General features: G+C 71.8%; 50 protein-coding genes and 1 tRNA gene. 37 read left to right on the top strand and 14 right to left on the bottom strand.

The annotated features are described in order from the left end of the window. Positions 1–84 precede the first annotated feature (84 nt). The 20 genes from hemA (at position 85) to FHS88_RS09815 (ending at position 22,052) form a co-directional block, all read left to right on the top strand. Positions 85–1,296 (top strand): 5-aminolevulinate synthase, encoded by a 1,212-nt coding sequence (gene hemA / locus FHS88_RS09910; RefSeq protein WP_184484111.1) that lies wholly within the window; start codon positions 85–87, stop codon positions 1,294–1,296. Between the two features lie 98 nt (positions 1,297–1,394). Beyond that, positions 1,395–2,414 (top strand): magnesium chelatase ATPase subunit I, encoded by a 1,020-nt coding sequence (gene bchI / locus FHS88_RS09905; protein ID WP_338146500.1) that lies wholly within the window; start codon positions 1,395–1,397, stop codon positions 2,412–2,414. After that, on the top strand, positions 2,411–4,165 hold the full coding sequence (locus FHS88_RS09900) for a magnesium chelatase subunit D (protein ID WP_184484107.1): 1,755 nt from the start codon (positions 2,411–2,413) through the stop codon (positions 4,163–4,165). Before bchI ends, FHS88_RS09900 begins: the two co-directional genes overlap by 4 nt. A gap of 1 nt (position 4,166) precedes the next feature. After that, positions 4,167–5,051 carry an alpha/beta fold hydrolase BchO gene (bchO, locus tag FHS88_RS09895; RefSeq protein ID WP_184484105.1) on the top strand — a complete coding sequence of 295 codons (885 nt, stop codon included), beginning with the start codon at positions 4,167–4,169 and terminating at the stop codon, positions 5,049–5,051. Next, entirely contained in the window at positions 5,048–6,349 is a 1,302-nt protein-coding gene (locus tag FHS88_RS09890) for a DUF3422 family protein (RefSeq protein ID WP_184484103.1), read from the top strand. Before bchO ends, FHS88_RS09890 begins: the two co-directional genes overlap by 4 nt. Further along, the gene (locus FHS88_RS09885; RefSeq protein WP_184484101.1) at positions 6,346–7,413 is read left to right on the top strand and encodes a phytoene/squalene synthase family protein; all 1,068 of its coding nucleotides are present in this window, start codon (positions 6,346–6,348) and stop codon (positions 7,411–7,413) included. The genes FHS88_RS09890 and FHS88_RS09885 overlap by 4 nt, the downstream gene beginning before the upstream one ends. Before the next feature lie 64 nt (positions 7,414–7,477). Then, positions 7,478–9,151 (top strand): magnesium-protoporphyrin IX monomethyl ester anaerobic oxidative cyclase, encoded by a 1,674-nt coding sequence (gene bchE / locus FHS88_RS09880; protein ID WP_184484099.1) that lies wholly within the window; start codon positions 7,478–7,480, stop codon positions 9,149–9,151. Further along, a complete protein-coding gene (gene bchJ, locus FHS88_RS09875; RefSeq protein WP_184484097.1) occupies positions 9,151–9,777 on the top strand; it encodes a bacteriochlorophyll 4-vinyl reductase in 627 nt (208 codons plus the stop codon). Before bchE ends, bchJ begins: the two co-directional genes overlap by 1 nt. Positions 9,778–9,841: 64 nt before the next feature. Further along, a complete protein-coding gene (locus tag FHS88_RS09870; protein ID WP_184484095.1) occupies positions 9,842–10,708 on the top strand; it encodes a polyprenyl synthetase family protein in 867 nt (288 codons plus the stop codon). Between the two features lie 7 nt (positions 10,709–10,715). Beyond that, positions 10,716–11,870: a methyltransferase gene (locus tag FHS88_RS09865; protein WP_184484093.1), complete on the top strand. Its 1,155-nt coding sequence runs from the start codon at positions 10,716–10,718 to the stop codon at positions 11,868–11,870. A gap of 78 nt (positions 11,871–11,948) precedes the next feature. Beyond that, positions 11,949–12,887 (top strand): chlorophyll synthesis pathway protein BchC, encoded by a 939-nt coding sequence (gene bchC, locus FHS88_RS09860; RefSeq protein WP_184484091.1) that lies wholly within the window; start codon positions 11,949–11,951, stop codon positions 12,885–12,887. Continuing rightward, positions 12,884–13,903: a chlorophyllide a reductase iron protein subunit X gene (locus FHS88_RS09855; protein ID WP_184484089.1), complete on the top strand. Its 1,020-nt coding sequence runs from the start codon at positions 12,884–12,886 to the stop codon at positions 13,901–13,903. The genes bchC and FHS88_RS09855 overlap by 4 nt, the downstream gene beginning before the upstream one ends. Before the next feature lie 3 nt (positions 13,904–13,906). Then, positions 13,907–15,415, top strand: coding sequence for a chlorophyllide a reductase subunit Y (bchY, locus tag FHS88_RS09850; RefSeq protein WP_211842304.1), 1,509 nt, complete (start codon positions 13,907–13,909; stop codon positions 15,413–15,415). Between the two features lie 2 nt (positions 15,416–15,417). Next, positions 15,418–16,857: a chlorophyllide a reductase subunit Z gene (bchZ, locus tag FHS88_RS09845; protein WP_184484087.1), complete on the top strand. Its 1,440-nt coding sequence runs from the start codon at positions 15,418–15,420 to the stop codon at positions 16,855–16,857. 136 nt (positions 16,858–16,993) lie between these two features. Continuing rightward, positions 16,994–17,170 carry a light-harvesting protein gene (locus tag FHS88_RS09840; protein WP_184484085.1) on the top strand — a complete coding sequence of 59 codons (177 nt, stop codon included), beginning with the start codon at positions 16,994–16,996 and terminating at the stop codon, positions 17,168–17,170. 26 nt (positions 17,171–17,196) lie between these two features. After that, positions 17,197–17,376, top strand: coding sequence for a light-harvesting protein (gene pufA / locus FHS88_RS09835; protein WP_184484083.1), 180 nt, complete (start codon positions 17,197–17,199; stop codon positions 17,374–17,376). A gap of 122 nt (positions 17,377–17,498) precedes the next feature. Beyond that, positions 17,499–18,326: a photosynthetic reaction center subunit L gene (gene pufL, locus FHS88_RS09830; RefSeq protein ID WP_184484081.1), complete on the top strand. Its 828-nt coding sequence runs from the start codon at positions 17,499–17,501 to the stop codon at positions 18,324–18,326. 19 nt (positions 18,327–18,345) lie between these two features. Continuing rightward, the gene (pufM, locus tag FHS88_RS09825; protein ID WP_184484079.1) at positions 18,346–19,326 is read left to right on the top strand and encodes a photosynthetic reaction center subunit M; all 981 of its coding nucleotides are present in this window, start codon (positions 18,346–18,348) and stop codon (positions 19,324–19,326) included. After that, a complete protein-coding gene (pufC, locus tag FHS88_RS09820) occupies positions 19,323–20,414 on the top strand; it encodes a photosynthetic reaction center cytochrome PufC (protein WP_184484077.1) in 1,092 nt (363 codons plus the stop codon). Before pufM ends, pufC begins: the two co-directional genes overlap by 4 nt. Before the next feature lie 93 nt (positions 20,415–20,507). Next, on the top strand, positions 20,508–22,052 hold the full coding sequence (locus FHS88_RS09815) for a phytoene desaturase (protein WP_184484075.1): 1,545 nt from the start codon (positions 20,508–20,510) through the stop codon (positions 22,050–22,052). Here FHS88_RS09815 and crtD read toward each other — a convergent pair. Together crtD and FHS88_RS09805 are read right to left on the bottom strand one after the other, a co-directional pair. Then, positions 22,027–23,556 carry a 1-hydroxycarotenoid 3,4-desaturase CrtD gene (gene crtD, locus FHS88_RS09810; protein ID WP_184484073.1) on the bottom strand — a complete coding sequence of 510 codons (1,530 nt, stop codon included), beginning with the start codon at positions 23,554–23,556 and terminating at the stop codon, positions 22,027–22,029. The two genes, FHS88_RS09815 and crtD, sit on opposite strands and share 26 nt — an antisense overlap. Before the next feature lie 6 nt (positions 23,557–23,562). Further along, complete coding sequence (locus tag FHS88_RS09805) at positions 23,563–24,300, bottom strand: hypothetical protein (RefSeq protein ID WP_184484071.1); 738 nt, start codon at positions 24,298–24,300, stop codon at positions 23,563–23,565. Between the two features lie 97 nt (positions 24,301–24,397). Between FHS88_RS09805 and FHS88_RS09800 the strand changes: the two genes are divergently transcribed. After that, positions 24,398–25,795 (top strand): cytochrome P450, encoded by a 1,398-nt coding sequence (locus FHS88_RS09800; protein WP_184484069.1) that lies wholly within the window; start codon positions 24,398–24,400, stop codon positions 25,793–25,795. After that, the gene (locus FHS88_RS09795) at positions 25,792–26,976 is read left to right on the top strand and encodes an ATP-grasp domain-containing protein (protein WP_184484067.1); all 1,185 of its coding nucleotides are present in this window, start codon (positions 25,792–25,794) and stop codon (positions 26,974–26,976) included. Before FHS88_RS09800 ends, FHS88_RS09795 begins: the two co-directional genes overlap by 4 nt. Here FHS88_RS09795 and FHS88_RS09790 read toward each other — a convergent pair. Together FHS88_RS09790 and FHS88_RS09785 are read right to left on the bottom strand one after the other, a co-directional pair. Beyond that, a complete protein-coding gene (locus FHS88_RS09790; RefSeq protein WP_184484065.1) occupies positions 26,951–27,886 on the bottom strand; it encodes a carotenoid 1,2-hydratase in 936 nt (311 codons plus the stop codon). The genes FHS88_RS09795 and FHS88_RS09790 overlap by 26 nt on opposite strands. Beyond that, the gene (locus FHS88_RS09785; protein WP_184484063.1) at positions 27,883–29,520 is read right to left on the bottom strand and encodes a GMC family oxidoreductase; all 1,638 of its coding nucleotides are present in this window, start codon (positions 29,518–29,520) and stop codon (positions 27,883–27,885) included. Before FHS88_RS09785 ends, FHS88_RS09790 begins: the two co-directional genes overlap by 4 nt. A gap of 184 nt (positions 29,521–29,704) precedes the next feature. On the opposite strand from FHS88_RS09785, the gene FHS88_RS09780 reads away from it, so the two are divergent. After that, positions 29,705–30,541, top strand: coding sequence for an alpha/beta fold hydrolase (locus FHS88_RS09780; RefSeq protein ID WP_184484061.1), 837 nt, complete (start codon positions 29,705–29,707; stop codon positions 30,539–30,541). Here FHS88_RS09780 and FHS88_RS09775 read toward each other — a convergent pair whose 3' ends face one another. The 9 genes from FHS88_RS09775 to FHS88_RS09735 all read right to left on the bottom strand — a co-directional run bounded on the left by FHS88_RS09775 (position 30,542) and on the right by FHS88_RS09735 (position 40,886). Continuing rightward, on the bottom strand, positions 30,542–32,251 hold the full coding sequence (locus FHS88_RS09775) for an N-acyl-D-amino-acid deacylase family protein (protein WP_184484059.1): 1,710 nt from the start codon (positions 32,249–32,251) through the stop codon (positions 30,542–30,544). A gap of 14 nt (positions 32,252–32,265) precedes the next feature. Further along, complete coding sequence (locus FHS88_RS09770; protein WP_211842303.1) at positions 32,266–33,249, bottom strand: zinc-binding dehydrogenase; 984 nt, start codon at positions 33,247–33,249, stop codon at positions 32,266–32,268. A gap of 5 nt (positions 33,250–33,254) precedes the next feature. Continuing rightward, positions 33,255–34,766 (bottom strand): ABC transporter substrate-binding protein, encoded by a 1,512-nt coding sequence (locus FHS88_RS09765; RefSeq protein ID WP_184484057.1) that lies wholly within the window; start codon positions 34,764–34,766, stop codon positions 33,255–33,257. A gap of 309 nt (positions 34,767–35,075) precedes the next feature. Then, positions 35,076–35,561 carry a hypothetical protein gene (locus tag FHS88_RS09760; protein WP_184484055.1) on the bottom strand — a complete coding sequence of 162 codons (486 nt, stop codon included), beginning with the start codon at positions 35,559–35,561 and terminating at the stop codon, positions 35,076–35,078. A gap of 77 nt (positions 35,562–35,638) precedes the next feature. Next, on the bottom strand, positions 35,639–36,820 hold the full coding sequence (locus FHS88_RS09755) for a M20 aminoacylase family protein (protein WP_184484053.1): 1,182 nt from the start codon (positions 36,818–36,820) through the stop codon (positions 35,639–35,641). An 18-nt stretch (positions 36,821–36,838) separates the two neighbouring features. Next, a complete protein-coding gene (locus FHS88_RS09750; protein WP_184484051.1) occupies positions 36,839–37,696 on the bottom strand; it encodes an SDR family oxidoreductase in 858 nt (285 codons plus the stop codon). After that, complete coding sequence (locus FHS88_RS09745; protein ID WP_184484049.1) at positions 37,693–39,390, bottom strand: dihydroxy-acid dehydratase; 1,698 nt, start codon at positions 39,388–39,390, stop codon at positions 37,693–37,695. The genes FHS88_RS09750 and FHS88_RS09745 overlap by 4 nt, the downstream gene beginning before the upstream one ends. A gap of 31 nt (positions 39,391–39,421) precedes the next feature. Continuing rightward, positions 39,422–39,814: a VOC family protein gene (locus FHS88_RS09740; protein ID WP_184484047.1), complete on the bottom strand. Its 393-nt coding sequence runs from the start codon at positions 39,812–39,814 to the stop codon at positions 39,422–39,424. Positions 39,815–39,914: 100 nt separating this feature from the next. Continuing rightward, positions 39,915–40,886, bottom strand: coding sequence for a Bug family tripartite tricarboxylate transporter substrate binding protein (locus FHS88_RS09735; protein WP_184484045.1), 972 nt, complete (start codon positions 40,884–40,886; stop codon positions 39,915–39,917). A gap of 223 nt (positions 40,887–41,109) precedes the next feature. On the opposite strand from FHS88_RS09735, the gene rplM reads away from it, so the two are divergent. The 8 genes from rplM (at position 41,110) to FHS88_RS09695 (ending at position 47,631) form a co-directional block, all read left to right on the top strand. Next, entirely contained in the window at positions 41,110–41,595 is a 486-nt protein-coding gene (rplM, locus tag FHS88_RS09730; protein WP_184484043.1) for a 50S ribosomal protein L13, read from the top strand. Between the two features lie 4 nt (positions 41,596–41,599). Next, positions 41,600–42,085, top strand: coding sequence for a 30S ribosomal protein S9 (rpsI, locus tag FHS88_RS09725; protein WP_184484041.1), 486 nt, complete (start codon positions 41,600–41,602; stop codon positions 42,083–42,085). A gap of 130 nt (positions 42,086–42,215) precedes the next feature. Further along, complete coding sequence (gene argC / locus FHS88_RS09720) at positions 42,216–43,181, top strand: N-acetyl-gamma-glutamyl-phosphate reductase (protein WP_184484039.1); 966 nt, start codon at positions 42,216–42,218, stop codon at positions 43,179–43,181. A 76-nt stretch (positions 43,182–43,257) separates the two neighbouring features. Then, positions 43,258–43,809, top strand: coding sequence for a gamma carbonic anhydrase family protein (locus tag FHS88_RS09715; RefSeq protein ID WP_184484038.1), 552 nt, complete (start codon positions 43,258–43,260; stop codon positions 43,807–43,809). Between the two features lie 51 nt (positions 43,810–43,860). Next, positions 43,861–45,372, top strand: a complete 1,512-nt coding sequence (locus FHS88_RS09710) for an acyl--CoA ligase (RefSeq protein WP_184484036.1) — start codon at positions 43,861–43,863, stop codon at positions 45,370–45,372. Further along, the gene (locus tag FHS88_RS09705) at positions 45,369–46,349 is read left to right on the top strand and encodes a 2-dehydropantoate 2-reductase (RefSeq protein WP_184484034.1); all 981 of its coding nucleotides are present in this window, start codon (positions 45,369–45,371) and stop codon (positions 46,347–46,349) included. Before FHS88_RS09710 ends, FHS88_RS09705 begins: the two co-directional genes overlap by 4 nt. Before the next feature lie 68 nt (positions 46,350–46,417). Then, positions 46,418–47,008 (top strand): hypothetical protein, encoded by a 591-nt coding sequence (locus FHS88_RS09700; protein WP_184484032.1) that lies wholly within the window; start codon positions 46,418–46,420, stop codon positions 47,006–47,008. Further along, complete coding sequence (locus tag FHS88_RS09695; RefSeq protein ID WP_184484030.1) at positions 47,005–47,631, top strand: hypothetical protein; 627 nt, start codon at positions 47,005–47,007, stop codon at positions 47,629–47,631. Before FHS88_RS09700 ends, FHS88_RS09695 begins: the two co-directional genes overlap by 4 nt. On the opposite strand, the gene FHS88_RS09690 is transcribed toward FHS88_RS09695, so the two are convergent. Next, a complete protein-coding gene (locus tag FHS88_RS09690; protein WP_184484028.1) occupies positions 47,632–49,434 on the bottom strand; it encodes a PHA/PHB synthase family protein in 1,803 nt (600 codons plus the stop codon). Between the two features lie 101 nt (positions 49,435–49,535). Between FHS88_RS09690 and FHS88_RS09685 the strand changes: the two genes are divergently transcribed. The 6 genes from FHS88_RS09685 to FHS88_RS09660 all read left to right on the top strand — a co-directional run bounded on the left by FHS88_RS09685 (position 49,536) and on the right by FHS88_RS09660 (position 55,728). After that, positions 49,536–50,180 carry a hypothetical protein gene (locus FHS88_RS09685; protein WP_184484027.1) on the top strand — a complete coding sequence of 215 codons (645 nt, stop codon included), beginning with the start codon at positions 49,536–49,538 and terminating at the stop codon, positions 50,178–50,180. A gap of 67 nt (positions 50,181–50,247) precedes the next feature. Continuing rightward, the gene (locus FHS88_RS09680) at positions 50,248–51,468 is read left to right on the top strand and encodes an LL-diaminopimelate aminotransferase (protein WP_184484025.1); all 1,221 of its coding nucleotides are present in this window, start codon (positions 50,248–50,250) and stop codon (positions 51,466–51,468) included. Next, positions 51,465–52,757, top strand: a complete 1,293-nt coding sequence (locus tag FHS88_RS09675; RefSeq protein WP_184484023.1) for a homoserine dehydrogenase — start codon at positions 51,465–51,467, stop codon at positions 52,755–52,757. The genes FHS88_RS09680 and FHS88_RS09675 overlap by 4 nt, the downstream gene beginning before the upstream one ends. Before the next feature lie 41 nt (positions 52,758–52,798). After that, on the top strand, positions 52,799–53,806 hold the full coding sequence (gene glpX, locus FHS88_RS09670; protein WP_246419792.1) for a class II fructose-bisphosphatase: 1,008 nt from the start codon (positions 52,799–52,801) through the stop codon (positions 53,804–53,806). A gap of 9 nt (positions 53,807–53,815) precedes the next feature. Further along, on the top strand, positions 53,816–55,597 hold the full coding sequence (gene recJ / locus FHS88_RS09665; RefSeq protein ID WP_184484021.1) for a single-stranded-DNA-specific exonuclease RecJ: 1,782 nt from the start codon (positions 53,816–53,818) through the stop codon (positions 55,595–55,597). A 55-nt stretch (positions 55,598–55,652) separates the two neighbouring features. Continuing rightward, positions 55,653–55,728, top strand: a tRNA-Glu gene (locus FHS88_RS09660). Positions 55,729–55,868 lie beyond the last annotated feature (140 nt).

Raw genomic sequence — 55,868 nt, 5'->3', positions numbered from 1 at the left:
CACGGCCCAGAACCACGACGTCGCGCCGCGCCTGCGCGATCGCCGTCCTCTCATGGCGCAGCCCGTGACCCGGGGAGAACCGACATGAACTACGAAGCCTTCTTCCGTTCCGCCCTCGACGGGCTCCGCCGGGAGGGTCGCTACCGGGTCTTCGCCGACCTCGAGCGCCAGGCGGGCGCCTATCCGCGCGCCATCCGCCACGACGGCGGCGGCACGCGCGAGGTCACCGTCTGGTGCTCGAACGACTATCTCGGCATGGGGCAGCATCCCAAGGTGCTCGCAGCGATGCACGAGGCGCTGGACCGCTACGGCGCTGGCGCTGGCGGCACGCGGAACATCTCGGGCACGAGCCACGAGCACGTGCTGCTCGAGCGCGAGCTCGCCTCGCTGCATGGCACCGAGGCGGCGCTGCTGTTCAACTCCGGCTACATGTCGAACTGGGCGTCGCTGTCCACGCTCGCCTCGCGAATCCCCGGCTGCGTCATCGTCTCGGACGAGATGAACCATGCCTCCATGATCGAGGGCATGCGCCATTCGCGCGCCGAGCGGCGGCTGTTCCGCCACAATGACGTCGCCGATCTTCGCCGCGTGCTCTCCGAACTCGATCCGCGGGCACCGAAGCTGGTCGCCTTCGAAAGCGTCTATTCGATGGACGGCGACATCGCGCCCATCGCGGACATCTGCGATGTCGCGGAGGAATTCGGCGCCATGACCTACTGCGACGAGGTTCATGGCGTGGGCCTCTACGGCCCGACCGGCGGCGGCGTGACCGAGCGCGACGGCGTGTCGCATCGCCTGACCGTCATCGAGGGCACGCTCGCCAAGGCCTTCGGCGTGATCGGCGGCTACATCGCCGGCTCCGCCGCGATGTGCGACTTCGTGCGCTCCTTCGCCTCCGGCTTCATCTTCTCGACCGCCCTGCCGCCCGCCGTCGCGGCCGGAGCGCGGGCGGCGATCCAGCACCTGCGGCAGTCGAATGTGGAGCGCGAACGCCTGCATGAACGCGCCGCGACCCTGCGCCGCCGCCTCGATGCCATCGGCGTCCCGCACCTGGACAACACCAGCCACATCGTGCCGGTGATGGTCTACGACCCGGTGCTGTGCAAGACGATCAGCGACCTTCTGCTCGACGAGCACGGCGTCTATGTCCAGCCGATCAACTACCCCACGGTGCCCCGCGGCACGGAACGGCTGCGCATCACGCCGTCCCCGGTCCACAGCGACGCCGACATGGATCATCTCGTCGCCGCGCTGGAAGCCGTGTGGTCGCGCTTCAGCCTCCGGCGTGCCGCCTGATGGACCACATGGCGCCCCTGCAGCAGCCGGAGGAGGGTGAGGCACCCGCCGTGCCTCCTGCGCGCCGCAGGGCAGCCACGCACGCGCCGCCGCCTCCGGTGTCGCGGCCGCCCTATCCCTTCTCGGCCATCGTCTGCCAGGAGGAGATGCTGCGCGCCCTGCTCATCGCTGCGGTGGATGGGACGGTCGGGGGTGTCCTGGTGCTCGGGGACCGCGGCACCGGCAAGTCCACGGCGGTGCGCGCCCTGGCCGCGCTGTTGCCGGCGATGAAGGCGGTGAAGGATTGTCGCTTCGGCTGCGATCCCGCCGACGCGGCAGCGCTCTGTGCGGAGTGCCGCGGCCGGTCGCGGCTGCAGGCGGTCGAGGTGCCGGTGCCGGTGGTGGACCTGCCGCTCGGCGCGACCGAGGATCGCGTCGCCGGCGCACTCGACATCGAGCGCGCGCTCGCCGAGGGGGTGAAGGCCTTCGAGCCGGGCCTGCTCGCGCGTGCGCATCGCGGCTTCCTCTATATCGACGAGGTGAACCTGCTCGAGGATCATCTCGTGGATCTCCTGCTCGACGTCGCGGCGTCGGGCGAGAACCTGGTCGAGCGCGAGGGGATCTCCATCCGCCATCCCGCGCGCTTCGTGCTGGTGGGCAGCGGCAATCCCGAAGAGGGCGAGCTTCGCCCGCAGCTTCTCGACCGGTTCGGCCTCTGCGTCGAGATCCGCACGCCCGGCGACATCGGCGCGCGCGTCGAGGTCATCCGGCGCCGCGATGCCTATGACCGCGATCCGGCCGGCTTCTGCGCGGCGTGGGAGGATGCGCAGGCGCGGCTTCGTCGCCGGATCATCGCCGCACGCAGGCGCCTGCCGGATGTCGCCGTGCCCGATGCGGCGCTCGAACGCGCGGCCTCGCTCTGCATCGCCTTGGGCACCGATGGCCTGCGCGGCGAACTCACCCTGATCCGCGCCGCCCGCGCCCATGCGGCCCTGGAGGGGCGGCGCAGCGTCGGCGATGCGGAGATCCGCGCCGTCGCCACCGCCGCCCTGCGGCACCGCTTGCGGCGCAACGTGCTCGACGAGACCTCCTCCACCACGCGCGTCGAGCGCGCGCTGGCCGAATTGTTCGGGCCATGATCGCGGCCGGCGACGGGCGCGCATCGCCGCGCACCGCGCCGGAACAGGGCGTGGTGGCGGACCAGCGCGCGGCGGCCATGCTTCTCGCCGTGGACCCGCTGGGTCTTGGCGGCGCGGTCCTGCGCGGCGGTCCGGGCCCGGAGCGCGAGTCCTGGCTTGCCGCCTTTCGCAACCTGCTGCCCGAAGGCACGCCCTGGCGGCGGATGCCGCACCAGGTCACCGATGATCGCCTGCTGGGTGGCCTCGACCTCGCTGCGACACTCGCCGCCGGCAGGCCCGTGGCGGATCGTGGGCTTCTCGCGGAGGCCGATGGCGGCATCCTGCTGCTTTCCTCCGCCGAACGCGCCGCGCCCGCCTTGGCCTCGCGCCTGGCCGCCGTAATGGATGCGCGAATGGTCCACCTCGAGCGCGACGGCCTCGCGCGGTGTTCTCCCGCCCGTTTCACGCTGGTCGCGCTCGATGAAGGAGAGGAGGAGGAGGCGATCGCGCCGGCGCTCGCGGAGCGTCTCGCCTTCCACCTCTCGCCGGTTCTGCTGCCTGCCGGGCCTTGCGCGCGCATCGCCGAGGCGCGCGCGCGCCTCGCCGGCATCGAGGTTCCGCCCGAGGCCGCGCATGCGCTCTGCGCGGCGGCGCTTGCGCTCGGCATCGCCTCGCTGCGCGCGCCGATCCTCGCGCTCCGGGCGGCCGTCGCCGCGGCTGCGCTGGCGGGGCGGGCGGCGGTGATGCCCGAGGACGCGACGCTGGCGGCGCGCCTCGTGCTGGCTCCGCGCGCGACGATGCTGCCCGCATCGGAGCCGCCAAGCGAGGCCCCGCAGCCACCCGAGGACATGCCGGAGTCGGACCCGGAATCGCGTCCATCGGCGGCCGCGGACGACACGCTGGCGGATCGCGTGATCGCGGCCGCCGCCGCCGCTCTGCCGGCGCGGCTGCTCGCCGGTCTCAGCGCCGGGATGCGCGCGGCTGCGCGCAGCGGCGCGCCGGATGGCCGCGCGGGCCTGCGCAAGGCCGCGCCGCTGCGCGGCCGCCCGGCCGGGACGCGCCCGGGGCCCTTGCGAAGCGGCGCGCGGATCGCGCTCGTCGAGACGCTGCGCGCGGCCGCGCCTTGGCAAAGGCTGCGCCGCGAGGCGCGCCCGCACGGGCCCCGACTGCGCATCCAGCCCTCCGATATCCGGCTGCGCCGCTTCGAGGCGCCGCAGCAGACCGTCGCCATCTTCGTCGTGGATGCCTCGGGCTCGGCGGCGCTGCACCGTCTCGCCGAGGCGAAGGGCGCGGTCGAGATGCTGCTCGCCGATTGCTATGTGCGGCGGGATCGGGTCGCGCTGATCGGCTTCCGTGGCCGGGGTGCCGAGGTGTTGCTGCCGCCCACCGCCTCGCTGGTGCGCGCGAAGCGGTGCCTCGCGGGCCTGCCGGGTGGCGGGGGCACGCCGCTCGCGGCGGGGCTCGACGCCGCGCAGGCGCTCGCCCACGCCTGCCGCCGGGCAGGTCGCACGCCGCTCATCGTGCTGCTGACAGACGGGCGCGCCAATGTGGCCCGCGACGGTAGCGGCGGCCGCGCGCGGGCGGAGGCGGATGCGCTCGCCGCCGCCCGGCCGCTGCGCGCCTCGGCGGTGCCGAGCCTGCTGGTGGACACCGCGCCCAGGCCGCAACCCTTCGGGCGGGACCTCGCCGCGGCCATGGGCGCCCGCTACCTGCCCTTGCCCTTCGCGGATGCGGCTCGGCTGTCCGGGGCCGTGCGCGATGCGGCGGGCTGACATGACCGACCGGCCCGACTGGCGGACGGATGGCCGCGACTGGCCGAACCGCGAGCACAGCCGCTTCCTGCGGGCGGGCGGGCTCGACTGGCATGTCCAGGTGGCGGGCCATGGGCCGGCGGTGTTGCTGCTGCACGGGACCGCCGCGGCGACGCATTCATGGCGCGACATCCTGCCCGCCCTGGCGCGGGACGCGCGGGTCATCGCGCCGGACCTGCCGGGTCACGGCTTCACCGCGATGCCGCGCGAGGGCGGCCTCACCTTGCCGGGCATGGCGCGGCTGGTCGGCGCGCTGGTCGCGCAGCTGGACGCCCATCCCGTGATGCTGGTCGGCCATTCGGCGGGGGCGGCGATCGCGATCCGCTTGGCGCTGGATGGGCTGGTTGCGCCGCGCGTCATCGTCAGCCTGAATGGGGCGCTGACGCCACTCGGGGAGGAACATGCGGCCTTCTTCACCCGCGCCGCACGGTTGCTGGTCGGCCTGCCCTTCGTGCCCCGACTCTTCGCCTGGAGGGCGGCGGACCGCGCGGTCGCCGAGCGGCTCCTGCGCGACACCGGCTCGCGGATCGACGCCCGCGGCGTGGACCTCTATGCGCGGCTGTTCCGCCGGTCGGGTCACCTGGCGGGCGCGCTGCGCATGATGGCCGACTGGGATCTGCGGCCGCTTATGCAGGATCTGCCGCGCCTCGCGACGGATCTCGTCCTCGCCGTGGGGGAGGGGGATCGCACCATCGCGCCCGCTCAGGCGCGGCGCATCGCGCGGATCGCGCCGCGGGCGCGCGTCGAGACGCTGCCGCGCCTCGGCCATCTCATGCATGAGGAGCGGCCCGACCTGGTGCTGGACCTGCTGCGGCGCGCGCTGCACCCGGAGGTGGCCGCGGCATGAGCGCGCGCTTCCACCTGCCGGCCTGGCATCCGCAGCGCGTCGAGCTGAACGACGAGGTGCACGCCCGCCCGCCCGAGGCGTTGAGCCCGCCGGCCTCGATCTCCTACCTCGCCCTGGTGCCGCCCGAGGGCGCGCCGCGCGAGCAGACGCTCGATTCCCTACGCGACCTCGTGCGCCGCGTCGGCGGGCCGGAGCCCGCGCCCGGCAGCAGCCACTACAGCACCGACCTCGGTGCCTTCCGGCTGAAATGGGAACGGCATACCGAGTTCAGCCGCTTCATGGTGATCGTGCCCGGCGTCGGCGCCGATCCCTTCGCCACCACCGCGATCGACGCGGTGCCGGCGGACTGGGTGGCCGCGCTGCCCGGCACCGTGATCGTCGCCGCCCATGCGGCGCTGGTCCCGGATGAGGGGAAGGCCCTCGACCTCGCGGCGATCGCGGCGCGATGCTTCGGCGGGAACCATCTGATCGGCGCCGAGGTCAGCGGCGGGCGCGCGACCGCGATCACGGATTTCCGCATCCACGGGGACGGGTTCAGCCGCTTCCTGCTGCTCGACCGCGGCACCGGCCAGCGGCAGGCCGGGCGGATCGTCCAGCGCCTGCTCGAGATCGACACCTACCGCATCATGGCGCTGCTGGCGCTGCCCGTGGCGCGCGACCTCTCGCCGGTGCTCGGCCGCCACGAGCGCGAGCTCGCCGCGGTCACCGATGCGCTGATCACCTGCGGCGAGAACGACGAGCCCGTGCTGCTCGACCGGCTGACGCGGCTGGCCGCCGAGATCGAGACGGGCGAGGCGCGCAACCGCTACCGCTTCAGCGCGGCCGCCGCCTATTACGAGATCGTGCAGCGCCGCATCGAGGACCTGCGCGAAGGGCGGATCGAGGGGCTGCAGACGATCCGCGAGTTCACCGAACGCCGACTCGCGCCGGCGATGAACACGGTGCGCGATGTCGCGCGGCGGCAGGAGATGCTCTCCCAGCGCGTCGCGCGCGCGACGCAACTGCTCTCGACGCGCGTGGACCTGACGCGCGAGAGGCAGAACCAGGCGCTGCTCGCCTCGATGGATCGCCGCGCGAGGCTGCAGCTGCGTCTGCAGCAGACGGTGGAGGGGCTCTCGGTCGCGGCGATCACCTACTACGTGGTCGGCCTGATCGGTTACGCGGCCAAGGCGTTCGTCGGGCCGCAATTCCCGCTGGGGGCCGAGGCCATCACCGGGCTCGCCGTGCCGCTGGTCGCGATCCTGGTCTTCCTGGCAACGCGCCGCGTGCGCCGGCGCATGGAGCGCGAGGAGCCATGAGCGGGTTCATCATCGCCGACGGCGACCTCGAGCATTGCCGCAGGCTGCTGGCCGGCGGCTCGCGCTCCTTCCACGCCGCCTCCCTGCTGCTGCCGCGGCGTATCGCGGCACCCGCGACGGCGCTTTACGCCTTCTGCCGTGTGGCCGACGACGAGATCGACCTCGGCGGCGGCCGGCGCGAGGCGCTCGACGGGCTGACGCTGCGCCTCGACAGGGCCTATGCCGGCGATCCGGCGGACGACCCGGTGGACCGGGCCTTCGCGGCGGTCGTCGCGCAGTTCGGCATCCCGCGCGCCCTGCCCGCCGCGCTGCTCGAGGGCCTGGCCTGGGATGCGGCCGGCCGGCGCTATGACGATCTCGCGGGCCTCGAGGCCTATGCGACGCGGGTCGCCGGCACGGTCGGGGCGATGATGACGCTGCTGATGGGCGTGCGGGACAGGAACGCCATCGCGCGCGCCTGCGACCTCGGCATCGCGATGCAGTTGACCAACATCGCCCGCGACCTGGGCGAGGATGCGCGCGCCGGCCGCATCTACCTGCCGCTCGAGTGGATGCGCGAGGCGGGGATCGAGCCCGCGGCCTTCCTGTCCGCGCCGGTCTTCTCGCCCGCCGTCGCGGGGCTGGTGGCGCGCCTGCTCGCCGCGGCGGATCACCACTATGCGCGCGCGGATGCGGGCATCGCCCTGCTGCCGCGGGACTGCCGCCCCGGCATCCGGGCCGCGCGGGTCATCTATGCCGAGATCGGGCGCGAACTCGAGCGCAACGGCCTCGATTCCGTGAGCCGCCGCGCCGTGGTGCCGGGCTGGCGCAAGGCGGTGCTGCTCGCCCGCGCCGCCGGGGCGCTGGCGGGGATCCGGGGCGCTGCCGGCGCGCCGCCCTGCGAGGCCGCTGCCTATCTGGTCGCGGCCGTCGCCGCGGCGCCGCCGCCCGAGGGCCCGATCCCCCGCGGCTGGGGGCAGCGCCTGGTCTGGGCGCTGGAACTCATGGACCGGCTGGACAGGGAGCATGCCTCGGCCGGCCGGTCCGCCGATCCCGGGCGCTTCGTGACTGTCAATGTAAATTGACAGAGCGCAAAGCGGACAACCCTCGCGCGAGTCAGCCTGCTCAGGCTGCGGCGGGAGGGGTTCCATGCGCATCGTCCTCGTCCACCCGAACTACCATTCCGGCGGCGCCGAGATCGCCGGCAACTGGCCGCCGGCCTGGGTCGCCTATCTGTCCGGCTGGCTGAAGGCCGAAGGCTTCACGGACATCACCTTCATCGACGCGATGACCGGGCACCTCACGCCCGAGCAGCTCCGCGACCGCTTCGCGGCGCTTGCGCCCGACGTGATCGGCTGCACCGCCATCACCCCCGCGATCTACGAGGCCGAAGCGGTGCTGCGGATCGCACGGGAGACCTGCCCCGATGCGGTGACGGTGCTCGGCGGGATCCACGGCACCTTCATGTATCCCCAGGTGCTGGCCGAGGCGCCCTGGATCGACTGCGTGGTGCGAGGGGAGGGGGAGCAGGTCTTCACCGACCTCCTCCGCTGCGTGGCCGAGGGCCGCTGGCCGGCCGAGCGCGCCTCGGTCAAGGGCATCGCCTTCCTCGAGGACGGCAAGGTGGTGGCCACGCCCGCCTGCCCGCCGATCAAGGATGTGGACCGGATCGTCGCGGACTGGGCGATCCTCGACCGGTCGAACTACACCTACATCCCGATGAACACGAAGGTCGCGATCCCGAACCTCGCGCGCGGCTGCCCCTTCACCTGTTCCTTCTGCTCCCAGTGGAAGTTCTGGCGCGACTACAGGGTGCGCGACCCGCGCAAGGTGGTGGACGAGATCGAGGACCTGGTGCGCAACCACGGCGTGGGCTTCTTCATCCTGGCGGATGAGGAACCGACCATCCACAAGAAGAAGTTCGTCGAGTTCTGCGAGGCGCTGATCGAGCGCAACCTGCCGGTGCTCTGGGGCATCAACACGCGCGTCACCGACATCCTGCGCGACGAGGCGCTGCTGCCGCTCTACCGCAAGGCCGGGCTGATCCACGTCTCGCTGGGCACCGAGGCGGCGGCGCAGCTCAAGCTCGATCGCTTCAACAAGGAGACCACGGTCGCGCAGAACAAGAAGGCGATCCAGCTGCTGCGCGCCAACGGCATCGTGGCCGAGGCGCAGTTCATCGTCGGCCTGGAGAACGAGACGGTCGAGACGCTCGAGGAAACCTACCGCATGGCCCTCGACTGGGACCCGGACATGGCGAACTGGGCCATGTACACGCCCTGGCCCTTCAACGACCTGTTCAAGGAACTGGGCGACAAGGTCGAGGTCTTTGACTTCTCGAAGTACAATTTCGTGACGCCGATCATGAAGCCGGATGCGATGGACCGGGCCACGCTGCTCGACCGCACCATGCACAATTACCGGCGCTTCTACCTGCGCAAGACCTTCCTGGGCTACCTCTGGATCCGCGACAAGGTGAAGCGGAACTACATGCTGGGCTGCCTCTGGGCCTTCGCGAAGTCGGGCTTCCAGCGGACCTTCTACGATCTCGGCAAGGTCGGCTACTGGGGGCCGCAGTCGAAGAGGAAGGTGGGTTTCCACTTCGACGAATCGCGCACCCTCACGGCCGAGGCCGCGCGCGCGCCGCACAACGCGATGTGGAAGACCATGCATCGCCCCAAGGTGAAGCTGCCTGCGGCGAATGCCGAGATCCGCGCCTGCGGCGGCGGGCAGGATCAGCTCGGCGATGCCGAGATGGATGCCCTCGTCGCCCCCGCCGCCCCGCGGGCCGCGAGCGCCGCGGCTCCCGCCCCTCGCCCCTGATGGCCGGCGAGGCCGCGCGGATCGGCCCGAACGCGGTCACGCGCCTCGCCGAGGCGCTGGAGGCGCGGCGCGGCCCGGTCCGTGCGCGGGATGTCTTCGCCAGGGCCGGCCTCGCGGACCTGCTGGAGCACCCGCCCGAGCGGATGGTGCCGGAAGAGACGGTCGCCGCGCTGCATGGCGCCATGCGATGCCTGCTTCCGGCGGACGAGGCGCGGCGGATTGCCGCCGATGCCGGGCGGCGCACCGCCGGCTACCTCCTGGCGCATCGCATTCCGTGCATCATGCGCGTGGCGCTGCCCGTGCTGCCGCGCCGGATCGCCACGCGGATCCTGCTCGCCGCCATGGCGCGGCACGCCTGGACCTTCGCCGGCAGTGGCCGCTTCGAGGTTCTGGGCGGGGCCGCGCCGCGCTTCGCGCTGCGTGGCGGGGCGCTCCTGCGCGGCGGGTCCGCCGATGCCGCGCGCGCCTATCTTGCCGCCACCTTCGAGGGACTCTTCCAGGCCCTGACAGGCGCATCGGCCCGGGTGGGAGCGCGCGCTTCGGTCTCGGCGGACGGCCCCGTCCTCCTGTTCGACCTTTTCTGGACCTCCCCGAAAGCGTTTGACTCGACTGTCAAGAATGACTGACAGTTTTGGTCGCTCGTTGGCGTGACAGTCCACGCCGGCGCAGGCGCCGGAAGGAGAGCCTCCCATGGATGCCGCGACCCGCATCGAGAGCACGCTGGCCGACGCCGTCCTGCTCGCCGAGGCCTCCGGCGCCCCGCCGCGCCTCGCCGCCGCCATGCGGCACGCCGTGTTCCCGAAGGGCGCGCGGATCAGGCCACGGTTGAGCATCGCGGTCGCCATGGCCTGCGGGGACGACCGGCCGCGGCTGTCCAGCGCCGCGGCGGCGTCCATCGAGCTGCTGCACTGCGCCTCGCTCGTGCATGACGACATGCCCTGCTTCGACGACGCCGACACCCGCCGCGGCCGCGCCTCCGTGCATCGGGCCTTCGGCGAGCCGCTCGCCGTGCTCGCCGGCGATGCGCTGATCGTGCTGGCCTTCCAGACCGTCGCGCGCGCCGCGCCCTGCGCGCCCGAGCGGCTCGGGCCCGTGATCGGGGCGATCGGCGACGGGGTCGGGGTGCCCTTCGGCATCGTCGCGGGCCAGGCCTGGGAGTGCGAGCCGGAGGTCAACCTCTCCGACTACCAGCGCCAGAAGACCGGCGCCCTGTTCGCCGCGGCGACCGTGGCCGGCGCGGCGGCGGCCGGTGCGCCTGACCCGGAGGCCTGGCGCATGCTGGGTGACCGCCTCGGCGAGGCCTACCAGGTGGCGGACGACCTGCGAGATGCGGTCGAGGACGAGGCGACCATCGGCAAGCCGGTCGGTCGCGACAAGGCGCTCGGGCGGCCGAGCGCGGTGGCCGAGTTCGGCCTCGATGGCGCGGTGCGGCGCCTGGCCACCCTGGCCGAGGCGGCCGTGGCCGCGATCCCGGCCTGTCCGGGGCAGGGGAGGCTTCGCGCGCTGATCCTCGAGGAAACGCGGCGCCTGCTGCCGGCGAAACTGGCCACGGCCTGAGGCCGGCATGTCGGGCGCGGATGCCTTGGGCACGGTGCCGGCGCCGTCCTGGCTCGACCGCCTGCGCGGCCTGCGCGAGGCGCTTGCCGCGCGGCCCGGCTTCCGCCGCTGGGCGGCGCGGTTTCCGCTGACGCGCCCGCTGGCGCGGCGCCACGCGCGCGCCCTGTTCGATCTCTGTGCGGGCTTCGTCTATACGCAGGTGCTGCTCGCCTGCGTGCGCCTGCGCGTCTTCGCGATCCTCGCGGAGGCGCCGCTCGCCACGATGGCGCTGGCCCCGCGACTCGGCCTGAGCGCCGAGGCGACGGAGCGGCTGATGGGGGCTGCCGCCTCGCTGCGCCTCGTCGCACGGCGCCGGGACGGCGCCTGGATGCTCGGCCCGCTCGGCGCGGCGATGGTGGGCAATGACGGCATCGCGGCGATGGTCGAGCACCATGCCATGCTCTACGCCGACCTCGCCGATCCGGTGGCGCTGCTGCGACGTCCGCGCGGCGGGACGGCGCTGGCGGACTACTGGGCCTATGCCGGGGCCGAGGCGCCGGGCGCCGTCGAGGCCGCGCGCGTGCGCGACTACACCGCGCTCATGGCGGCGAGCCAGCCGATGGTCGCGGAGGAGGTGCTCGCCGCCTATCGCTTCGACCGCCATCGCTGCATCCTCGATGTGGGCGGCGGCAGCGGCGCCTTCCTTGCCGCGGTGGCGCGGGCGGCGCCGCGCAGCGCGCTGATGCTCTTCGACCTGCCGGCGGTGGCGGAGGTGGCGCGCGAGCGGCTCGCGGCGGCGGGGCTCGGCGCGCGCAGCACGATCCATGGCGGCGACTTCACGCGCGATGCGCTGCCGCAGGGCGCGGATCTCGTGACGCTGGTGCGCATCCTGCACGATCATGACGACGCGATCGCGCAGGGCCTGCTGCGGCGCATCCGCGAGGCCTTGCCGTCGGGCGGGCGCATCCTGGTGGCCGAGCCGATGGCCGGCACGCCCGGCGCCGAGCCGATGGGAGAGGCGTATTTCGGCTTCTACCTGCTCGCGATGGGCCGCGGCCGCCCCCGGCGCGCGGAGGAGATCATGCGGATGCTCGTGGCCGCGGGCTTCGTCCGGCCGCGACGGCTGCGCACCGCGACGCCGCTCCTGACGCAGCTCGTCATCGCCGATGCGGGGCAGGGCTGACGCATGGACGTCAGTTTTCCTTGACAGTTTTGGACGTCACATTACGCTGACATTCATCCTTTGACCGGGGGGTCCCTCGTGGACACCATCGCCGTCATCCTCAAGGCGCCCGAGGGTCTCGTCCTCAGCCGCCTGTCGCTCACACCGCCCGGGGACGAGGACATCGTCGTCGCGGTGGAGTGGAGCGGGATCAGCACCGGCACGGAGCGCCTGCTGTGGTCGGGCCGCATGCCGCATTTCCCGGGCATGGGCTATCCGCTGGTGCCGGGCTACGAGTCGGTCGGGCGCGTCATCGCCGCAGGGCCTTCCGCCGGGCGCGCGCCGGGCGAGCGGGTCTTCGTTCCCGGCGCGCGCTGCTTCGGCGATGTGCGGGGCCTGTTCGGCGGTGCCGCGGCGCGCCTCGTCGTGCCTGGCCGGCGCACCACGCCGATCGGCGAGGCAATCGGCGCGGAGGGCGTGCTGCTCGCCCTCGCCGCGACGGCGTGGCACGCGATGCATGCGCCGAACGCCGCGCCGCCGGATCTCATCGTGGGTCACGGCGCGCTCGGGCGGCTGCTCGCGCGGATCGCCCTGCTGGCAGGCGCGACGCCCGTGGTCTGGGAACGCGACGTGACCCGCCACGCCGGGGCCGAGGGCTATGTCGTCCTCGACCCCGACCGCGACGAGCGCCGAGACTACCGGAGCATCTACGACGTCAGCGGCGATGCCGGCATCCTCGATGCGCTGGTGCAGCGCCTCGCTCCCGGCGGGGAGATCGTTCTCGCGGGCTTCTACGCCGACCGCATCGGCTTCGCCTTCGCGCCCGCCTTCATGCGGGAGGCGCGGATCCGCATCGCTGCCGAGTGGCAGGAGCCGGATCTCGCGGCGGTCCGCGCGCTGATCCTCGACGGAAGGCTGAGCCTCGCCGGGCTCGTGACCCATCGCGAATCCGCCACGCGCGCGCCGGAGGCCTATGCGCGCGCCTTCACCGATCCGGCCTGCCTGAAGATGGTCCTCGACTGGAGGGAATGCTCATGAACGCGCCGACGGGATTCACGCCGCCTGGAGGCGTGGCGGCGAGCCAGGCGCGGTCACTGCGCGAGGAAGCCGCGATCCCGCCCGATCCCGTCCACACCGGCGAGGCGCGCCGGCAGGCGCAGGTCATCGCCATCTACGGCAAGGGCGGGATCGGCAAGTCGTTCACGCTGGCGAACCTGTCCTACATGATGGCGCAGCAGGGCAAGCGCGTGCTGCTCATCGGCTGCGACCCGAAATCGGACACGACATCGCTGCTCTTCGGCGGAAGGTCCTGTCCGACCATCATCGAGACCTCCTCGCGCAAGAAGGCCGCCGGTGAGCCGGTGCAGATCGGCGATGTCTGCTTCAAGCGCGACGGCGTCTTCGCGATGGAGCTCGGCGGTCCCGAGGTCGGGCGCGGCTGCGGCGGGCGCGGCATCATCCACGGCTTCGAACTGCTGGAGAAGCTCGGCTTCCATCAGTGGGACTTCGACTACGTGCTGCTCGACTTCCTCGGCGACGTGGTCTGCGGCGGCTTCGGCCTGCCGATCGCGCGCGACATGTGCCAGAAGGTGATCGTCGTCGGCTCGAACGACCTCCAGTCGCTCTACGTCGCGAACAATGTCTGCTCGGCGGTGGAGTACTTCCGCAAGCTCGGCGGCAATGTCGGCGTCGCCGGCATGGTGGTGAACAAGGACGACGGCACGGGCGAGGCGCAGGCCTTCGCTGCGGCGGCGGGGATCCCGGTCCTCGCCTCGATCCCCGCGCACGACGACATCCGCCGCAAGAGCGCGAACTACGAGATCATCGGCAAGCCGGATGGCGAATGGGGGCCGCTCTTCGCCGCGCTCGGCATCCAGGTGGCGGAGGCACCGCCGCTGCGGCCGAAGCCGCTGACGCAGGAGGAACTGCTCGGCCTCTTCAAGGGCGAGACGGTCGGGCGCGATGTGGTCCTGACGCCGGCACGCATGGAGGACATGTGCGCCGCCGAGGTGCTGGCGAAGCCCTCCCTCGAAGTGGTCTACGAGGGCGCCTGAGCGATGGACGCGCTGCCCCCGAACGGCCCCGTCGCCCCGGATGCAGGCTGCCACGGCGGCCGGGAGACGATGCGCGAGGCAGCGCGGGCGGCCGGCAAGTCCCCGGCGCTGGATCGCCTGGAGGCCGACTATCCCAAGGGCCCGCACGACCAGCCGCAGAGCATGTGCCCGGCCTTCGGATCCCTGCGCGTCGGGCTGCGGATGCGGCGCGTGGCGACGATCCTCTCGGGCAGCGCGTGCTGCGTCTATGGCCTGACCTTCACGAGCCACTTCTACGGCGCGAAGCGGAGCGTCGGCTACGTGCCCTTCAACTCCGAGACGCTGGTGACGGGCAAGCTGTTCGAGGACATCCGCGACGCGGTGCACGAGACGGCGAGGCCGGAGGACTACGACGCGGTCGTCATCATCAATCTCTGCGTTCCCACGGCTTCCGGCGTGCCGCTCGACCTGCTGCCGAAGCAGATCAACGGCGTGCGGATCATCGGCATTGATGTTCCCGGCTTCGGCGTTCCGACCCATGCAGAGGCGAAGGATGTGCTGGCCGGAGCCATGCTGCGCTACGCCCGGGGCGAGGCCGAGGCTGGCCCCGTGGCGCGTCCGCGGACCTTGGTCGAGGGCGAGCCGACTGTCGCGCTGGTCGGGGAGATGTTCCCGGCCGACCCGCCCGGCATCGGTGCGCTGCTCGCGCCGATGGGACTCTCGCTCGCGCCCTCCACGCCATGCCGCGAGTGGCGCGATCTCTATGCCGCGCTGGACTGTCGCGTCGCCGCTGCCGTGCATCCCTTCTACACCGCGAGCCTGCGCGAGTTCGGTGCGGCCGGACGGCCCGTCGTCGGTTCGGGACCGGTGGGTGTCGAGGGCACGGCAGCTTGGCTGGAAGCGATCGGCGCCGCGGCGGGTCTTCCGGCCGCCAAGGCGGAGGCCGCGAAGCAGCGCTTCCTGCCGGCCATCGCCGGGGCCCTGGCGGCCCATCCGGTCAGGGCGCGCGTCACGGTCTCGGGCTACGAAGGATCGGAACTTCTGGTCGCACGCCTGCTCGTCGAGGCCGGGGCCGAGGTTCCCTATGTCGGAACCGCCTGCCCGCGGACCGAGTGGAGCAAGGCCGATCGCGACTGGCTCGAGGCGCGCGGCGTCCATGTGCAGTATCGCGCCTCGCTCGAGCAGGACATCGCGGCGATGCGCGAGGCGCAGCCCGATCTCGCGCTCGGCACCACGCCGCTGGTGCAGAAGGCGAAGGAACTCGGCATTCCGGCGCTCTACTTCACCAATATGGTGAGCGCGCGTCCGCTCTTCGGTCCGGCCGGGGCGGCCTCGCTCGCGGGCATCGTCGCCGCGCAGACTGGCCAGGCCGAGCGCATGAGGCGGATGGTCGGCTTCTTCCAGGGCGTCGGCACGCCGGATGGCGCGGGCTACGGCTTCCGGGACAAGCCGGTGGATCCGCCGGGCTTCCGCGAGCGCCAGCGCAAGCTCCGCGCGGCGCGCGCGAAGGCCGAGGAAGCGGTGGGGAGCTGAGCATGCTCGTTCTCGACCATGACCGGGCAGGGGGATACTGGGGCGCGGTCTATGCCTTCTCCGCCGTGCGGGGGCTGCGCGTCGTGATCGACGGGCCGGTCGGCTGCGAGAACCTGCCGGTGACCGCGGTGCTGCACTACACGGACGCGCTGCCGCCCCACGAACTGCCGATCGTGGTGACGGGCCTCGACGAGGAGGCGCTGTCCCAGACCGGCACCGAAGGCCAGATGAAGCGGGCCGCCGCGACGCAGGATCCCGACCTGCCGGCGGTCGTGGTGACCGGCTCGATCGCCGAGATGATCGGCGGCGGCGTCACGCCGCAGGGCTCGAACCTGCAGCGCTTCATCCCGCGGACCATCGACGAGGACCAGTGGCAGGCGGCCGACCGCGCGATCAACTGGCTTTGGTCCGAATTCGGCGCCAAGCGCGGGAAGGTGAGGCCGCGCGCGCGCAAGGAGGGCGAGCGCCCGCGCGTCAACATCATCGGGCCGATCTACGGCACCTTCAACATGCCCTCGGACCTCGCGGAGATCCGCCGTCTGGTCGAGGGCATCGGCTGCGAGATCAACCTCGTCTTCCCCCTCGGCAGCCATGTCGAGGACATCGCGCGGTTGCCGGATGCGGATGTGAACATCTGCCTCTACCGCGAGTTCGGGCGGCGTCTCTGCGAAGAGCTGGAACGTCCCTACTTGATGGCGCCCTTCGGCGTCTTCGCCACCACGAACTTCCTGCGCAAGCTCGGCGAGCTGACCGGCCTCGATCCCGAGCCGTTCATCGAACGCGAGAAGCACACCACCATCAAGCCGATCTGGGATCTCTGGCGCTCCGTCACGCAGGATTTCTTCGCCACCGCGGCCTTCGGTGTCAGCGCGACGGAGACCTACACCCGCGGCCTGACGCGCTTCCTGTCGGACGAGATGGGCGTGCCCTGCGCCTTCGCCTTCGCGCGCAAGCCGGGCGAGAAGCCCGACAACCAGGCGGTGCGCGACGCGATCAAGGCGAAGCCGCCGCTGGTGATCTTCGGTTCCTTCAACGAACGGATGTACGCGCAGGAGGCCGGCTGCCGCGCGGCCTACATCCCGGCCTCCTTCCCCGGCGCGATCATCCGCCGTGCCACTGGCACGCCCTTCATGGGCTATGCCGGCGCGACCTACGTCGTGCAGGAATACTGCAACGCGCTGTTCGACGCGCTGTTCCACATCCTCCCGCTCGCGACCGAGATGGACAAGGTGGAGCCGACGCCGGCCCGGCCTGCCGAACGGTGGTCTCCCGAAGCCACTGCCTTGCTGGACCGGATGGTGGAGAGCGAACCCTTCCTGCTGCGCATATCGGCCGCGAAGCGCCTGCGCGAACGCGTCGAGCGCGACGCTCGCGAGGCGCTGGAGGAAATCGTCACCGCCGAGCGCGTTGCACGCAGTCTCGAAGTCGAGGGCGCGTCATGACGCGCCGCGATCCATCGCGTTGCCCCTTTGCGGGCAGCGCCGAAAGCCAGCCGGTGCGGCCTCGCCCGTGCCGGACGGTCCCAGCCGCGCGGGAGGAGCGCGGTAACCGCCGAAAGGCGTCTGTGGAGGTCTCTGAATGGCCGAAGCACGTACGCGCCTGACGGAGGAGCAGGCCCGGGAGGTCCATCGCCTGGTTGTCCAGGGATGGGTCTTCGCGGTCTTCGCCTCCATGGGCGCTCACATCCTGGTCTGGCTGTGGAGACCATTGGTCTACACGGGCCAGGTCGTTCCCCCCGACTGGCGCTTCTTCTGAAGCGGAACGGGAAAGGACCGTAGCCCATGCATAAGATCTGGATGGTCGTGGATGCGCGGCGTGTGGGGTTCCTCGCGGCGGCCGGCGTGATGGCCGTCGCCGTGATCCTGCACTTCGTCGTCATGAGCTCGCCCCGCTACTGCGACCACTGGGGCTGGTGCGCGACGACCCCGACCTTCGTTCCCGGCCAGCGCGTCGGGGGCTGAGGGGCATCACCCGCGCCGCATTGCGGCGGACGGGGCGAGGCCTCGACCCGAGGCCTCGCCCGCATATCCCAGTGCCGTGACCGGCGATCGGCAGGACCGTGCCGGAGGGAGGAGCAGCAGCGATGGCGATGCTCAGTTTCGAGCGGAAATACCGCGTCCGGGGCGGCACCCTCATCGGGGGTGACCTGTTCGACTTCTGGATCGGGCCCTTCTGGATCGGGTTCTTCGGCGTCACCTGTGCCTTCTTCACGCTTGTCGGTGTCGTGCTGATCGGCATGGGGGCGGCATGGCAGGGGACGTGGAACCCCTGGCTGATCAACATCGCGCCGCCCGACCTGTCCTACGGGCTCCGCCTCGCGCCGATGCGCGAAGGCGGTCTCTGGCAGGCGATCACGATCTGCGCGATCGGCGCCTTCGTGTCGTGGGCGCTCCGCCAGGCCGAGATCTCGCGCAAGCTCGGCATGGGCTACCACATCCCCATCGCCTACGGCGTGGCGGTCTTCGCCTACATCACGCTCGTGGTGATCCGGCCCGTGCTGATGGGCGCCTGGGGCCACGCCTTCCCCTACGGGATCTGGAGCCACCTCGATTGGGTCTCGAACGTGGGCTACCAGTACCTGCACTTCCACTACAATCCGGCGCACATGATCGCGGTGTCGTTCTTCTTCACCACGGTCCTCGCGCTCTCGCTGCACGGGGCGCTGGTGCTCTCCGCGCTCAACCCGCCGCCCGGCGAGCCGGTCAAGACCGCCGAGCACGAGAACACCTTCTTCCGCGACTTCATCGGCTACTCGATCGGCACGCTCGGTATCCACCGGCTCGGGCTGTTCCTTGCGCTTTCGGCCGGGTTCTGGAGCGCGGTCTGCATCGTGATCAGCGGGCCCTTCTGGACGCGCGGCTGGCCCGAATGGTGGAGCTGGTGGCTCAACCTGCCCGTGTGGCGCGGCTGAGGCGAGGAGGACAGCAGCCATGGCCGAATACCAGAACATCTTCACTCGCATCCAGGTCCGCCCGCCGGTGCCCTATCCGGGCGTGCCGCTGCCGCCGGACAACGATGCACGCGACGGCAAGCCGCGCTTCGTCCACCTCTTCGGGCGGCTCGGCGATGCGCAGGTCGGGCCGATCTACCTCGGCTACACCGGGATCCTGTCGTTGCTCTGCGGCTTCATCGCCATCGAGATCATCGGGCTGAACATGCTCGCCTCGGTGAACTGGAACCCGGTGCAGTTCATCCGCCAGCTCTTCTGGCTCGCTCTCGAGCCGCCTCCGCCGCAATACGGCCTGCGCTTCCCGCCGATGCGAGAGGGCGGGTGGTGGCTGGTCGCGGGCTTCTTCCTGACGCTTTCCATCCTGCTCTGGTGGGTGCGTACCTATCGCCGCGCACGGCAGCTCGGCATGGGCACGCATGTGGCCTGGGCCTTCGCGGCGGCGATCTGGCTCTACCTCGTTCTCGGCTTCATTCGGCCGATCGCGATGGGCTCATGGAGCGAGGCGGTGCCCTTCGGCATCTTCCCGCATCTCGACTGGACCGCGGCCTTCTCCATCCGCTACGGCAATCTCTTCTACAACCCGTTCCACGCGCTCTCGATCGTCTTCCTCTACGGCGCGACGCTGCTGTTCGCGATGCACGGCGCGACCATCCTCGCGCTCGGGCGCTATGGCGGTGAGCGCGAGATCGAACTCACGCTCGACCGTGGCACCGCGGCCGAGCGCGGCGGGCTATTCTGGCGCTGGACCATGGGCTTCAACGCCACCTTCGAGAGCATTCATCGCTGGGCCTGGTGGTTCGCGGTGCTCTGCCCGATTACGGGCGGCATCGGGATCCTCCTGACCGGTACGGTCGTGGACAACTGGTACCTCTGGGCCGTGGACCGGCATTTCGCGCCTGCCTATCCGCAACTCTGGGCACCGGTCGCCGACCCGGCCCTGACGCAGGGAGCGCCGCGATGAGCAGCTTCAACCTCAAGGTCGGCGCCGCGGTCACCGCGCTCGTGCTGGCCGCCATCCTGGTGCCGACCTTCGAGCGCCCGACCGTGCGCACCGAACAGGGCGGCTTCCGCGGAACCTCGATGGGTTCGGTGGAGAACCCGAGGCTGCGCGCCCAGGTCGTCGCGCGCAACCAGGTGCCGGAGGCCCCGGAGGCCGCCGACAATGACGGCGACAGGGCAAGCGCGCTGTACGAGAACGTCCAGCTCCTGGGTGATCTCTCCAACGCGCAGTTCCTGCGCCTGATGCAGGCGATGACGGAATGGGTGGTGCCGCAGGACGTGCGCGACGCGGGCAATGGCTGCGCCTACTGCCACAACCTCGACAACCTCGCCTCGGACGAGGTCTATACCAAGGTCGTCTCGCGCCGGATGCTCCAGATGGTGCGCACGATCAACAACCATCCCCATGTCGGGGAAACCGGCGTCACCTGCTACACCTGCCATCGTGGCCGCGCGGTACCGGCGGAGGTCTGGGCGGCGCCGCAACTCCCGCAGCACGGGCTGCAGGCGCAGACCGGCCAGAACCGCGTGTCGCGCCCGGCCGGCTACTCCTCGATGCTGGTGGATCCCTTCTCGCCCTATCTGCTGCGGGACGAGAACATCCGCGTGATCAGCGGGACATCGCTGCCGCGCTACAACACCACCAGCATCCAGGCGACCGAGGGGACCTATGCGCTGATGATGCACATGTCCTCGAGCCTCGGGGTCAATTGTACCTTCTGCCATAACAGCCGATCCTTCGCGGAATGGGCGCAGAGCCCGCCGCAGCGCGTGACCGCCTGGCATGGCATCCGCATGGTCCGCGAAGTGAACATGTCCTACATCGAGCCGCTGACGCCGCTGTGGCGTGCGCATCCCAACGGCCCGCCGGAAGCCGGCGCGCCGCTCGCGCGGCTCGGTCCGATGGGTGATGCGCTCAAGGTGAACTGCTCGACATGCCATCGGGGCGTCAACCGGCCACTGAATGGAGTCCCGATGCTCCGTGACTATCCCGAGCTGCGGGTGATCCGCGACGGCCCTGCCCGTTCTGCGGCGCTCGTGCCGCAGTGACGACGGCGGCGGCGACACTCCCCGGCCGCCGCCGGGGATAGTTGGGGGAGCGGTCCGCCGCTCCCCCCTTTTTTCTTGCAGCGAGGGCCAGCCATGGCGCGCGACGGCACCGAGGGTCCGCGGGACGAAAGGCCGCATGCGGTCGTCATCGGGTCGGGCTTCGGCGGTCTGGCGGCGGCGATCCGTCTCGGCGCACGCGGCTGGCGCGTGACGGTGCTCGAGCGCCTCGATGCGCCGGGTGGGCGCGCAGGCGTCTTCCGTCAGGACGGCTTCACCTTCGACGCCGGGCCGACGATCATCACCGCGCCCTATCTGATCGAGGAACTCTGGGCCTGCGCAGGCCGCCGCCTCGCCGACGATGTGACGATCCGCGAGCTGGACCCGTTCTACTTCATCCGCTTCGACGACGGCACGACGATGCGCTGCGGCGCAGATGCGGATGCCACGCGCGAGGAGATCCGGCGCATCGCGCCGCAGGATCTGCCGGGCTTCGACCGTTTCCTGCGCGACAGCGAACGCATCTACCGCGTCGCCTTCGAGGAGCTGGTGGACCGTCCGTTCCACCGCTTCACGACATTGTTGCGCGCCGCGCCGGACATGATCCGGCTCCAGGGATACCGGACGGTCCATGCGAAGGTGGGCGATTACTTCACCAGCCCCAAACTCCGCACCGCCTTCTCCTTCCACCCCCTGCTGATCGGCGGCAATCCGCTGACGACCACGGCCTACTACTGCCTCATCGCGCATCTCGAACGGAAGCACCGCGTCCACTACGCGATGGGGGGCATGGGCGCGCTGATCCGCGGCATGGCCGGCCTCATCGGGCATCTTTGCGGCACGATCCGCTGCAATGCCGATGTCGTTCGGATCGAGGTCGCCGAGGGCCGGGCAATCGGCGTCGTTCTCGCATCGGGCGAGCGGATATCGGCCGATATCGTCGTCTCGAACGCCGATGTCGCCTGGACCTACTCGAAACTGCTCGGCCATCACCCGCGCCGGCGCTGGACCGACCGCAGGATCGCGCGCGCGCGCTACTCCATGAGCCTCTTCGTCTGGTATTTCGGCACGCGCCGCCGCTACGAGGATGTCTATCACCACACCATGGTGCTCGGTCCGCGCTACGAGGCGCTGCTGACCGACATCTTCACGCGCAAGCGCCTCGCCGAGGATTTCAGCCTCTACCTTCACCGCCCGACGGCGAGCGACCCGTCCCTTGCGCCCGCGGGCTGCGACGCCTTCTACGCGCTCGCGCCGGTGCCGCATCTCGGCAGCGGCGTGGATTGGACGACGCAGGCCGAGCCCTATCGTGCCGCCATCCAGCGACGCCTTGAGGAGACCGTGCTGCCGGGACTGGGCGAGGCGATCGTGACCTCCCGGACGATGACGCCGCTCGATTTCCGCGACCGCCTGCTCTCGGTGAACGGTGCGGCCTTCTCGCTCGAACCGCAGCTCTTCCAGAGCGCCTGGTTCCGGCCTCACAACCGGAGCGAGGAGGTCATCAACTTGTTCCTCGTCGGCGCCGGCACTCATCCCGGCGCGGGCGTGCCTGGCGTCATCTCCTCGGCGAAGATCCTCGATCAGCTCGTGCCGGATGCGCAGGCCTGGCGCGTCCTCAACCCGGCACCGGGAGGGCGATGACGCTGCTGCGGCGGCCGGCGCGATCCTCGAGCAGCCGAGCGGCGGCGAGGCGCCCCGAGAGGGTTGCCATCGGCACGCCCGGCCCCGGATGCACGCCGCCGCCGGCGAGATAGAGGCCGGGCACGGCGCTGCGCGCCCCCGGCCGTGAGAAGCTGCCGTTGAAGCCATGCCCCAGCCGGCCGTAGAGCGCACCGCCACTGGCCGGGAACAGGGCCTCGAACTCCGCGGGCGTGGTCATCCGCGTGTTGCTGTCCGAGAGGTCGAGCGTCAGGCCGCATTCGCGCAGCAGGCCAAGAACACGACCGGTCAGCGCCTCCCTCTGTTCCGCATCCATCGTGCTGCGGTCGCCATCCGGCGGCGCATTGACGAGAAGGAGCATGCGCTCGGGGCTGCCTTCCGCAGGGTGCGTGGTGCCCCCGCGGTCCTGTGCGCAGAGATAGACCGTGGGCGCGGCGACGATCGCGCGGCGGCGGAACACCGCGTCGAACTCCGCCGCGTAGTCCTCGGCGAAGAAGACGTTGTGATGCTCCAGCGGGAAGCCGCTGCCTGGCGCATGCGCGCACCAGGTGACGGCGGAGAGGGTGCGATCCTGCCGAGGCACGGGTGATACGGCCGCGCGCACGGCATCGCCCAACAGGCCGGTCGCCAGGGCCTCCGGCGCGCCGTTGAAGACCACCGCATCGGCCGGAAGCCTTTCGCCGTCGGCCAGCAGGACGCCGGCGACACGGCCCCTCTCGACGATGATGCGGCTCGCCGCCGTGCCGAAGCGGAAGGTCGCGCCCTGGGCTTCGGCAAGGCCCTGGATGGCTTCGGCGACGCGGCGCATGCCGCCCTCGACGAGCCAGACGCCCTCCTGCTCGACATGGGCGATGAGCATCAGGGTTGCGGGCGCCGCGAAGGGCGAGCATCCCACATAGGTTGCATAGCGGGCGAAGAGCTGGCGCAGGCGGATGTCGGAAAAATGCTCGCCCAGCGCCTGCCACAAGGTGGAGAAGGGCGTGGTGCGCAACAGCGCATCGAGCCGGCCGACGCCGACGCGGCGGACCAGATCGAACTGCGAAGGCCGTTCCGCGGCGATGAAGGTGCCGAGCAGCGTGCGATGAATGTCCGCGCTGCGCCGGCACAGGGCGCGGTAGCCTGCGGCTTCGCGCGCGCCGGCGAAGGCGCCGATCGCGTCGGCCGAGCGCTCGCGGTCGGCGAACAGGTCGAGCCGCCCGCCGCGCCGCCACGCATGGCGCGCGAGGATCGTGGCGCGATGCAGCGTGACATGATCCTCGAAGCGGCGGCCCGCTTCGCCGAACAGCGCGTCGAAGACCCATTTCATCGTGAACACGGTCGGTCCCGCGTCCATCGCCACGCCCGAGACCGCCACCTGCCGCATCTTGCCGCCCGGCGCGGAGGCGCGTTCGACCACCGTGACCTCGGCGCCGCGGCGCGCGAGGTCGGCCGCCGCCGCGAGCCCCCCCATGCCGGCGCCGATGACGACGATGCGCGGATCAGCCATGCAGGTTCAGGCGGGTGCGGGCCTGCGTGCCGCGTATTGCCGGTCCACCGCCCGCCAGTGCCAGAGGATGACGGCGATGCCGGTCGCGCAGGGCAGGGCCCACATGACGGGGTGCAGCGCGAGTTCCGGCAGGATACGCACCGAGCCGAAGGCCATGAAGGCCGTGTAGACGGAGATGCCCGCGCCGACGAGCGCCTTGACATGTTCCTTCAGCCAATAGGTGGGGCCGGGCGCCTCGCTGCGGAGGAAGCGCAGGTTCGTCACCGCGGTCGCGATGCCGATGCCGGCGACGCCATGCATCAGCGGCTGGCCGATCAGCCAGCCCTGCGCCGCGCAATTGACTGAGGCGACCAGCAGGACATGCTGCAGCGCCATGTTGAGCGGGGTGCGGTTGCGCGCATGCCCGGCGCGCTTGTTCAGCACGGCGAGCCATCCATACCAGGCGAGGTTCACCGTCAGCAGCGCGGTTGTCAGCATCATCCAGCCGAAGATGCCGCGGATGAAGTCGGGATCGAAGCGGCCCTCGAGATGCGGATGCGTCGCCATCGGTGCGATGAGGGTCAGCATCGCCATCGCCATGGCGAGGCACCCGGTCGCGACCATGCAGCGGTTGAACAGCCGCCCCCAGCGCCGGTGCGCCGGCCCGCCCTTGCGGCCGAGCACGGGAACCCAGAAGGCGATGGCGCCCGTGGCCCCCGTCACGATGTGCAGGGCGATGAGGGCATGGAACAGGTGGAGTTCCACTCTCGGCACCTCCCGCGTCCATGCGACAATCCGACTTGACAGCGCATTATGTCAAGTAGACGAATGGCATCCTTCGGCTGCGTTCCGCGAGGCTCCGATGAGCGCGACGCTCGCTTCCCCCGGCCTGTCCCTCGCTCCCTTCGAGCCGCCGCACCCGCGGTCCCTGCCGGCGGTGATCGCGCTGCTGCGCGCGCTGCTCGAGGGCGATGGCAACCTGCTCGGCCTGCTGCCCGCCGAGGCCTACACGGTTCCCATCGGCCCACTCGGCTGGTCGCGGCGCTCGACGATCATCGTCAACCGCCCGGACCTCGTCCGCCATGTGCTGTCGGACCCCGACGGCATCTTCCCCAAGAGCGACCTGATGGTGAATGCGCTCGATCCGCTGATCGGCGATTCCATCTTTGTCTCCTCGGGCGAAACCTGGCGACGCCAGCGCGCGATGATCGACCCGGCGCTGACCATGATGCGCGTCAACCGTGCCTTCCCGGCCATGGAGGCCGGCGCGGCGGAGGCCGAAGCGACGCTGGCCGAGGCCGCGCGATCGGGCAGGGCGCTCTCCCTCGACCTGCTGATGAGCCACCTGACGGCGGACATCATCTGCCGGACGGTGTTCTCCACGAGCCTGCAGACGCGCGTGGCGCACGAGGTGTTCGACGCCTTCACGCTGTTCGAGCGCTCGGTCGCGCAGGTCGAGATACGTCGCCTGATCATGGACCGCGCCTGGACGCGCATCCCGCAGAAGCGCCATGTGCTCGATGCCTGCGCGCTGATACGCCGGCATCTCGGCACGCTGCTCGACACCCATCTCGCCGAGGGCGCCCGCTTCGACGACATTTGCGCCGCGGTGATCGAGGCGCGCGACCTCGAAGGCCGCGGCTTCACCCGGGAGGAGCTGATCGACCAGCTCGGCGTGCTGTTCCTCGCCGGTCACGAGACGAGCGCGAGCGCCCTGACCTGGGTCTTCTACATCCTGGCGACCCGGCCCGCGCTGGTCGCGCGCCTGCGCGCCGAGGTCGAGCAGATCTGCGGCGACGGCCCCGTGACCTTCGAGCACACGAAGCGGCTCCCCTTCATCCGCAACGTGTTCCGCGAGACGTTGCGCCTCTACCCGCCGATCACCTTCCTGCCGCGCGTGGCGCTGAGGGAGACCGCGCTCGATGGCTATCGCGTCCGGCGGGGCGCGCTCGTCATGGTCGCGCCCTGGGTGCTGCATCGCCATCGCGACTACTGGCGGGCGCCGCATCTCTTCGACCCCGACCGCTTCGAGGCGGCGCGCGAGCACGAGACGACGGCGGGGGCCTACATCCCCTTCGGGATCGGCCCCAGGGTCTGCGCGGGCGCCGCCTTCGCGCAGGTGGAGGCGGTGCTGCTTGTCGCGCGCCTGTTCCGCCGCTTCGACTTCCACGTCGCCGATCCCGCCCGCGTCCGCCCCGCCGCGCGGCTGACGACACGGCCGGCGGAGCAGATCATGGTCACCGTCACGAGCGCGGGATGAGCGCGGGAACGGTCCTGCTGACGCTGGGCCGGCTGCCGAAGGCGCTCGATCTCGCGCGCGCCTTCCACGCCGCGGGCTGGCGCGTGGTGGTGGCCGAGCCCTTCCGCCGGCACCTCGCCGGCGCGTCGAAGGCGGTCGCGCGCAGCCATGTCGTCACCGCCCCGGCCACCGACCGCGAGGCCTATCTGCAGGACCTGCTGCGGGTCGTGGCGGAGGAGCAGGCCGATCTCGTGGTGCCCGTCTCCGAGGAGGTGCTGCACGTCGCGGCGCTGCATGGCCGGCTGCCGTCGCGCACGCGGCTCTTCGCCATGCCGCCCGGGGTCGTGCTGGCGGCGCATGACAAGGGTGCCTTCGCCGCGCAGGCGCAAGCCTGGGGCCTCGCCGTGCCGCGCACCCACCCGCTCGGCAGCGAGGAGGCGGCGGACCTTGCCATGCGCCAGGATGTCGTGGTGAAGCCCCTGCATGCCTGCTCGGGCAGCGGCATGCGCCGGCTGGCGCGGGGATCGGCCCTGCCCGCGCCCGATCCGGCGGTGCCGGCGATCGTGCAGGCGATGATCGCCGGGCCTGAGCGCAGCACATGCTCCCTGGTCCATGAGGGCGTGGTCAGCGGCACGGTGGTCTACCAGCCGCTCGTGCAGTCAGGCTCCGTCAGCATCGCCTTCGAGCGCGTGGAGGATCCGCTGATCGAGGCCTTCGTGCGCGACTATGCCGCCGCGACACACTGGACCGGATTCCTCGCCTTCGACTTCATGCTCGACGAGAAGGGCAGGCCCTGGGCCATCGAATGCAATCCGCGCACGACGAGCGGCCTGCATTTCTTCGCCGCCGGGGATCTCGCCCCCGCCGTCTCCGACCCCGCGCATCCGCTGCGATTCCGCCCCGAACGCCGACTGCAGCAATTCTATTCCTGCCTGACCGAGACGCAGCTCTCCCTGGTCCGCGGCGGTGGCTTCGCACGGAACCTGCGGACCCTGCTGCGCACCCGCGACGTCACCTGGTCGAGGCAGGATCCGAAGCCGTTCCTGACCATGACGGCGACCTCCTGGCCCATCATCCGCGAGGCCATCGCGCGCCGCGCGACCTTCGGCCAGGTGGCGATGCTCGACTTCGCCTGGCCCGGCGACCTCGCCCCAACTACGCAGCGCGAGGCGGCACTCAGCGCAGCGTCCGCGGCACCCTGAAGGGCAGCATGGCGTAGAGCGCCGGCGAGCGGAAACGCCGCAGGTCGAGATACTCGTGGACCGCCGTCGCCTCCTGCCCGAGCAGCCGCGTGCGGATCTCCGAACGCGAATAGAAGGGCGCGTCCACCAGGGTCCGCACCGCGCGCGCCGTGCCGCCCTCGGCGCGCGTCGGGCGCGGCAGGCGCCACAGCGTTGGCGCCATCTCGGCCGGCGGCGGCGGCTCGAACTCCTCGATGCGGCCATCGCCGCGAACGCGCAGCGCGAGCGACTGCGCGCTGCCATCGGCGCGGCGCGCGTTGTAGAGCACGGCCGTCGCCTCGGGCATCGGCGCGCGGCACCAGTCCCAGGTCGCGAAATCCTCCTCGAGCGGGGCTATGCCGTCATTCGTGTCGAAATAGGCCGGGCCCGACCAGCGCAGCGCGGGATGCGTCAGCGCGACCTCGACGCGCGCGCGCGCGGCGATGGGCTGCCAGCGGTGCCGCCCCGCGGCATCGAGTGTGAAGGCGCGATCCGAGAGCGCCTCCGGCAGCAGACGCACCGTGCCGGAGACGCGCCGGGGCAGCGGGGCGGTGACCTCCTCGATCGTCACCGTCAGGGCCTCGCCGTCCCAGTTCAGCCGGGAGGGTCCGATGGCGAGGTTCGCCGGGTCTCGGTGCAGCGCCGAGGCGCGGCGGTCGGTCATCGCCCAGCGCCGCGGGCGGCCATAGAGCGCGACGTTGAGGCAGCAATGCTCCGCCGGGTCCACCGCGCCGCGCCGGTGCGCCCAGGCATACCAGGGCGAGAACACGGTCCCGATGAAGGCGATGATGGTGATGCCGTGCGCGCCATCCGCGGACAGCGCGTCGAGATACCACCAGCGATAGCCGCGGGACGGCACCGGGCGGTCGAAGGCCCAGGGGCGCCCCGTCATGCCGCGGCGGTCAGCGGCGGGCGGCCGCGGATGAAGTCGGCGGCCTTCTCCGCGATCATCATCGTGGTCCCGTAGGTATTGGCCGAGGGCATCGCCGGCATGATGGAGGCGTCCACCACGCGCAGCGCCTCCAGCCCGTGGACCTGGAGGCGGTCATTGACCACGCTCGTCGGATCCTCGGCCGGGCCCATGCGGCAGGTGCCGATCAGGTGATAGGTCGTGCTGCCGTTGCGATAGGCGAAGTCCAGCAGCTCGTCGTCGCGCTCGACATTCACGCCGGGCAGCGTCTCGCGCTCGAGGAAGCGCATCATCTGCGGCGTGTGCAGCAGGCGGCGGATGAGGCGGATGCCGCCGAGATGCACGCGGCGGTCATTCTCGTCGGCGAGATAGTTCGGCTGGATCTCCGGGTCCTCGAACACGTCAGTGCTGCGCGCACGCACCCAGCCGATGCTTTCCGGCCTGTGCTGCCAGGCGCCGGCGGTGCAGCCAGGATAGTCGTCGAGGACATAGACCTTGCCCTCGGCATAGGAGCCGGGGGTGAAGACGCCCTGCAGATCGGGCTCGTCCAGCCCCTCGAAGGACTTCCAGAAGATGTGCACATGCGAGGGCGCGGTGGCGAGGATGGAAGGCTTGCCCGACGCCCAGCGCGCGATCTGCTTCACGAGGCCGAAGCCGCGGGCGAGTTCGTTCAGCGTCTCGACGCCCGGCTTGGCGCGCATCACCAGCCGCGAGGCGTAGTGGTCGCGGAAGTTCTCCCCGACCGGGAGTTCGTGGAACACCGGCACGCCGATCCGCGCCAGCGTCGAGGCCGGGCCGATGCCGCTCACCTGCATCAGCCGTGCCGTGTTCACCGTGCCGGCGGAGATGATCACCTCCCGCCGCGCGCGCACCTCGATGGGCGTGCCGCCGCGCTCGGTCAGGTAGCGGATGCCGACCGCGCGACGGCCTTCGAAGACGATGCCGCAGGCGCGCGCATTCGTCCGCACCTCGAGTTCCTTGCGCGCCATGGCGGGCTTGAGGAAGGCGCGCGCGGCCGAGACGCGCCAGCCATTCTGGATGCCGCGCTGGAAATAGCCGACGCCGGCCTGGTCGCCGCTGTTGTAGTCGGGGTTGCGCGGCAGCCCGGCGGCGACGCAGCCCTCGATGAAGGCCTCCGAGAGCGGGTGGATCCAGTCCATGTCGGTCACCGGCAGCGCGCCGGCCTTGCCGCGCCGGTCGTCGCGGCCGAAGCCGATGCGGCGTTCGGTCCGCATGTAGTAGGGAAGGCAGTCCTCGTATCCCCAGCCGCGGTTGCCGCGCTGCGCCCAGGCATTGAGGTCGTTCGGCTGGCCGCGGTTGTAGATCATGCCGTTGACGGAGGAGGAGCCGCCCAGCGTGCGCCCCTGGATCGTCGCGATGCCGCGCCCGCCGGTGCGCTCGGTGGGCGCGGTGCGGAACTGCCAGGTCACGGAGGGGTCCACCAGCGTCTTGATGAAGCCCGCGGGAATGTGGATCCAGGGGTTGCGGTCGGGCGGTCCGGCCTCGAGCACGCAGACCGTGACACCCGGATCCTCGGTCAGCCGTGCGGCGAGGATGGACCCCGCGGCGCCGGCGCCGACGATCACGTAGTCGAAGGTGTCAGGCGTGGTGGGCATGTCGCTTGGGCTCTCCTTGGCGAAGGCCCCAAGCCTAGGCGCAGCGCGAGGCGCCCGCCAGACGGCGACAGCCGCGCCATCCTGCGCCATGCTCCCAGCACCGCGCGGCAGGAGGAAAGCCCATGGCGACGACACCCCGGCAGGATCGCCCCGCCAGCCCGAAGCCCGTTCCGGAGATGCGGCGATGAGCCGCGCCGCGCCGAACCGCCGCGCCGGCTGGATCGAGCGGCCCGATGCCCGCATCCGCTACGAGATCACGGGCGAGGGGCCGGCCATCGTCTTCGCCCATGGCCTGGGCGGCTGCCTGTTCTCATGGTGGCAGCAGGTGGCGCATTTCGCGCCGCGCTACACCTGCGTCACCTTCTCCCATCGCGGCTTCTTCCCCTCGACCGCGCCGGCAGGCGGGCCGGACCCGGCGGAGTATGCTGCGGATGTGGCCGCGCTGGTGGATGAGCTCGGCCTCGGGGAGATCCGCATGGTCTGCCAGTCCATGGGCGGCTGGTCGGGCGTGGAATACGCGCTGCTGCGCCCGGGGCGCGTGAAGGCGCTGGTGCTGGCCGCGACCACCGGCTCGCTCGACCCGCGCCAGATGCCCGAACCCGAACGCTCCCGCCTCGCGCCCTGGAGCAAGGAAAGCGCCGAGGCACGCGCGGCGCTGCTCGCGCGCAACATCCTGCCCGCGACGGGCGCGCGCATGGCGGAGGAGCAGCCGGCGCTGTTCCAGCTCTACACCCACATCAACGGCCTGACGCAGGGCTTCGACCGGGAGGTGGTGCGCGCGCGCCTGCATGCGGCGCGCACGCGCCCGCCCGCTTCCTTCGCCGCGGCCGGGACGCCGGTGCTCTTCGTGCCCAGCGAGGAGGACGTGGTGATCCCGCCCTTCGCGCCGCAGGCCATGGCGCCGCTGATCCCTGGCGCGCGCGTCTCGCCCCTGCCGCGGGCGGGCCATTCCGGCCATTTCGAGCGCGCCGCGGCCTTCAATGCGAAGGTCGAGGCCTTCTTCGCCGAGGTCGGCGCCTGATCAGGCGGCGCGCTGCGGCCCGCGCACGAGGCGGCCGGGCAGCGCGCCGGTCGCCTCGCCCTCGCGGTAGGTGACGACGCCCGAGAGGATCGTCGCCACATAACCCTCGGCCTCCTGCACCAGCCGCTTGCCGCCGGCGGGCAGGTCGTAGCGCATATCCGGCGCGCGCATCCTCAGCCGGCCGAAGTCGATCACATTGATGTCCGCCTTGCGCCCCGGGGCGAGAACGCCGCGATCCGCGAGGCCCATCGCCTCGGCATTGTCGCGCGAGATGCGCCTGACCGCGACCTCCACCGGCAGGCGCGGCCCGCGCTGACGGTCGCGCGCCCAATGCACCAGCATGTGCGTCATGCAGGAGGCGTCGCAGATGTAGCCGACATGCGCGCCGCCGTCGCCGAGGCCCATCAGCGTGTGCGGATGGGTCATCATCTCGCGGATCGCCTCGAGGTCCCCATCGGCGTAGTTCAGCAGCGGGCGGTTGAGGATGGCGCGGCCGTCGCGTTCCAGCATCAGATCGTAGCACAGCGCCTCGGGCGTCATGCCGCGCGCGGCGGCCATGGCGGCGACGGAGCGCTCGGGCGGCGGCTCGTAGTCCGGCGGATCGCCGAGCGGGAAGATCTTGTCCCAGTTGTTCAGCCGCGCCTTCAGCGCGGCGTCGTCGGTCGGCTCGGCCAGGATGCGCGCGCGCCGCGCCGGGTCGCGCAGCGCCGCGACGCGCTCGGGCAGCGGGAGATGCGCGACCTCGCGGTAGGAGGGCCGCGTCAGGAAGGGATGCTGCGAGAGCTCGAAGCCGAACATCAGCCCGACCGGCCTTCCCATGACCTGGCCCAGCATCCGCACGCCCTCGGCATTGGCCTCCTCCACGCGGTCGAGCAGCCAGCGCCAGAAGGTCGGCTTCGATTCCCGCTGCAGCAGGGAGAAGGTGAGGGGACGCCCGGCCACCGCGGCGACGCGGCGCAGCCGGGCGAACTCCTCCTCGGCCGGGTCGTCGAAGTCGGAAATCACCTGCAGCCAGCCCGAGCCATGCGCGCGCAGCACGCGGGCGAGGCCTTCCAGCTCCGCCTCCGGTGCGCCGAGGGTCGGGATGTGCCGGCCATCCAGCGTGCGATGCGCCAGCGCGCGGGAGGTGGAGATGCCGACCGCGCCCGCCGCCAGCCCCTCCGCGGCGAGGCGCGCCATCTCGGCGCATTCCTCCTCCGTCGCCTCGGCATGGGCCTCGGCGCGCTCGCCCATGACATGCACGCGCAGGGGTGCGTGCGTCACCATCGCGGCGATGTCGGTGTCGTAGCGGCGGGCGGCAAGGAAGTTCAGGTAGTCGGGGAAGGTTTCCCAGGTCCAGGTCAGCCCCTCGGTCAGCACCACCTCGGGCAGATCCTCCACGCCCTCCATCAGCTTCACCAGCATGTCGCGCCGCTCGGGGCGGCAGGGCGCGAAGCCGACGCCGCAGTTGCCGATCAGCGCCGTGGTGACGCCGTTGATGGAGGAGGAGATGAGCCTCTCGGACCAGGATGCCTGCGCGTCGTAATGGGTGTGGATGTCCACGAAGCCCGGCGTGACGAGCAGGCCCTTGGCGGCGATCTCCTCCCGCCCCCGGCCGGGAACCGGGCCCACGGCCACGATGCGCGCGCCCTCGATGGCGATGTCGGCCTCGAAGGGCGGGGCGCCGGTGCCGTCCACCACGGTCCCGCCGCGGATCACGAGGTCATGCATGGTCGTTCCTCCCGTCAGACCGACAGCACGATCTTGCCGAAGTGCCGGTTGGCCTTCATGTGCGCCAGGGCCTGCGCGACCTCCTCGAGCGGGAAGACGCGGTCGATGGGGATGGCGAAGCGCCCTTCCTCGACCGCCGCCCAGAGGTCGCGGCGCATCGCTTCGTATTCGGCCCGGATCTCCGCGCGCGAGCGCGTGCGGTGCGTCACCCCGATATAGGTGATGCGCCGCGTCGCGTGCAGGTCGAAGTCGAACTCGCCCTTGGCGCCGCCGAGCCGGCCGACATTGACGATGCGCCCGAGGATCGCCGTGCAGCGCATGGCCGCGTTGATGGTCGGCCCGCTGACCTGGTCCACCACGAGGTCCACGCCCTTGCCGTCGGTCGCCGCCAGCACCTGCGCGGCCCAGTCCGCGTCGCGCGTGTCCACCGTGATGTCGGCGCCGAACTCCTTCAGCCTCGCGCGCCGGGTCGCATCCGTCGAGGTGCCGACGACCAGCCCGGCACCCATGAACTTTGCGATCTGCATGCCCATGATCCCGACGCCGGAGGAGGCGCCGAGGATCATCACGCTCTCGCCCCTGGCGAGCCGCCCGTTCACCACGATCGCGTCGTGCATGGTGGCGAGCGCCACGGGCAGCGTCGCCGCCTCCTCCCAAGAGAGGTTGCGGTCGGGGACCTGCTGCACCCGCCCGATATCGGCCACCGCGTATTCGGCATAGCCGCCGGCGCCGGAGGCGGTCACGCGGTCGCCGGGCTTCACGCCGGTCACGCCGGGGCCGACGGCCACGACCTCGCCCGCGAAATCGAGGCCGAGGATGGTGCCTGGCCCGCCCATCGCGCCATGCGCGCCGCCGGCGGCGACGCCGAGATCCGCACGGTTGAGCGTCGCGGCGCGCACGCGCACGAGAACCTCCTCCGGGCCCGGGACGGGGCGCGGCACCTCGCGCAGCTGCACGCCATCCGCCGTCACCACCGCCGCACGCATCGTCCCGCTCATGCCGTTCACCCCCTCGCGCCCCTCAGGCCCTGGACGCGAATGATGCCATCGGGCACCGGGCGCAAGCCCTCGATCGCCGCGCCGGTGCCGTGCAGCGTCAAGGGATGCCAGAGGTAGATGTAGGGGCGATCGGCCAGGTAGAGCCGCGCCGCGCGGTCATAGGCGGCGGCCCGCGCCGCGGGCTCGACGCTGCGCCGCGCCTCGTTCAGCGCCGCATCCACCTCCGGGTTGCAGTAGCGCCCGCCGTTGAGCGGCACGCCGCAGGCCTTGAAGGCGTAGATGTTGGCGTCGAGGTCCACGCGCCCGGACCACTGGATGATCAGCGCCTCGAAATCCCCGGCGGTCCACTGGCGCAGCAGCGTCGCCGTCTCCGTCACCTGGAGCTCCACGTCGAAGCCGGCCTCGGCCGCCATCGCCTGGATCACCTCGGAGGCCTGCAGGTAGTCGGTGGTGTTCGGCACGGCGAGGCGGATACGCAGGCGCTGGTGCCCGGCTTCGCGCAGCAAGGCGCGGGCGCGCGCCACGTCGCGCGGCGGGATCGGAACGCTGTTGGCATAGAACGGATGGCCCGGCGGCACGGATTGGTTGCCCGGCGTCCACAGTCCCTCGAAGGCGACGTTCACCAGCGCCTGCCGGTCGATGCTGCGCTCGAACGCCTCCCGCACGCGCGGATCGCGACCGAGCGGGGTTTCGGAGCGCGGCCCGTGCGCGACATTGATCGCGATGTAGAAGGAGGCGAGGGAGGGCGCCTGCACCACGCGCACGCGCTGGTCCCGCCGCAGTTCCGCGACGTCGGAGGGGCTCACCCGCTCGATCACGTCCATGGCCCCGGCGCGCAGGTTGGCGAGCCTGACCGTGGCGTCGGGAATCGGGCGATAGGTGATGCGCTCGACATGGATCGCGCCGCGGTTCCAGTAGCCCTCGAAGCGTTCCAGCTCGATCCGGTCCTGGGCGACGCGCCGCGTCAGGCGGAAGGGGCCGGCGCAGGCGGGTTCGCGCTGGAAATCCGCGCCGGTCACCTGCGCCTGGCGGGGCGAGACGAGCATCCCGGCGCGGTCGGCCAGCGCGGCGAGCAGGGGCGCGAAGGGCTCGGAGAGGCGGATCGTGACCTCGAGCGGGCCGGTCACCACCACCTCCGTCACCGGGCCCATCTCGGCCCGGCGGGTCGAGCCCTGCGTCTCCACATGCCGCCTGAGGCCGGCGGCCGCGGCCTCGCCGGTTAGCGCCTCGCCGTCATGGAAGCGCACGCCCTCGCGCAACGTCAGGACCAGCGCGCGGCCGCCATCCTCCCAGCGCCAGGCGGTGGCAAGCTGCGGCACGATCCGCAGCTCCTCGTCAATGTCCACCAGCTTGTCGCACATGGCGGCGAAAACCTGCCGCCCCGTGACGGTGCGCGACAGCGTGGGGTCGAGCACATCGGGGTCCGAGGTCAGGCCGATGCGCAGGTGCTGCGCCTCGGCGGGCAGGACGGGCAGTGCGAGCAGCGCGAGGATGGGCAACAGGGTGATGCGGCGCATGGCGCGAGGGCTCCTCCCGGTGGGCACCGGGAAGTGTCCTGCCGGATGCTCCCCCGTGCAATGGAGAGAAGCGGCCGGACGGCCCCCGACCGGCCACCGGCCCTCGATGCCACCGGCACCCGGCGCGCCGTCCGCGTCGCTTCCCGAGCGCCCGGCCCGCAGATGTGCGCCGTTCGCGCCGGAGCGGTGGCGCACGTCCCGCGCGCGGCATCCCGACCCAGCGCGGACGGCGTTCGTGTCGTCGTCAGGCTTCGACGATCCCGTTGCGCGGTCCCGTCGCAGGCGCGCGGGGCCTGTGCGCGCCGGATGTCAGGCCGCGCTGCGCCCCCCCAGCCGGTGGCACATCCGCAGGCCGGCCCAGAGTGCGAGCGCCTGGGTCGCGAACCACATGGCCGGCCCCGGGATCTTCCCGTGCAGCACCAGGATGCCGAGGACCCCGCAGGCGGTCAGCACGAAGGCCAGATGCAGCGCGTGGTCGAGCACGGCGATCGCGGCCTCCCGCACCGGGCCCACGATCGGCAGGACGGGCGTGACCACCGCTGCGCCGATCAGCAGCGCGCCGACCACCATCACCAGCGCCAGCCCCCCGAGGCAGCCCCCAAGGGCCACCAGCCGCGCCACCTCCTCGGCAAGGCCGCTGCCGGGAAGGCCCCAGCGCAGGGCGAGGAACAGCCCGGCAAGGCCGATCATGGCCGCCACCGCGGCGCGGGCAGGCTCGTCCACCGGGCGGGGCCCGGCATCCTGGCCCCGCGGCAGCAGGGGCCATGTGTCGAGGCTGCGGCGCGGCTGGGCCATGGGGGGCTCTCCGGTCGGGGCGGTGACTCCACCGCCGATCCTCGACCCGCCATGGTTTACCGCGCGCTAACGGGCGGTCAGCCCTGGCGGGGCAGTAGCCTCTCCGCGAGCGATGCCCACCAGGAGGCGCCGATGGGCAGGATCTCGTCGTTGAAGTCGTATCTCGGGTGGTGGACGTTGGCGTCGTCCGGGCCGCGCCCGCCGCCGAGCATCAGATAGGCACCGTTCTTGACCTCCAGCATGAAGGAGAAGTCCTCGCCCCCCATGGTCGGCTTGGGCATGTGGATCACGCGCGCCTCCCCCTGCACGGCGCGGGCGGCATCGGCGGCGAGGTGCGTGCTGGTCGGCTCGTTCACCGTGGCGGGGTAGAGGCGGATGAACTTCGCCTCCGCCGTCGCGCCGAAGGCCGCGGCGATGCCGCGCACCGTCTCGAGGAAGCGGCGTTCGAGCAGGTCCCCCACCTCCTTCGCGAACCAGCGCGCGGTGCCGAGCATCCGCACCTCCTGCGGGATCACGTTGTAGGTGTGGCCGCCGTTGATGTGGGCGATGGTGATGACGCCCGCATCCACCGGCTCGACATTGCGCGCGACGATGGATTGCAGCGCCTGCACGATGGCGGCGGCGATCACGATCGGGTCGTTGCCGTTGTGGGGCATGGCGCCATGCGCGCCCTTGCCGGTGATGGTCACTTCGAGATTGGCCACCGCGGCCATCACCGGCCCCTCGCGCCAGGCGAAGGTGCCTGCGGGCAGGCCGGGCCAGTTGTGCAGGCCGAAGACGCGCTCCACGGGGAAGCGCTCGAACAGGCCTTCCTTCACCATCACCTCGCCGCCGCCGAAATTCTCCTCGGCCGGCTGGAAGATGACGTAGACGGTGCCGTCGAAGTTGCGGGTTTCCGCGAGGTACTTCGCCGCGCCGAGCAGCATGGTGGTGTGCCCGTCATGGCCGCAGGCATGCATCTTGCCCGGGGTCTTGGACGCATAGGGCAGGCCGGTGTCTTCCAGGATCGGCAGCGCGTCCATGTCCGCGCGCAGTCCGATGGCGCGGCCGGAGGCGGCGCCGCTGCCGCGGATCACGCCGACCACGCCGGTCTTCGCGATGCCGGTATGCACCTCGTCGCAGCCGAATTCGCGCAGCTTCTGCGCCACGATGCCGGCGGTGCGCACCTCCTCGAAGGCGAGTTCGGGATGCTCGTGGAAGTCCCGCCGCCAGGCGGTCATTTCGGCATGGAATTCGGCGATGCGGTTGTGCACGGGCATGGGCTCTCTCCGGTCGGATCAGGCGGAGGTTTGGGGCGGGGCGAAGGTGAGGGCAAGGCCCTGGTCGAGCGGGATCGGCTCGACGCCGAGTTCGGCGCGCATCGGGGCGATGTCGAAGGCCTTGTCCTCGGTCAGGCGGCGGATCTCGTCGGCGCCGATGCGCGGCAGGCCGGGGATCAGCCGCGCGAGCGGCGCGAGCAGCCGCAGGAGCAGCGCCGGCACGGGCAGGATGGGCGGCACCCTCAGCCCGGCCGCGCGCGCCACGGCGGCGAGGAAGTCGCGATAGGCCAGCGGCGCCGGGCCGGCGATGACGATGGTGCCTGTCCCCGCCCAGTCGCGGCGCAGCGCGGCGAGCAGGCAGCGCGTGACGTCGGACTGGTGGATGGGCTGCACCAGCGCCCGCCCCCCGCCGGGCAGCGGCGCCACGGGCAGCCGCGCGAGCAGGGCCGCGAGGCGCTGCACATTGTCCTCCCCCTGCGCGCCGTAGATCATCGTCGGGTGCAGCATCACGCCGCGCCGGCCGGAGGCGAGGAAGGCGGCCTCGCCGGCGCGCACCCCCTGCCCATGCGCATCCGGCCAGCGCGAGAAGCGGCGGGTCGAGCCCATGAAGACGAAGCTCGCATCGGCCGGCGCGGCGGCGAGGATGGCCGGCGCGTGCCGCGCATGGGCGGTGCTGACGATGCGCGCCGCGCCCGCGAGCGCCGCCCGCAGCGCCTGCGCATCGCGCAGATCGGCGATGCGCGCCTGCCCGGGCAGGCCGAGGGCGCGCCATCTCTCGGCGTCGCGGACCACAGGGATGAAGGCGATGCCGCTGGTCGCCAAGTCGCGCGCGAGCGCCGCCCCCGAACGGCCTGTCGCGCCGATCAGCGCGATCAAGGAGCGGCGCGCAGGAAGGCGAGATCGGCGCCGAGCGGCGCCTGCGTCACCTGCTCATGCACCAGCCTGTCCCAGCCGCGCTTCGGCGCCGGGGCGGGCTTCCATGCGGCGCGGCGGGCGGCGAGCGTCGCCTCCTCCACCAGCAGGTCGAGCCTTCGCTCCTTCACCGAGAGCCGGATGCGGTCGCCCGTCTCGACCAGTGCGAGCGGGCCACCGACCGCGGCCTCGGGGGCGATGTGCAGCACGATGGTGCCGAAGGCGGTGCCGGACATGCGGCAGTCGCTCATGCGCACCATGTCCTTCACGCCCTGGCGCGCGAGCTTCTTCGGGATGGGCAGGTATCCGGCTTCCGGCATGCCGGCCGGGCTGCGCGGCCCCGCACCCTTCAGCACCAGGATGTCCTGCGGCGTCACGTCGAGATCGGGGTCGTCGATCCGCGCCGAGAGGTCCGCGAGGCCGTCGAAGACGATGCAGCGCGCCTCGGTCTCGAAGAGCGCAGGCGTGGCGGCGGAACGCTTGAGGATCGCCCCCTCGGGCGCGAGCGAGCCGAACAGCGCGACCAGGCCGCCCACCGGCGAGACGGGTTCGCCGCGCGCGCGGATGATGCGCCGGTCCACGTAGTGCGACCCGTCGCCGATGCGCTCGGCAAGGCTGCGGCCGTCGAGATCCTTCGCGCTCAGGTCGAGCAGGTCGCGCAGTTCCCACAGTAGCGCGCGCATCCCGCCGGCGGCGTGGAAATCCTCCATGTAGCCCTCGCCGGTGGGCTTGAGGTCCACGAGCACCGGCGTCTCCTCCGACAGCGCGTCCAGCCGCTTCAGGTCGAGCGCCAGCCCCGCGCGGCCCGCGATGGCCGCGAGATGCACGACGGCATTGGTCGAGCCGCCGAGCGCGAGCAGCACGCGCACCGCATTGTCGAGATTGCCCTGCGTCATCAGCGACAGCGGCGGCAGGGGGTTGCGGATCAGCCGCACCGCCTGCGCGCCCGCCTCCTCGGCGATGCGCAGCCGGTCGGCATGCACCGCCGGGGCGGAGGCCGCCTCCAGCGGCATGAAGCCGAGCGTCGCGGCGATGCAGGCCATGGTCGAGGCCGTGCCCATCACCCCGCAGGTGCCGGCGGTGGTCGCGAGCTTGCCCTCGACCTGGCCGATCTTCTCCTCCGAGACTTCGCCCGCCCGGTAGCGCGCCCAGTAGCGCCGGCAATCGGTGCAGGCGGACAGGCGCTCACCCTCGAAGGCCTGGGCGAGCATCGGCCCGACCACCAGCATGACCGACGGGACGTTGGCGCTGATCGCGGCCATGAGCTGCGCCGGCACCGTCTTGTCGCAGCCGCCCACGAGAACGGCCGCGTCCATCGGCTGGTTCGCAAGCATCGCCTCGGTGTCGAGCGCCATCAGGTTGCGGTAGTGCATCGAGCAAGGGCTGAGCGAGGGCTCGCAGAGGCTGACGGTGGGGAAGGCCAGCGGCAGCCCGCCGGCGGCGAGCACGCCGCGCTTCACCGCCTCGATCAGTTCCGGCACCGTCCGGTGGCAGTTGTTGTAGTCCGAGGCGGTGTCGGCGATGCCGACGACGGGCTTGTCGAGCATCGCCTGGCTGTAGCCCATGGACTTCGCGAAGGAGCGCCGGAGATACAGCGCGAAGGCCGGGTCGCCGTAGTTGGAGGCGTTGCGGCCGAGGCCATGGGGTTTGTCGCTCATGCGTCTCCTCCGCGCCGCCGCGCGGCCGCCGCTATTCGGGGCGGTGGCAGACGCAGCAGAGCTTGTTTCCGTCAGGGTCGCGCAGATAAGCACCGTAATAGTCGGGGTGGTAGTGCGGGCGCAGACCCGGCGCGCCCTCATCGGTGCCGCCATGGGCCAGCGCGGCGGCGTGGAAGCGGTCCACGCTCGCCCTGTCGGGCGCGTCGAAGGCGATGGTGGCGCCGTTGCCGACGCTCGCCGCCTTCCGGTCGAACGGCGTGGTGATCCAGAACTGCGGCGTGACCTCAGGGGCGGTCGCATAGCCCGCATAGCCCTTGCCGGGATCCGATTCCTGCCGCGCGATCCCGAGCACGGCCAGCACCCGGTCGTAGAAGGCGATGGCGCGGGGCGCGTCATTCGTGCCGAGCGTCACATGGCTGAACATCGGTTCCTCCTCCGCTGGGTTCGGGCGCCGCGTCCGGCCGGCCCCGCGGCGGCGGGATGCCGTCTCGCCCGCGCCTCGCTGTGCGGTCCGCCCGCGGCGCCTATTCGGGCCGGATGCCGGCGCGCTGCATCAGTTCGCGGTTCTGTTCGAACTCCCGGCGCAGCCGCGCGATCATCACCTCCCGCCCCGGTGTCGCCTGCACGAAGCCCAGCCGGTCGTATGTCGCGGCGGCCTGGGGGCTCGCGAAGGCCTCGGCCGCGGCTGCGCCCAGGCGCTCGAGGATGGGCTCGGGCGTGCCCTTCGGCGCGGAGAGGCTGAACCAGCCGCTGACGGTGAAGTCGGGGAAGCCCTGTTCGGCGATGGTCGGCACCGAGGGCAGGCTCGCCGCGCGCCGCGGCGACGGGATGCCGAGCGCGGCGACCCGCCCGCCCTCAACCTGCGGCCGCGCCGGGGCGAAGGTGGACATCATGGCGTCGGTCCGCCCGGCGATGGTCTCGGTCAGCGCGGGCGGCGCGCCGTTGAAGGGGACATGCAGCATCTCCACCCCCGCGCGGGCGCACAGGTCCACCATGCCGAGATGCGAGGTGCTGCCCACCCCCCAGGTCGCGTAGGACAGCGCGCCGGGCCGTTCCTTCGCCGCGGCGAGCAGCGCGGCAAGGCTGCCCCAGCGCGGATGGGCCACGAGCAGGAAGAGCGGCTCGGCGAGCAGCGTCACATGGGCGAAGTCCTCCAGGGGATCGAAGCCGATCGTGCGCAGCGCGTGGGGCGCGGTGGTGAAGGTGACGTTGGTGCCGAGCAGCAGCGTCATCCCGTCCGGCCGGGCGCGGGCGACATGGCGCGCGGCGATGGTGGTCGAGGCGCCGGGCTTGTGGTCCATGATGAAGGTCCCGCCGGTCCTGGCGGCGAGGCCGTCGAGCAGCAGGCGCGCCACCACGTCGGTCGCCCCGCCGGCGGCATAGGGGATGACGACCGAGACCGGCTGGCTGCCTGGCCAGGCGCCCTGCGCCCTGACGGTCGGCGCGGCGAGCAGGGCGGCGCCCGAGAGCAGGGCGCGGCGGGGCAGTCGGATCATGGCGTGACGTCCTCCCTTTCGCCCCGCGCCTTGCGCGGCCGGGGCGTTCTTGTGCTGGATGCCGCCGAGGGTGGCAGCGCCGGGCGAGCGAAGACAAGGGGAAAGGCGGGGCGACTGAGTGGTATCCGGATACCGCATGCGGAAAACGCTTGTCCGGCTTGACTTTCCGGCCCACGGCGTGGATACAGCGCGCCACTGCAACGCCTGACACCCTGGAACACCGATGCTCTCGCGACAGACCACCTCGCTGAAGCCGGCGGATGTGAAGAAGGCCTGGGTGCTGATCGACGCGGACGGGCTCGTGCTCGGCCGCCTCGCCAGCCTCGTGGCCAACCGCCTCCGCGGCAAGCACAAGCCCCAGTTCACGCCGCACGTGGATTGCGGCGACCACGTCGTCATCATCAATGCCCGCAAGGTGCGCGTCACCGGCGCCAAGGCCGAGCAGAAGGTGTTCTACTGGCACACCGGCTACCCGGGCGGCATCAAGCAGCGCACCGTGCGCGAGCGCCTCGAGGGCAAGTACCCCGAGCGCGTGATCGAGAAGGCGGTGGAGCGCATGATCACCCGCGGCCCGCTCGGCCGCCAGCAGATGCGCAACCTGCACGTCTATGCCGGGCCCGAGCACCCGCATGCCGGCCAGCAGCCGGTCGCGCTCGACGTCGCGGCGCTGAACCGCAAGAACTCCGCGCTCGTGAAGAAGGTGGCCTGATCCGATGAGCGAGACCCGTACGCTTGCGGACCTGAAGGATCTGGTCGCCGGCACCCCGGCGGCCCCCGAGGCCGCGCCGAAGCGCGAGCCGAAGCGCGACGCCCAGGGGCGTTCCTACGCCACCGGCCGCCGCAAGGACGCGGTGGCGCGCGTCTGGGTGAAGCCCGGCAAGGGCCAGATCGTGATCAACGACAAGCCGGCGGCGAAGTACTTCGCCCGCCCCGTGCTGCGCATGCTGATCACCCAGCCCTTCCTGGTGGCCGACCGCTACCAGCAATTCGACGTGATGTGCTCGGTGACCGGCGGCGGCCTCTCCGGCCAGGCCGGCGCGGTGCGCCACGGCATCTCCCGCGCGCTCTGCAACTACGAGCCGGAGCTGCGCGCCATCCTGAAGAAGGCCGGCTTCCTGACCCGCGACCCGCGCGTGGTCGAGCGCAAGAAGTACGGCAAGGTCAAGGCGCGACGTTCCTTCCAGTTCTCCAAGCGCTGACGCCCGGCGGACGGGCGCCACGCCCGGCCGCATGGCTGGTCCGATCGGGGGGCGGGTCCGCAGGGGCCCGCCCCCCTTGCTTTCCAGGGTCCACATCGCCGCAAATGCCGCGGCGCAACGGAGGTCCTCCATGGCCAAGACCCCCACGGTGTTCATCGACGGCGAGGCCGGCACCACCGGCCTGCAGATCCGCGAGCGGCTGGCGGCCAACCCGCATGTCGCCCTGCGCTCCATCGCCGCCGAGCGACGCAAGGACCCCGGCGCGCGGCGCGAGATGATGGAGGAGGTGGACCTCGTCATCCTCTGCCTGCCCGACGACGCGGCGAAGGAGAGCGCGGCGCTCGCGGCCTCCCTCGGGGCGAGCGCGCCGAAACTGCTCGATGCCTCCACGGCGCACCGGGTGGACCCCGACTGGGTCTATGGCCTGCCCGAACTGACGCCGGACCAGCCCGCGGCGATCGCCGCGGCGCCGCGCGTCTCCAACCCCGGCTGCTACCCCACCGGCGTGATCCTGATGCTGCGCCCGCTGATCGAGGCCGGGATCATGGCGCCCGACCATCCGGTCACGGTCAACGCCGTCTCGGGCTACACGGGCGGGGGCAAGGCGATGGTGGCCGCCTACGAGGCGCGCACGGCCCCGGATTTCGAGATGTACGGCCTCGGCCTCGAGCACAAGCACCTGCCCGAGATGCAGGCCTATTCCCTGCTCACGCGCCGGCCGATCTTCGTCCCCGCCGTGGCCGACTTCGCGCAGGGCATGCTCGATGCCATCCCGCTGCATCTCGACACGCTCGCAAGGCCGGTCAGCCCCGCCGAGATCGAGGCGCTGCTGGCCGCCCGCTATGCCGGCAGCCGCCATGTCCGCGTGGTGCCGGCCGAGCCGGGCGGCAAGATCGAGCCGCAGGCGCTGAACGGCACCAACGCGCTCGAGATCCGTGTCCATGGCAACGAGAAGCGCGGCCAGGCGGTGCTGGTCGCGCGCTACGACAATCTCGGCAAGGGCGCCTCGGGGGCGGCGGTGCAGAATCTCGGGCTGATGCTCGGCATTCCGGTCAATGCCGACCTGCCCATGGCCGCCCCGCGCGCCGCCGAATGACCATCCGGCCGGGGCGGCCTTCCGCCGCCCCGCCGGCGGGCGCATATGCTGAGCCCGAGACACCCGGGAGGAGACCATGGATACCAACCAGCCGCTGACCCTGCCGCCGCTCTACGTGTTCGAGGGCCATCGCCCGGTCATCCACCCGGGCGCCTTCGTGGCGCCGACCGCCGCGGTGATCGGCCAGGTGACGGTGGGGGAGGGGTCCAACATCTGGTACCACTGCGTCCTGCGCGGCGACACCAACACCATCACCATCGGCGCGCGCACGAATATCCAGGACGGCACGATCATCCACGTCAATGCCGGGCGGCAATGCACCACCATCGGCGACGACGTGACCGTGGGCCATGCCGCCATCATCCATGCCTGCACGCTCAAGGACCGCGCCTTCGTCGGCATGGGCGCGACGGTGCTCGATGACGCGATCATCGAGGAAGGCGGCGTGCTCGCTGCTGGCTCCGTCCTGCCGCCGGGCAAGGTGATCGGGGCCATGGAGCTCTGGATGGGCAACCCCGCGAAGCTGGTGCGGGTGCTGACCGCCGAGCAGCGCGCCGGCTTCGATCGTACCGCGCCGCATTACGTGGAACTGGCCGGGCGGCATCGCCGCTCGCTCGGCGGGGGCTGACGCGGGGCCGCGCCTCTCCCATAGTCGCCCTGACCGGGGAGAGGAGCGTGCATGACCGAGACCATCTCCCGCCTGCTGGCGGGCGGCGCCGCGGCCGCCGCGGCGATCCGGGGCACCAATGAGCGCCCCAGCCTGACCTTCGGCGCGCTGCGCGAGCAATGCGCGCGCATCGTGGCGCATCTCAACCGCCTCGGCATCGGCCGGGGGGATCGCGTTGCGATCGTGCTGCCCAACGGGCCCGAGATGGCCGCGGCCTTCCTCGCCATCGGCTGCGGCGCCAGCACCGCGCCGCTGAACCCGGCCTACCGCGCCGAGGAGTTCGCCTTCTACCTCACCGACCTGCGGGCCAAGGCGCTGGTCATCCTGCACGGCATGGCCTCGGATGCGCGGGAGGTCGCGGGGCGGCTCTCCATCCCCGTGCTCGACCTCGTGCCCGGCGAGGCGGCCGGCGCCTTCACGCTGGAGGGCGGCGAGCCCGGCAATGCCGAGAAGCCCGGCATGGCCTGGCCCGAGGACGAGGCGCTGGTGCTGCACACCTCCGGCACCACGGCGCGGCCGAAGATCGTGCCGTTGAGCCAGGCCAACATCTGCGCCTCGGCGCGCAACATCGGGCGCACGCTGGAACTCGCCCCGGACGATGCCTGCCTCAACATCATGCCGCTGTTCCACATCCACGGGCTGATGGCCGCCGTGCTGGCCTCGGTGGCCGCGGGCGGGGCGGTGGTCTGCACCCCGGGCTTCGACGCGCTGCGCTTCTTCCGCTGGCTGGACGAGGAACGCCCCTCCTGGTTCACCGCCGTGCCCACCATGCACCAGGCGATCCTCGCGCGCGCGGAGCGGAACGCGGACATCATCAAGCGCGCGCGGCTGCGCTTCCTGCGCTCCTCCTCGGCCTCGCTGCCGGGGCCGGTGATGCAGCAGATGGAGCAGGTCTTCGCCGCCCCGCTGGTCGAGAGCTATGGCATGACCGAGGCCGCGCACCAGATGTGCTCGAACCCGCTGGCCGGGCCGCGCAAGCCGGGATCGGTGGGCCTGCCCGCGGGGCCTGAGGTCGCCATCATGGACGAGGACGGCACCCTGCTGCCGCAGGGCGCGGTGGGCGAGGTGGTGATCCGCGGCCCCAACGTGACCGCCGGGTACGAATCCAACCCCGAGGCGAACGCGAAGGCCTTCACCAAGGGCTGGTTCCGCACCGGGGACCAGGGCGCCTTCGACGCCGAGGGCTACCTGACCCTGACCGGCCGCCTCAAGGAACTGATCAACCGCGGCGGCGAGAAGGTCAGCCCGCTCGAGGTGGATGGCGTGCTCTCCGGCCACCCGGCGGTGGCGCAGGCGCTGACCTTCGCCATCCCGCACGCCAGGCTCGGCGAGGAGGTCGGCGCGGCCGTCGTGCTGCGCGAAGGGATGACCTGCACCGAGCGGGAACTGCGCGCTTACGCCGCGGAACACCTCGCCGACTTCAAGGTGCCGCGCCGTGTCGTGTTCCTCGACGAGATCCCGAAGGGCGCGACGGGCAAGCTGATGCGCATCGGTCTCGCGGAGAAGCTGGGGCTTACGGCATGAGGCTCTGCATTTTCGGCGCCGGGGCGATCGGCGGGCTGATGGCTGCGCGGCTCGCGGCGAAGGGCGATGTGGAGGTCACGGTCATCGCGCGCGGCCCGCACCTCGCGGCGATGCAGGCCCACGGCCTGAAGCTCCTGAGCGAGGGGAGCGAGACGGTGGTGCGCCCGCGCTGCGTCGCCTCCGCCGCCGAGGCCGGCGTGCAGGACTATGTCGTGGTCACGCTCAAGGCCCATTCCCTGCCCGGCGCGGCGGCGCAGATGCAGCCGCTTCTCGGGCCCGAGACCGCGGTGGTCAGCGCGGTGAACGGCGTGCCCTGGTGGTATTTCCACGGTCTCGGCGGCCCGCATGAGGGGCGCGTGGTCGAAAGCGTGGACCCGGGCGGCGTCGTCTCGGCCCTGCTGCCGCCCGCGCGCGCGATCGGCTGCATCGTCTATCCGGCCGCCGAGGTCATCGCGCCCGGCGTCATCGAGCACACCTACGGGGACCGCTTCTCACTCGGCGAGCCGGACGGCAGCCGCAGCCCGCGCGCGCAGCGGCTGAGCGAGGCGCTGATCGCCGCCGGATTCAAGGCGCCGGTGCGGCCGCGCATCCGCGACGAGCTGTGGGTGAAGCTCTGGGGCAACCTCGCCTTCAACCCGATCTCGGCGCTCACCACAGCGACGCTCGACGTGCTGATCGCCGATGACGGCCAGCGCGGCGTGGCGCGCGCGATGATGCTCGAAGGCCAGCGCGTGGCCGAGGCGCTCGGCGTCCGCTTCGCGATAGATGTGGACAAGCGCATCGCCGGGGCGGCGGAGGTCGGGGCGCACAAGACCTCCATGCTGCAGGACCTCGAACGCGGGCGACCGATGGAGATCGAGGCGCTGCTCGGCGCCGTGGTGGAACTCGCCGACCTGGTCGGGGAGCCGGCGCCGACCTGCCGGACGGTCCTCGCGCTGGTCCGCGCACGGGCGAAGGCGGCCGGCTGCTGGCCGTGAAATCCGTTGCATGCCCCGCTTGCGGCGCCCTAAGACAGCGACGATTTCGGGGGCGGGAGGTCAGGACCATGACACTCGACCCTTGCCTGCGTCGCCGCGCCGCCCTTCTCGCCGTGCTCGGCCTCGCCACCGCCTGCTCCAGCCAGCCGCCGCCGCCGACCGCGGTCCTGCCCGAGGTGCAGGGCAGCCTGGTCACGCTCGATCCGGCGCGGCAGGCGATCCTGCGCACCTCCTCCTTTCTCGGCTCGCCGCGCAGCCTCGCGGGGCGGCCCTGGGAGGCGGCGCAGATCATTTCCGAACTCGAGTTCCTCGCGGTGGACCTGCGCTGGAACACGCGCTGGGCGGAGTTCTCCCCCCTCGTCTCACAGGCCTTCGAGCAGGCGAGGCCCGAATGGCGCGGCGCCCTCGGCATCAACGGCGCGGCGGCGCCGCAGGACGTGATCGACGCCATGACCATGGTCCGCAGCGCCTATGGCAGCCGCAATGCCGCCGCCGCGGCGGATGCCCTGCGCCCGCCGCTGGTGACACCCGGCGGGCAGGAGAGCCTGGCCCGGCTTGCCGCGCTGCCGCCCCTGCCGCTATCTGCGCAGGCGGCCCGCATGGCCGAGATGGAACTCTGGCGCATGAACCGCCGCGGCACGCCCTGGAGCCGGGATTGATACCCAGACGCGCCCTGCTGGCGCTGCCGCTGCTCGGCTGCGAGGAGTTGCGCACGCCCGCAAACCCGCCCGCTGCCGTGCTGACAGGGGCGGCGACGGCAGGGCCGCCGCTGCGCGCGGCCGTGGAGGCGACCGCCGCGGCCTTCGCGAATGGCGGCGCCGGACTCGCCGGAAGGCCGGCCGAGGCGGCCCTCGCGCTCGCGCGCTTCGAGGCGCTGACGCTGGAGGTCGCGGAGGCGCGCGCCTGGCCCGGCCTTTCGCCAACCCTCGCCATAGCCATGCGCGTCGCGCGCGACGAGAACCGTGCCGCGGTCGGCGGCGCGCAGCAGGCCGATGGCGCGCGGATGGTCGCCGCCTTCGCGACGGTCGCGGCGCGGCTGCGGGCCAATGACCGGGCAGGGGCCCTCGCGGCCCTCGCCCCGCCGCTGTTCGATCCGGGCGGGGAAGTGACGCTCGATCGCCTTGCCGGGATCGGGCCGCTGCCGGCGGCCGAGCAGGCCTCCGCCGCGCTGGCGCGGGAGGTGCGGCGGCTCGATCTCGACCGGGGCTGGGCGGGTGCGGGGAATTGGTGGCAGGCGGGCACGCCGGGCGCGATCACCGACGGGCTCGGCGCCGGTTTCTGATCAGTCGGTCGCCATCACCTTGACGTAGGAACCCGGCGCGTCCTCGATCGCCGGAAGCCCGCCCTCGCCGGGGATGCGCGCGGGCACCATCGTGCGGTCGAGCGCACTCACCCAGCGATGCCAGTCCGGCCACCAGGAACCGGCGAGCTCGGTCGCCCCCTTGAACCACGCCTCGGGCTCGGGCGGCAGCTCCTCGTTGATCCAGTGGCTGTACTTGCCGGCATCCGGCGGGTTCACGACGCCCGCGATGTGGCCTGATGCGGCCAGCACGAAGCGCACCGGCCCCTTGTAGATCTGCGTCGCGCGGTAGGTGGAGGTCCAGGGCGCGATATGGTCCTCCCGCGTGCTCAGGATGTAGGTCGGCAGCTTGATCTTCCTGAGGTCGAGCTTCACGCCCGCGAGCTCGATCCCGCCCGGCTTCACGAGGTCGTTCTGCTGGTACATCCGGCGCAGGTAGAAGCTGTGCATCCGTGCCGGCATGCGCGTGGAATCGTCGTTCCAGTAGAGCAGGTCGAAGGGGAAGGGCTCCTGGCCCATCAGGTAGTTGTTGACGACGAAGGACCAGATCAGGTCGTTCGCGCGCAGCATGTTGAAGGTGGTGGCCATCTCGCGCCCTTCGAGATAGCCGAGCTTCTGCATCTTCTGCTCGAGGGCGGCGAGCTGCTCCTCGTCGATGAAGACGCCGAGCTCGCCGGCCTCCTCGAAATCCACCATGGTCGTGAAGAAGGTCGCCGACTTCACGCGCGTGTCGCGCTTGGCCGCCATGTGCGCCAGCGTGCAGGCGAGCAGCGTGCCGCCGAGGCAGTAGCCGATGACGTTCGCGTGGCGCTCCCCGGTCGCCTTCTCGATCGCATCCAGCGCGGCGTAGGGGCCTTCGAGCATGTAGTCATCGAAGCCCTTCTCCGCGAGCTTCGCATCCGGGTTGACCCAGGAGATCACGAAGACCGTGTGGCCCTGGTCCACCGCCCAGCGGATGAAGGAGTTCTTCGGCCGCAGGTCGAGGATATAGAACTTGTTGATCCAGGGCGGGATGATCAGCAACGGCCGCTTGAGCACCGTCTCCGTCGTCGGGCTGTACTGGATGAGCTGCATCAGGTCGTTCTGGAACACGACCTTGCCCGGCGTGACGGCGATGTTCTCGCCCACCTTGAACTTGGTGTCGTCCGTCATCCGGATCCTGAGCTGTCCGCGGCCGCGCTCGAGATCCGCAAGCAGGTTGGAAAGGCCGCGCAGCAGGTTCTCGCCGCCGGTCTCGGCGGTGCGGCGCAGCACCTCGGGATTGGTGAGGAGGAAGTTCGTGGGGCTCATCGCGTCCACGAACTGCCGCGTGTAGAAATCCACCTTCTGCGCCGTCTTGGGGTCGAGCCCCTCGGTGCCCTCGACCACATGGCGGAAATAGCGGGCGGAAAGCAGGTAGGACTGGCGGATGAAGTCGAACACCTCGTGCTCGCGCCAGGCGTCGTCCTTGAAGCGGCGGTCCTTCGGGTCGTCCTCGACCACCGGCCTGGGGTCGTCCCCCAGCATCCGCCGCGCGGTGTTCTGCCAGAGCGTCAGGTAGTCGTGCCAGAAGCCGAGCTGCGCCTGCACGAGCCGCGCCGGATTGGCCATCAGCCGCGTCGTCATCTCGAGGAAGGCGTTGCCGATCTTGAGCGGGTCGGGATCGGCCGGCGTGGCGGACTGGCGCTTGAGGAAGTCCGTGACGATGCGCTGCCCGCGCTCGGCGACATCGGCCATGGTCCGGCTGACCAGCGCCGGGTCCGGCAGTCGGAAGGTCGTCGCCTTCGGGTTGTCGTTCTCGGGCATCGGGCGCTTTCGGTCGGTGCGACGGCGGCCCGCCCTTCGCGTCCCGCCCGATTCGGGCTACCGCTGCGTCCGGACGGGACAGGGGCGGAGAGACCGGTCGGATGGTGCGACGGACAGGGCTTCGGCACGGTAGGAGGGGCGGACGGGCCGATCAAGCACGGCTCCTCCTGCCGCTCGCGCTGCTCGCCGCATCCTGCAGCGCCGGCTCGGGCCCCGAGGACATCGGGCCGATCTTCTCGCGCATCGTCGGCCCGGCCTATGAGGGGCGCGAGCCGCCGCCGGGGGCGGATGCGCCATTCCCCAATCTCGGCACCGTCCCGCCCCGGCCCGCGGTGCCTGACCCCGCGGTGCGCGACGCGCTGACCGCCGCGCTGGCCGAGCAGCGGCAGCGCAGCCGCAACCCCCTCGACCCCGAGATGCGGCCCGAGCCGGTCCGCCCGGCCGGAACCGGCGGGGACCGCAGCATGCCGATGGCCCCGCCCGGCCCGCCGCGGCTTGGCGCGGCGCCGCGGATCCCCCTGGACGATCCGATGCCCGTCGCGCCTGCCGCGGCGGCATCGCCCGCCGTGACAGCCCCGACGGCCGCCGCCCCGGCCGCCGCCCCCGCCCCGCCGGCCGCGCCGCCCCCCGCGCGCGAGCCGTTGAGCGAGGCTCCGCCGCCCCCGCCGCCCGCCGAGCTCCTCTCCCCCGGCGCCGGACCGCCGCCCCCGCCGCCGGCCGATCTGCTCGCCCCCGCGCGGCGCTGATTCGTGCGCTACCCGCAGGGCGGGCCTTGTTCTATAGGTCGCGGCCCGCCAACCACGGACCGCACCGATGACCGAGGACTTCCACCGCATCCGCCGCCTGCCGCCCTATGTCTTCGCCGAGGTGAACGCGGCGAAGGCGAAGGCGCGCGCGGCAGCGGAGGACATCGTGGACCTCGGCATGGGCAATCCGGACAGCCCGACGCCACCGCACATCGTCGCCAAGCTGATCGAGGCGGTGCAGGACCCGCGCACGCATCGCTATTCGCAGTCCAAGGGCATCCCGGGGCTGCGCCGCGCGCTGGCCGGCTACTACGCGCGCCGCTTCGGCGTGAAGCTCGACCCCGAGACGGAGGTGGTCGCCACACTCGGCTCGAAGGAGGGGCTGGCGAATCTCGCCCAGGCCATCAGCAGCCCCGGTGACACCATCCTGGTGCCGAACCCGTCCTACCCGATCCACCAGTTCGGCTTCATCATCGCCGGCGCCTCGGTGCGCTCCATCCCCTACACGCCGAACGACGCCATGCTGGCGGCGATCGACCGCGCGGTGCGCCATTCGGTGCCCAAGCCGACGGCGGTGATCGTGAACTTCCCCTCCAACCCGACCGCGCTGGTGGCGCCCATCGAGTTCTACCGCGAGCTGGTCGCGCTGTGCCGGCGGCACGAGCTCTTCATCCTCTCCGACCTCGCCTATGCCGAGCTGTATTTCGGCGACACGCCCCCGCCCTCGGTGCTCGAGGTGCCGGGGGCGAAGGACATCACGGTGGAGTTCACCTCGATGTCCAAGACCTACAACATGCCGGGCTGGCGCATGGGCTTCGCGGCGGGCAACCCGCGGCTGATCGCGGCGCTGGCGCGGGTGAAGTCCTACCTCGACTACGGCGCCTTCACGCCGATCCAGGTGGCCGCCACCGCCGCGCTGAACGGCCCGCAGGACTGCATCGAGGAGATGCGGGTCCTCTACAAGGACCGCCGCGAGGTGCTGGTGAAGGGCCTGCGCGCCGCCGGCTGGGACGTGCCGGCGCCGGAGGCCTCGATGTTCCTCTGGGCGCCCATTCCCGAACGCTTCCGCCACCTCGGCTCGGTCGGCTTCTCGAAGCTGCTCCTCGAGAAGGCGAAGGTCGCCGTCGCCCCGGGCCTGGGCTTCGGCGAGCATGGCGACGAGCATGTCCGCATCGCGCTCGTCGAGAACAACCACCGCATCCGCCAGGCGCTGCGGGGCATCAAGTCGTTCCTCGCGGGCGACAACGCCGCGCCGGTGGACGAGAAGCAGGAAGCACTCAGCGCATGAACCGTCCGCTCGCCATCGCGGTCGCCGGCCTGGGCACGGTCGGCGCCGGTGTCGTCAACGTGCTGCGCACCAACGCCGAGATCATCACCGCGCGCGCGGGCCGGCCGATCACCGTCACTGCCGTCTCGGCGCGCGACCGCTCGCGCGACCGCGGCGTGCCGGTCGCTGGCCTGCGCTGGTACGACGACGCCGTGGCGCTCGCCGCCGACCCGCAGGTCGAGGTGGTGGTCGAATGCATCGGCGGCTCGGACGGGCCTGCCAAGGCGCTGGTGGAAGCGGCGCTCGCCGCCGGCAAGCATGTGGTCACCGCCAACAAGGCGCTGCTCGCGGTGCATGGCGCCTCCCTTGCCGCCATGGCCGAGGCGAAGGGCGTGGCACTGGCCTTCGAGGCCTCGGTCGCCGGCGGCATCCCCGCCATCAAGGCGGTGCGCGAGGGGCTCGCGGCGAACCGCATCCAGCGCGTGGCCGGCATCCTGAACGGCACCTGCAACTACATCCTGACCACCATGCGCAACGAGCGGCGCGAGTTTGCCGAGGTGCTGAGCGAGGCGCAGAAGCTCGGCTATGCCGAGGCCGACCCCTCCTTCGACATCGACGGCATCGACGCCGCCCACAAGCTCGCGATCCTGGCGGCGCTGGCCTTCGGCCGGCCGGTGGATTTCGGCGCGGTGCATGTCGAGGGCATCCGCGAGGTCAGCGCGCTCGACATCGCGCTGGCGGAGGAACTCGGCTACCGCATCAAGCTGCTCGGCATCGCGCGGCGGGAGGAGGGGGGCATCTCGACGCGCGTGCATCCCTGCATGGTGCCGGTCTCGGCGCCGATCGCGCGGGTGGACGGCGTGTTCAACGCGGTGGTGGCCGAGGGCGACTTCGTCGGCCGCGTGATGATGGAAGGCCGCGGTGCCGGCGCGGGCCCGACTGCGAGCGCGGTGGTGGCGGACCTCGTGGACATCGCGCGCGGCCGCTTCACGCCGGTCTGGGGCGCGGCTGCCGCTGCGCTGAAGCCCGAGCCCTCGGTGGCGATGGACCGGCATGTCGGCGCCTATTACCTGCGCCTGATGGTGGTGGACCGGCCCGGCGTGATCGCCGACGTCACCGGCGTGCTGCGCGACCACGCGATCAGCCTGGAATCCATGCTGCAGCGCGGCCGCGCGCCGGGCGAGGCGGTGCCGGTGGTGCTGACCACGCACGAGACCAGCGAGGCGTCGGTCCGCGCCGCGCTCGCCCGCATCGCCGCGCTCGACGCCGTGGTGGAGAAGCCGGCGCTGATCCGCATCGAGGCGCTCTGAGCCTGCTGGTATAGACTGCGCCGGATTCGCAGGAGGAACCGATGTCTGACGCAACGCCGCCGGGAATGGTCGTGGACCGCAACCTGGCGCTGGAACTCGTGCGCGTCACGGAAGCGGCCGCGCTGGCGGCCTCGCGCTGGATCGGCCGCGGCGACAAGAACGCCGCCGACGGTGCAGCGGTCGAGGCGATGCGCAAGGCCTTCGACACCGTGGCCATCACCGGCACCGTGGTGATCGGCGAGGGCGAGATGGACGAGGCGCCGATGCTCTACATCGGCGAGAAGGTCGGCCTCTATGCCAAGACCGGGGGCGGGCCGGAGGTGGACATCGCGGTGGACCCGCTCGAGGGCACCTCGATCACCGCCAAGGGCGGGCCGAACGCCATCGCCACCGTGGCGCTCGCCGAGAAGGGCGGCTTCCTGCACGCGCCCGACATCTACATGGACAAGATCGCGGTCGGTCCCGGCCTGCCCGACAATGTCGTGCATCTGGACGCGAGCCCGGAGGAGAACCTGCGCGAGCTCGCGCGCGCCAAGAAGTGCGACATCGGCGACCTGATGGTCTGCACCCTCGACCGCGACCGGCACAAGGAACTGATCAAGGCGTGCCGTGCGGCCGGCGCGCGCATCACGCTGATAGGCGACGGCGATGTCGCGGGCGTCATCAACGTCAGCCAGCGCGATGCCGGGATCGACATCTACATGGGCTCGGGCGGCGCGCCGGAGGGCGTGCTGGCGGCCGCGGCGCTGCGCTGCATCGGCGGCCAGATGCAGGGCCGCCTGCTGTTCGAGAACGAGGAGCAGATCGCCCGCGCCGCCACCATGGGCATCACCGACCCCACCCGCATCTACACCATCGAGGAGATGGCCAAGGGCGACGTGATGTTCGCCGCGACCGGCGTGACCTCGGGCGCGATGCTGCGCGGCGTGCGCCGCTTTCCGGGCGGCGCCTACACCCATTCCATCGTGATGCGCTCCAAGTCCGGCACGGTGCGCTATGTCGAGGGGCATCACAACTTCGCGCGCAAGCCCTCCGCCTTCGTGGCCTGACCGGCGATGATGGACGGCACCGCCAACGGCGGCCCGGTCCTCGGCGTCGAGCGGAGCATCACCGGCCGCCGCTGGCAGTGGCGGCCTGCCGATGCACGCCTCGGCCTCGGTATCGCGCAGCGCCTGGGCGTGCCGGAGGTGGTCGGCCGGCTGCTTGCGGCGCGCGGCATCGGGCCCGAGATGGCGGGCGATTACCTCGAGCCGACGCTGCGCGCGATGATGCCCGACCCATCGGCGCTGACGGACATGGACGCCGCGGCCGACCGCCTGGCCGCGGCGGTGCGCAGCGGCGAGCATGTGGCCGTGTTCGGCGATTACGACGTGGACGGCGCCTGCGCCGGCGCGCTGGTCGCGCGACTGCTGCGTGACCTCGGCTGCGAGGTGACGCCTTATGTCCCGGACCGCATCCGCGAGGGCTACGGGCCGAACGCGCCGGCCATCGCGGGGCTGTGCGACCGCGGCGCGACGCTGATCGTCTGCGTGGATTGCGGCATCGCCGCCGCCGAGGCGCTCGCGGCGGCTGATGGCCGCGCCGATGTGGTGATCCTCGACCACCACAAGGCGGAAGGTCCGCCGCCGCGTGTGCTGGCGGCGGTCAATCCGAACCGGCTCGACTGCAGGTCCGGGCTGAGCCATGCCTGCGCGGCGGCGGTCGCCTTCCTGGCCGGCGCGGCGACCGTCCGGGCGCTGCGCAGGGCGGGCTGGTTCGCGCGGCGCACGGAGCCGGACCTTCTCGGGCTGCTCGATCTGGTGGCGCTCGCCACGGTCTGCGACGTCATGCCACTGACCGGCTTCAACCGGGCGCTAGTCGCGCAGGGGCTGAAGGTGATGGGGCGCCGTGGGCGTGCGGGCATCGCCGCGCTGCTCGAAGTGGCCGGGGCGCGCGACGCGCCGAGCGCGCACACGCTGGGCTTCGTTCTCGGTCCGCGCATCAACGCCTCGGGCCGCATCGGGGAGCCGGATCTCGGCCTGCGCCTGCTGCTCTGCGAGGATCCGGTGGAAGCTCGGGCCATCGCCGAGAAGCTCGACGCGGTGAACCGGAGGCGCCAGGAGGTCGAGGGCGAGGTGCTCGCCGCCGCCTACGCCATGGCCGAGGCGCAGGTGGAGCAGGGGCGCGCCGTGCTGCTGCTGGTGGGCGAGGGCTGGCACCCCGGCGTCGTCGGCATCGTCGCCGGGCGGATGAAGGAGCGGTTCAACCGCCCGGCCTGTGTTGCGGGGCTGGCCGATGGCTTGGCGAAGGGCTCCGGGCGTTCGGTGCCTGGCGTGGACCTCGGGGCGGCGGTCATCGCGGCGCGCCAGATGGGGCTGCTGGAGACGGGCGGGGGGCATTCCATGGCGGCGGGGTTCTCCTTTCGCGCCGGGCGCGAGGCGGAGGTCCACGCCTTCCTCGAGGAACGGCTGCGCCATGCGGCCCTGTTGCCGGCGGCGGCCGATCTGCTGGTCGAGGGCGCGCTGAATGTCGTGGCCGCGCAGGCGGGACTGGCGCAGGACGTGGCACGCCTCGCCCCTTTCGGACCGGGCAACGAGGAGCCCGTCTTCGCCATCCAGCGCGCGCGGGTGGTGAAGGCGGATCGCGTTGGCAAGGAGGGTGCGACGGTCCGCGCCATCGTCGAGGGCGAGGATGGTGGGCGGCTCAAGACCATCTGCTTCCGCGCCAAGGAGGGGCCGCTGGCGCACGCGCTGCTGGCGCAGGACCGGACGCCGCTTCACCTGTGCGGCCATCTGCGCGCGGAACAATGGAACGGGCAGGTCGGGGCATCGTTCCAGGTGGTGGACGCAGCGCATGCGTGAGGGCGAAGGCTATTGACCGCGGATGCGCCCGGCCTTAACCGGGCGCACACGGTCTGTCCCGTTCGTCTAGAGGCCTAGGACACCAGCCTTTCACGTTGGCAGCACGGGTTCGAATCCCGTACGGGACGCCACTCTCTCCCCCGCAAACCTGCTCTCTGCCTCGGCGGCAGCGTCTCATACGTCCTGCATCAGAATTTGACCTGTGCGTAGGCGCGTGAGGCGATGGCGGTGATGCGCTCGGGCTGATCGGCGAGCCAGTTCCAGGCGTCGC

It is taken from the genome of Neoroseomonas alkaliterrae, from assembly GCF_014199195.1.
In the GTDB taxonomy this organism is placed as follows: domain Bacteria; phylum Pseudomonadota; class Alphaproteobacteria; order Acetobacterales; family Acetobacteraceae; genus Neoroseomonas; species Neoroseomonas alkaliterrae.
Note: the sequence above shows the minus strand (reverse complement) of the source record. Positions and strands in the feature narration are given on the sequence as shown.

What these genes read in the sequence shown, in the direction of transcription:
- hemA (WP_184484111.1), top strand. Translation starts at nt 85, where the DNA reads ATGAACTACGAAGCCTTCTTCCGTTCCGCCCTCGACGGGCTCCGCCGG.
- FHS88_RS09900 (WP_184484107.1), top strand. Translation starts at nt 2,411, where the DNA reads ATGATCGCGGCCGGCGACGGGCGCGCATCGCCGCGCACCGCGCCGGAA.
- bchO (WP_184484105.1), top strand. Translation starts at nt 4,167, where the DNA reads ATGACCGACCGGCCCGACTGGCGGACGGATGGCCGCGACTGGCCGAAC.
- FHS88_RS09890 (WP_184484103.1), top strand. Translation starts at nt 5,048, where the DNA reads ATGAGCGCGCGCTTCCACCTGCCGGCCTGGCATCCGCAGCGCGTCGAG.
- FHS88_RS09885 (WP_184484101.1), top strand. Translation starts at nt 6,346, where the DNA reads ATGAGCGGGTTCATCATCGCCGACGGCGACCTCGAGCATTGCCGCAGG.
- bchE (WP_184484099.1), top strand. Translation starts at nt 7,478, where the DNA reads ATGCGCATCGTCCTCGTCCACCCGAACTACCATTCCGGCGGCGCCGAG.
- bchJ (WP_184484097.1), top strand. Translation starts at nt 9,151, where the DNA reads ATGGCCGGCGAGGCCGCGCGGATCGGCCCGAACGCGGTCACGCGCCTC.
- FHS88_RS09870 (WP_184484095.1), top strand. Translation starts at nt 9,842, where the DNA reads ATGGATGCCGCGACCCGCATCGAGAGCACGCTGGCCGACGCCGTCCTG.
- FHS88_RS09865 (WP_184484093.1), top strand. Translation starts at nt 10,716, where the DNA reads ATGTCGGGCGCGGATGCCTTGGGCACGGTGCCGGCGCCGTCCTGGCTC.
- FHS88_RS09855 (WP_184484089.1), top strand. Translation starts at nt 12,884, where the DNA reads ATGAACGCGCCGACGGGATTCACGCCGCCTGGAGGCGTGGCGGCGAGC.
- bchY (WP_211842304.1), top strand. Translation starts at nt 13,907, where the DNA reads ATGGACGCGCTGCCCCCGAACGGCCCCGTCGCCCCGGATGCAGGCTGC.
- bchZ (WP_184484087.1), top strand. Translation starts at nt 15,418, where the DNA reads ATGCTCGTTCTCGACCATGACCGGGCAGGGGGATACTGGGGCGCGGTC.
- FHS88_RS09840 (WP_184484085.1), top strand. Translation starts at nt 16,994, where the DNA reads ATGGCCGAAGCACGTACGCGCCTGACGGAGGAGCAGGCCCGGGAGGTC.
- pufA (WP_184484083.1), top strand. Translation starts at nt 17,197, where the DNA reads ATGCATAAGATCTGGATGGTCGTGGATGCGCGGCGTGTGGGGTTCCTC.
- pufL (WP_184484081.1), top strand. Translation starts at nt 17,499, where the DNA reads ATGGCGATGCTCAGTTTCGAGCGGAAATACCGCGTCCGGGGCGGCACC.
- pufM (WP_184484079.1), top strand. Translation starts at nt 18,346, where the DNA reads ATGGCCGAATACCAGAACATCTTCACTCGCATCCAGGTCCGCCCGCCG.
- pufC (WP_184484077.1), top strand. Translation starts at nt 19,323, where the DNA reads ATGAGCAGCTTCAACCTCAAGGTCGGCGCCGCGGTCACCGCGCTCGTG.
- FHS88_RS09815 (WP_184484075.1), top strand. Translation starts at nt 20,508, where the DNA reads ATGGCGCGCGACGGCACCGAGGGTCCGCGGGACGAAAGGCCGCATGCG.
- crtD (WP_184484073.1), bottom strand. Translation starts at nt 23,556, where the DNA reads ATGGCTGATCCGCGCATCGTCGTCATCGGCGCCGGCATGGGGGGGCTC.
- FHS88_RS09800 (WP_184484069.1), top strand. Translation starts at nt 24,398, where the DNA reads ATGAGCGCGACGCTCGCTTCCCCCGGCCTGTCCCTCGCTCCCTTCGAG.
- FHS88_RS09795 (WP_184484067.1), top strand. Translation starts at nt 25,792, where the DNA reads ATGAGCGCGGGAACGGTCCTGCTGACGCTGGGCCGGCTGCCGAAGGCG.
- FHS88_RS09790 (WP_184484065.1), bottom strand. Translation starts at nt 27,886, where the DNA reads ATGACGGGGCGCCCCTGGGCCTTCGACCGCCCGGTGCCGTCCCGCGGC.
- FHS88_RS09785 (WP_184484063.1), bottom strand. Translation starts at nt 29,520, where the DNA reads ATGCCCACCACGCCTGACACCTTCGACTACGTGATCGTCGGCGCCGGC.
- FHS88_RS09780 (WP_184484061.1), top strand. Translation starts at nt 29,705, where the DNA reads ATGAGCCGCGCCGCGCCGAACCGCCGCGCCGGCTGGATCGAGCGGCCC.
- FHS88_RS09775 (WP_184484059.1), bottom strand. Translation starts at nt 32,251, where the DNA reads ATGCATGACCTCGTGATCCGCGGCGGGACCGTGGTGGACGGCACCGGC.
- FHS88_RS09770 (WP_211842303.1), bottom strand. Translation starts at nt 33,249, where the DNA reads ATGAGCGGGACGATGCGTGCGGCGGTGGTGACGGCGGATGGCGTGCAG.
- FHS88_RS09765 (WP_184484057.1), bottom strand. Translation starts at nt 34,766, where the DNA reads ATGCGCCGCATCACCCTGTTGCCCATCCTCGCGCTGCTCGCACTGCCC.
- FHS88_RS09760 (WP_184484055.1), bottom strand. Translation starts at nt 35,561, where the DNA reads ATGGCCCAGCCGCGCCGCAGCCTCGACACATGGCCCCTGCTGCCGCGG.
- FHS88_RS09755 (WP_184484053.1), bottom strand. Translation starts at nt 36,820, where the DNA reads ATGCCCGTGCACAACCGCATCGCCGAATTCCATGCCGAAATGACCGCC.
- FHS88_RS09745 (WP_184484049.1), bottom strand. Translation starts at nt 39,390, where the DNA reads ATGAGCGACAAACCCCATGGCCTCGGCCGCAACGCCTCCAACTACGGC.
- FHS88_RS09740 (WP_184484047.1), bottom strand. Translation starts at nt 39,814, where the DNA reads ATGTTCAGCCATGTGACGCTCGGCACGAATGACGCGCCCCGCGCCATC.
- FHS88_RS09735 (WP_184484045.1), bottom strand. Translation starts at nt 40,886, where the DNA reads ATGATCCGACTGCCCCGCCGCGCCCTGCTCTCGGGCGCCGCCCTGCTC.
- rplM (WP_184484043.1), top strand. Translation starts at nt 41,110, where the DNA reads ATGCTCTCGCGACAGACCACCTCGCTGAAGCCGGCGGATGTGAAGAAG.
- rpsI (WP_184484041.1), top strand. Translation starts at nt 41,600, where the DNA reads ATGAGCGAGACCCGTACGCTTGCGGACCTGAAGGATCTGGTCGCCGGC.
- argC (WP_184484039.1), top strand. Translation starts at nt 42,216, where the DNA reads ATGGCCAAGACCCCCACGGTGTTCATCGACGGCGAGGCCGGCACCACC.
- FHS88_RS09715 (WP_184484038.1), top strand. Translation starts at nt 43,258, where the DNA reads ATGGATACCAACCAGCCGCTGACCCTGCCGCCGCTCTACGTGTTCGAG.
- FHS88_RS09710 (WP_184484036.1), top strand. Translation starts at nt 43,861, where the DNA reads ATGACCGAGACCATCTCCCGCCTGCTGGCGGGCGGCGCCGCGGCCGCC.
- FHS88_RS09705 (WP_184484034.1), top strand. Translation starts at nt 45,369, where the DNA reads ATGAGGCTCTGCATTTTCGGCGCCGGGGCGATCGGCGGGCTGATGGCT.
- FHS88_RS09700 (WP_184484032.1), top strand. Translation starts at nt 46,418, where the DNA reads ATGACACTCGACCCTTGCCTGCGTCGCCGCGCCGCCCTTCTCGCCGTG.
- FHS88_RS09690 (WP_184484028.1), bottom strand. Translation starts at nt 49,434, where the DNA reads ATGCCCGAGAACGACAACCCGAAGGCGACGACCTTCCGACTGCCGGAC.
- FHS88_RS09685 (WP_184484027.1), top strand. Translation starts at nt 49,536, where the DNA reads ATGGTGCGACGGACAGGGCTTCGGCACGGTAGGAGGGGCGGACGGGCC.
- FHS88_RS09680 (WP_184484025.1), top strand. Translation starts at nt 50,248, where the DNA reads ATGACCGAGGACTTCCACCGCATCCGCCGCCTGCCGCCCTATGTCTTC.
- FHS88_RS09675 (WP_184484023.1), top strand. Translation starts at nt 51,465, where the DNA reads ATGAACCGTCCGCTCGCCATCGCGGTCGCCGGCCTGGGCACGGTCGGC.
- glpX (WP_246419792.1), top strand. Translation starts at nt 52,799, where the DNA reads ATGTCTGACGCAACGCCGCCGGGAATGGTCGTGGACCGCAACCTGGCG.
- recJ (WP_184484021.1), top strand. Translation starts at nt 53,816, where the DNA reads ATGGACGGCACCGCCAACGGCGGCCCGGTCCTCGGCGTCGAGCGGAGC.